This is a genomic window from Aeromonas sp. 159 (assembly GCF_963862045.1).
GTDB classification, from domain to species: Bacteria; Pseudomonadota; Gammaproteobacteria; order Enterobacterales; family Aeromonadaceae; genus Aeromonas; species Aeromonas veronii.
Map to the genome: position 1 here is coordinate 1 of NZ_CAWLMI010000034.1, position 43,237 is coordinate 43,237.

At 58.6% G+C, this 43,237-nt stretch carries 39 protein-coding genes, 3 tRNA genes and 1 pseudogene; 24 read left to right on the forward strand and 19 right to left on the reverse strand.

What is annotated here, in order from left to right; all coding sequences use genetic code 11:
• Positions 1–138: 138 nt before the first annotated feature.
• Complete coding sequence (locus AACR14_RS07225) at positions 139–429, forward strand: hypothetical protein (RefSeq protein ID WP_019445674.1); 291 nt, start codon at positions 139–141, stop codon at positions 427–429.
• Here the strand turns inward: AACR14_RS07225 and AACR14_RS07230 are convergent.
• Entirely contained in the window at positions 403–3,843 is a 3,441-nt protein-coding gene (locus AACR14_RS07230; RefSeq protein WP_026034961.1) for an ATP-binding protein, read from the reverse strand. The genes AACR14_RS07225 and AACR14_RS07230 overlap by 27 nt on opposite strands.
• A 122-nt stretch (positions 3,844–3,965) precedes the next feature.
• Here AACR14_RS07230 and AACR14_RS07235 point away from each other — a divergent pair, with 122 nt between their 5' ends.
• Positions 3,966–4,604, forward strand: coding sequence for a response regulator (locus tag AACR14_RS07235; protein ID WP_019445676.1), 639 nt, complete (start codon positions 3,966–3,968; stop codon positions 4,602–4,604).
• Positions 4,605–4,665: 61 nt separating this feature from the next.
• Here the strand turns inward: AACR14_RS07235 and AACR14_RS07240 are convergent, their stop codons facing one another.
• The 4 genes from AACR14_RS07240 to AACR14_RS07255 form a co-directional block, all read right to left on the reverse strand.
• Complete coding sequence (locus tag AACR14_RS07240; RefSeq protein WP_156808791.1) at positions 4,666–5,871, reverse strand: hypothetical protein; 1,206 nt, start codon at positions 5,869–5,871, stop codon at positions 4,666–4,668.
• 14 nt (positions 5,872–5,885) lie between these two features.
• Entirely contained in the window at positions 5,886–8,294 is a 2,409-nt protein-coding gene (locus tag AACR14_RS07245) for a CS1-pili formation C-terminal domain-containing protein (protein WP_041201861.1), read from the reverse strand.
• A 76-nt stretch (positions 8,295–8,370) separates the two neighbouring features.
• Positions 8,371–8,862 carry a CS1 type fimbrial major subunit gene (locus tag AACR14_RS07250; protein ID WP_019445678.1) on the reverse strand — a complete coding sequence of 164 codons (492 nt, stop codon included), beginning with the start codon at positions 8,860–8,862 and terminating at the stop codon, positions 8,371–8,373.
• Between the two features lie 45 nt (positions 8,863–8,907).
• Complete coding sequence (locus tag AACR14_RS07255; protein WP_019445679.1) at positions 8,908–9,606, reverse strand: hypothetical protein; 699 nt, start codon at positions 9,604–9,606, stop codon at positions 8,908–8,910.
• Between the two features lie 275 nt (positions 9,607–9,881).
• On the opposite strand from AACR14_RS07255, the gene AACR14_RS07260 reads away from it, so the two are divergent.
• The 3 genes from AACR14_RS07260 (at position 9,882) to AACR14_RS07270 (ending at position 12,487) form a co-directional block, all read left to right on the forward strand.
• Positions 9,882–10,619: an EAL domain-containing protein gene (locus tag AACR14_RS07260; RefSeq protein WP_019445680.1), complete on the forward strand. Its 738-nt coding sequence runs from the start codon at positions 9,882–9,884 to the stop codon at positions 10,617–10,619.
• A 256-nt stretch (positions 10,620–10,875) separates the two neighbouring features.
• Positions 10,876–12,237 carry a prephenate-dependent tRNA uridine(34) hydroxylase TrhP gene (trhP, locus tag AACR14_RS07265; protein WP_005353849.1) on the forward strand — a complete coding sequence of 454 codons (1,362 nt, stop codon included), beginning with the start codon at positions 10,876–10,878 and terminating at the stop codon, positions 12,235–12,237.
• 1 nt (position 12,238) lies between these two features.
• On the forward strand, positions 12,239–12,487 hold the full coding sequence (locus tag AACR14_RS07270) for a YfhL family 4Fe-4S dicluster ferredoxin (RefSeq protein WP_005334896.1): 249 nt from the start codon (positions 12,239–12,241) through the stop codon (positions 12,485–12,487).
• A 75-nt stretch (positions 12,488–12,562) separates the two neighbouring features.
• On the opposite strand, the gene AACR14_RS07275 is transcribed toward AACR14_RS07270, so the two are convergent.
• A complete protein-coding gene (locus tag AACR14_RS07275; protein ID WP_005334898.1) occupies positions 12,563–12,955 on the reverse strand; it encodes a DUF1090 domain-containing protein in 393 nt (130 codons plus the stop codon).
• Between the two features lie 158 nt (positions 12,956–13,113).
• Here AACR14_RS07275 and AACR14_RS07280 point away from each other — a divergent pair, with 158 nt between their 5' ends.
• Positions 13,114–13,467 carry a DsrE/DsrF/TusD sulfur relay family protein gene (locus tag AACR14_RS07280; protein WP_005334901.1) on the forward strand — a complete coding sequence of 118 codons (354 nt, stop codon included), beginning with the start codon at positions 13,114–13,116 and terminating at the stop codon, positions 13,465–13,467.
• A gap of 174 nt (positions 13,468–13,641) precedes the next feature.
• The gene (locus tag AACR14_RS07285) at positions 13,642–14,724 is read left to right on the forward strand and encodes a diguanylate cyclase domain-containing protein (RefSeq protein WP_019445681.1); all 1,083 of its coding nucleotides are present in this window, start codon (positions 13,642–13,644) and stop codon (positions 14,722–14,724) included.
• 34 nt (positions 14,725–14,758) lie between these two features.
• Here the strand turns inward: AACR14_RS07285 and AACR14_RS07290 are convergent, their stop codons facing one another.
• A complete protein-coding gene (locus AACR14_RS07290) occupies positions 14,759–15,982 on the reverse strand; it encodes an MFS transporter (RefSeq protein WP_019445682.1) in 1,224 nt (407 codons plus the stop codon).
• A gap of 180 nt (positions 15,983–16,162) precedes the next feature.
• Positions 16,163–17,170 (reverse strand): protease SohB, encoded by a 1,008-nt coding sequence (gene sohB / locus AACR14_RS07295; protein WP_005334907.1) that lies wholly within the window; start codon positions 17,168–17,170, stop codon positions 16,163–16,165.
• Positions 17,171–17,392: 222 nt separating this feature from the next.
• On the opposite strand from sohB, the gene AACR14_RS07300 reads away from it, so the two are divergent.
• Both AACR14_RS07300 and AACR14_RS07305 read left to right on the forward strand, forming a co-directional pair.
• Complete coding sequence (locus tag AACR14_RS07300) at positions 17,393–18,148, forward strand: YciK family oxidoreductase (RefSeq protein ID WP_005334909.1); 756 nt, start codon at positions 17,393–17,395, stop codon at positions 18,146–18,148.
• Between the two features lie 127 nt (positions 18,149–18,275).
• Positions 18,276–19,190 (forward strand): LysR family transcriptional regulator, encoded by a 915-nt coding sequence (locus AACR14_RS07305; protein WP_019445683.1) that lies wholly within the window; start codon positions 18,276–18,278, stop codon positions 19,188–19,190.
• 14 nt (positions 19,191–19,204) lie between these two features.
• Here the strand turns inward: AACR14_RS07305 and AACR14_RS07310 are convergent, their stop codons facing one another.
• A complete protein-coding gene (locus AACR14_RS07310; RefSeq protein WP_005334914.1) occupies positions 19,205–20,377 on the reverse strand; it encodes an MFS transporter in 1,173 nt (390 codons plus the stop codon).
• A 182-nt stretch (positions 20,378–20,559) separates the two neighbouring features.
• On the opposite strand from AACR14_RS07310, the gene AACR14_RS07315 reads away from it, so the two are divergent.
• Both AACR14_RS07315 and AACR14_RS07320 read left to right on the forward strand, forming a co-directional pair.
• Positions 20,560–21,702: a MalY/PatB family protein gene (locus tag AACR14_RS07315; RefSeq protein ID WP_019445684.1), complete on the forward strand. Its 1,143-nt coding sequence runs from the start codon at positions 20,560–20,562 to the stop codon at positions 21,700–21,702.
• 81 nt (positions 21,703–21,783) lie between these two features.
• Positions 21,784–23,196, forward strand: coding sequence for a TAXI family TRAP transporter solute-binding subunit (locus AACR14_RS07320; RefSeq protein WP_026034963.1), 1,413 nt, complete (start codon positions 21,784–21,786; stop codon positions 23,194–23,196).
• Positions 23,197–23,299: 103 nt separating this feature from the next.
• On the opposite strand, the gene AACR14_RS07325 is transcribed toward AACR14_RS07320, so the two are convergent.
• Entirely contained in the window at positions 23,300–24,214 is a 915-nt protein-coding gene (locus AACR14_RS07325) for a LysR family transcriptional regulator (RefSeq protein ID WP_019445686.1), read from the reverse strand.
• 170 nt (positions 24,215–24,384) lie between these two features.
• Here AACR14_RS07325 and AACR14_RS07330 point away from each other — a divergent pair, with 170 nt between their 5' ends.
• The 3 genes from AACR14_RS07330 (at position 24,385) to AACR14_RS07340 (ending at position 27,186) form a co-directional block, all read left to right on the forward strand.
• A complete protein-coding gene (locus AACR14_RS07330) occupies positions 24,385–25,641 on the forward strand; it encodes an adenylosuccinate synthetase (protein ID WP_005362191.1) in 1,257 nt (418 codons plus the stop codon).
• 196 nt (positions 25,642–25,837) lie between these two features.
• Positions 25,838–26,374: a YbhB/YbcL family Raf kinase inhibitor-like protein gene (locus AACR14_RS07335; RefSeq protein WP_019445687.1), complete on the forward strand. Its 537-nt coding sequence runs from the start codon at positions 25,838–25,840 to the stop codon at positions 26,372–26,374.
• A gap of 11 nt (positions 26,375–26,385) precedes the next feature.
• Positions 26,386–27,186: a helix-turn-helix transcriptional regulator gene (locus tag AACR14_RS07340; protein WP_019445688.1), complete on the forward strand. Its 801-nt coding sequence runs from the start codon at positions 26,386–26,388 to the stop codon at positions 27,184–27,186.
• Between the two features lie 168 nt (positions 27,187–27,354).
• Here AACR14_RS07340 and AACR14_RS07345 read toward each other — a convergent pair whose 3' ends face one another.
• The 3 genes from AACR14_RS07345 to AACR14_RS07355 all read right to left on the reverse strand — a co-directional run bounded on the left by AACR14_RS07345 (position 27,355) and on the right by AACR14_RS07355 (position 29,464).
• Positions 27,355–27,906, reverse strand: coding sequence for a hemerythrin domain-containing protein (locus AACR14_RS07345; protein ID WP_005362195.1), 552 nt, complete (start codon positions 27,904–27,906; stop codon positions 27,355–27,357).
• 70 nt (positions 27,907–27,976) lie between these two features.
• Entirely contained in the window at positions 27,977–28,654 is a 678-nt protein-coding gene (ung, locus tag AACR14_RS07350; RefSeq protein WP_019445689.1) for a uracil-DNA glycosylase, read from the reverse strand.
• A gap of 69 nt (positions 28,655–28,723) precedes the next feature.
• Positions 28,724–29,464, reverse strand: coding sequence for a substrate-binding periplasmic protein (locus AACR14_RS07355; RefSeq protein ID WP_019445690.1), 741 nt, complete (start codon positions 29,462–29,464; stop codon positions 28,724–28,726).
• 367 nt (positions 29,465–29,831) lie between these two features.
• Here AACR14_RS07355 and grcA point away from each other — a divergent pair, with 367 nt between their 5' ends.
• Entirely contained in the window at positions 29,832–30,212 is a 381-nt protein-coding gene (grcA, locus tag AACR14_RS07360) for an autonomous glycyl radical cofactor GrcA (protein ID WP_005334936.1), read from the forward strand.
• Between the two features lie 149 nt (positions 30,213–30,361).
• On the opposite strand, the gene kdsA is transcribed toward grcA, so the two are convergent.
• From kdsA to hemA, 6 genes are all read right to left on the reverse strand, one after another.
• Positions 30,362–31,216, reverse strand: coding sequence for a 3-deoxy-8-phosphooctulonate synthase (kdsA, locus tag AACR14_RS07365; protein WP_005334937.1), 855 nt, complete (start codon positions 31,214–31,216; stop codon positions 30,362–30,364).
• A 97-nt stretch (positions 31,217–31,313) separates the two neighbouring features.
• Positions 31,314–32,114, reverse strand: coding sequence for a SirB1 family protein (locus tag AACR14_RS07370; protein ID WP_005362204.1), 801 nt, complete (start codon positions 32,112–32,114; stop codon positions 31,314–31,316).
• Positions 32,115–32,126: 12 nt separating this feature from the next.
• The gene (locus tag AACR14_RS07375) at positions 32,127–32,510 is read right to left on the reverse strand and encodes a SirB2 family protein (RefSeq protein WP_005334939.1); all 384 of its coding nucleotides are present in this window, start codon (positions 32,508–32,510) and stop codon (positions 32,127–32,129) included.
• 56 nt (positions 32,511–32,566) lie between these two features.
• Entirely contained in the window at positions 32,567–33,418 is an 852-nt protein-coding gene (prmC, locus tag AACR14_RS07380; protein ID WP_019445691.1) for a peptide chain release factor N(5)-glutamine methyltransferase, read from the reverse strand.
• Positions 33,419–33,479: 61 nt separating this feature from the next.
• Positions 33,480–34,568, reverse strand: a complete 1,089-nt coding sequence (prfA, locus tag AACR14_RS07385; RefSeq protein ID WP_005353897.1) for a peptide chain release factor 1 — start codon at positions 34,566–34,568, stop codon at positions 33,480–33,482.
• Between the two features lie 51 nt (positions 34,569–34,619).
• Entirely contained in the window at positions 34,620–35,879 is a 1,260-nt protein-coding gene (gene hemA / locus AACR14_RS07390; protein ID WP_019445692.1) for a glutamyl-tRNA reductase, read from the reverse strand.
• Positions 35,880–36,005: 126 nt separating this feature from the next.
• On the opposite strand from hemA, the gene lolB reads away from it, so the two are divergent.
• The 9 genes and pseudogenes from lolB to AACR14_RS07435 all read left to right on the forward strand — a co-directional run bounded on the left by lolB (position 36,006) and on the right by AACR14_RS07435 (position 43,173).
• Complete coding sequence (gene lolB, locus AACR14_RS07395; protein ID WP_005353907.1) at positions 36,006–36,584, forward strand: lipoprotein insertase outer membrane protein LolB; 579 nt, start codon at positions 36,006–36,008, stop codon at positions 36,582–36,584.
• A pseudogene (gene ispE / locus AACR14_RS07400) lies at positions 36,584–37,454 on the forward strand (4-(cytidine 5'-diphospho)-2-C-methyl-D-erythritol kinase). The gene lolB and the pseudogene ispE overlap by 1 nt, the downstream one beginning before the upstream one ends.
• A tRNA-Gln gene (locus tag AACR14_RS07405) sits at positions 37,434–37,508 on the forward strand. Before ispE ends, AACR14_RS07405 begins: the two are co-directional and overlap by 21 nt.
• Before the next feature lie 195 nt (positions 37,509–37,703).
• The gene (locus AACR14_RS07410) at positions 37,704–38,651 is read left to right on the forward strand and encodes a ribose-phosphate pyrophosphokinase (RefSeq protein ID WP_005343846.1); all 948 of its coding nucleotides are present in this window, start codon (positions 37,704–37,706) and stop codon (positions 38,649–38,651) included.
• 116 nt (positions 38,652–38,767) lie between these two features.
• The gene (locus tag AACR14_RS07415; protein WP_019445694.1) at positions 38,768–40,756 is read left to right on the forward strand and encodes a bifunctional metallophosphatase/5'-nucleotidase; all 1,989 of its coding nucleotides are present in this window, start codon (positions 38,768–38,770) and stop codon (positions 40,754–40,756) included.
• A 218-nt stretch (positions 40,757–40,974) separates the two neighbouring features.
• Entirely contained in the window at positions 40,975–41,571 is a 597-nt protein-coding gene (gene pth, locus AACR14_RS07420; RefSeq protein WP_019445695.1) for an aminoacyl-tRNA hydrolase, read from the forward strand.
• A gap of 116 nt (positions 41,572–41,687) precedes the next feature.
• On the forward strand, positions 41,688–42,779 hold the full coding sequence (gene ychF, locus AACR14_RS07425; RefSeq protein ID WP_005353921.1) for a redox-regulated ATPase YchF: 1,092 nt from the start codon (positions 41,688–41,690) through the stop codon (positions 42,777–42,779).
• A 234-nt stretch (positions 42,780–43,013) separates the two neighbouring features.
• Positions 43,014–43,090, forward strand: a tRNA-Met gene (locus AACR14_RS07430).
• A gap of 8 nt (positions 43,091–43,098) precedes the next feature.
• Positions 43,099–43,173: transfer RNA gene (locus AACR14_RS07435), tRNA-Gln, on the forward strand.
• Positions 43,174–43,237: the final 64 nt, after the last annotated feature.

Sequence of the window (43,237 nt, forward strand, 5' to 3'; positions counted from 1 at the left end):
CATCATTCAGAAAACCCGGCCTAGCGCCGGGTTTTCGCTTTATCGCCAATTCACCTTTCCGCCCTTGTCAGATCTGACAGTTGCAATTGCATCCCAGCTTGCTCATCGTGGCATCATCGACATCAGAGTGTTCATATCATGTTTGAAGTCTGGGACGAGCATGGTCACGCCACCGGTCTGACACTGCAGGCACTCAAAATCAGAATCAGCAACGACTATCAGGGCGATCTGATGGTGCGCTACAGCAACAAGCTGGGACTCCCTACGACTCTTTTTCTGACAGTTCACAAGGGTATTGCCTATCAGCGCTTCAAAGCCGGCTCGCCAAGACTGGATTGGGAATGGCTGGCCACCGCAGGCAATGGCCACAGCCCCCGCAATTTTATGAGCGAACAGTTCCCCTTACTCCAGCTCTCCCTCGATAACTGAGTGCCCTTTCTCGCTCAATAACGTCAATTCATCAATGATTTGCTGTAATTGGGCACGAAAGCGTGTCAGCTCATCTGTACAAGCTGGCGATCCAAACTGACGGATTTTTTCTTCCAATCGCCATGCCTGTTCAGCCAATTCCGGCGCCATCATCATGCTGATGGTCCCCGCCTGACGATGCACCCAATTGGCCAATGCATTGTCATCAAGTGGCTCCTGCGCCATCGACTGTTCAAGCTCCTGGCGAAAAAGCGGAAACATCTGCTGCAACTTGTCACCATGACCAAAAAATGCCTCCATGGCTGCAATATCAATCAAGGTTGGCGCGGGTAAGATTTGCCACTTCTGCAACATCTGGCGCAGAGTATCCAGCAGCACCGGTTTGCCCAACAGATCGTCCATGCCCGCGGCAAAACAGCGTTCAGCCTGTTCTGGCAACACATTGGCCGTCATGGCGATGATCAGTAGCCGCTCACCTTTCTCTGCAGCCCGTATCCTGCGGGTGAACTCATAACCATCCATCACCGGCATCTGACAGTCACAGAGCACCAGCTCATAGGGATGCTGCGCGACCATCTCGAGAGCCTGCTGGCCATGCTCTGCCACATCGCAGTTCATCCCAAGTTGCCTGAGCTGGCGTATTACCAGCGACTGGTTGAGGGGATTATCCTCCACCAGCAATACCCGACAGGGCTGCATGGGTGCGCTCTTTCGCATCGCTTTCGTTGCCGTCCCATCGCTCAAGCCAAGCTGGCGATAGCAAACTTCCCGCACGGCATGCCAGGTCATTGGATTGCTGTTGAGGATGTAACCCTCCTCATCACAACGATAACCGAGGGGGGTTGCCAGCGGCAGCACCCGGATGACCCTGTTGCCCGCCAGCTCATGGTCTGTGAAACGCAAATGAGCATCACCAGACTCCGACGTTCGTGTTACCCCCAAGGCATCAAGATGCAACAGCAGGGTGTGGCACAGCTTCTCGTCATGGAGATCGATATGGGCTTGCACGCCATTGAGACGGAGATCCGGCTCTCGCTGTGCCAGCATTGGCAACGTAACCGTCAGGCTGATGAAAGTGCCTAGCCCAGGGGCACTCTCCAGCCGGATCTCGCCACCCATCAAGGTGGCCAGGGTCTGGCAAATACTCAGGCCCAAGCCGGTACCACCATAACTGCGGGTGGTGGAGCTCTCTGCCTGTTCAAAGGCATTGAAGATCCGGCCAAGCGCCTCTGGGCTCATACCGATGCCGCTGTCGCGCACACCGAAGCACAATTGCTGTTGCCCCTCCCCCTGCGACAGCAGTTGCACCGAGATTTCGATAAAGCCCCGCTCGGTAAATTTGATGGCATTGCTGACAAAGTTGAAAAGGATCTGGCGCAGACGCAGCGCATCACCGGTCATCCGGGCCGCCACACCGGCATCCGCACAGAGATAGACGCGCAACCCCTTGCGATGTACTTCGCTCACCGTCATGGTCAGCACGCTGTCGATCAATTCACGGATGAGAAAAGGGGCCTCTTCGAGCTGCATCTTGCCCGCCTCCAGCTTGGCGAAGTCGAGCACGTTGTCGATCAGCGCATGCAACCCCTGGGCACCGCGGTTGATAACCTCCACCATCTGGCGCTGATCCTGAGTCAATTCGGTAAAGGTGAGCTGTTCCGCCATACCGATAATGCCATTCATAGGCGTGCGAATTTCGTGGCTCATGGTGGCCAGAAACTCCCCTTTCTGGGTGGCGGCAGACTCCGCCTTGGTCTTGGCTCTGGCGAGTGCTGCCTCAACCTGATGACGACGGACTATCTCCTGACGCAGCCGCCAGTAAGCCACCGATAGCACCAGAATAAAGAGTGTGATCGCCACCCCGGCGGGCAGCAGGGTACGCACCAGTTTCGCTCTGGGGATCCCTTCGCTGTAATTGAGCGCCAACCAGCTGTTGCGTATCTGGCGCTTCTCCTTGTCGCTCATGCTGGCAAGCACCCGGTTGACCAGGGGCAGCAAGGGGCTGTAAGGCTCACGTACCGCAACGGCCAACTCATCTTTGAAGGGGGTGGGCGCGGCAATATGAAGTCGGTCATCAAACTGCTCGGTGACAAGACGGGAAACCACCACCAGATTGCCGATATAGGCATCTCCCTCACCTGCTGCAACACGAGCGAGCCCCTCGTTGGCACTCTTGGTCGTGATCAGTTTCAGGTCAGGCACCAGTGTCCTTAGCTGGGGGATCAGCATACTGTCGGTCAACAACAACTTTTTACCGGCCAGATCAGAGAGATCCCCGATCGGAATACTACCGCGCGCCGTCACCAGCACCATCGGGAATGATGCAAAGGGCTCGCTGGCATGCCAACCCACCAACCGCTCAATGATGCGGGTGGGTAATACCGCCAGATCCACATCGTGATGCAGCAGCAACTGCTGCAGATCGGGCCAGCTCTGCACTGGCACACGGCTGTATGCCAGCCCCAACTTCTCTTGCAGCACGTCCAGATAATCCGCCATCAAGCCGACCGGATTGCCCCCCTCATCGTGATAAGAGAAGGGCACCCAGCCGGGGATCAATCCCAACTTTAACGGCGGCAGCATCGAGAGCCATGCTCGCTCATCGGGACGCAGCAAGAAATTGCTGTGCCCCATAAAATTGGGCTCCAGACTCTCCCCTAGCCAGCGTTTCTCCAGTTCACTGCGCGCCTCGACTGTCAGCGACTGAATGGCAGTATCAAGCCGGATAGCAAGAGAGTGTTTCTGGCTGGCGACGCCAAGATGCAGGGTTTCCATCAACAAGGGAGACTGGGCAACCACCGCCAACGCCGGGTGACGCTCGATAAACAGGTTGGCCACATGGAGGTTGCCGATATAGGCATCTGCACGCCCTTGTTCAACAGCCTGTAGTGCGCTACGGGTGTCGACAAAGAGCCGGGGTGTGACATTCGGATAATGCAGCTTGACCAGCTTCTCGGTCAGAAAGCCTTTTTCGATGGCAATGCTGGCGGACTGCAACCGGCTCACATCCCGAAACAGGGCGCTGTCCTGGCGCACCACCACCACGGTCGGCGAGGTGTAGTAAGGCAGGCTATAGGTGACACACTGGCGCACTTCAGAGTTAAAAGCATCGAGCAGGATATCCAGCTTGCCACGGCAGGCATCGCTATACATAGCCTCCCAGTCGGGGTAGACCTGCCAGGCGATCCGGTAGTCCAGCTTTTTGGCTAATTGTTCCATCAATTCAATGCTAAAGCCGGCGGCGACCTTACCGTCCCACTGCTGAAAAGGGCCCCATCCTCCGGCCAATATGCCCACTTCAATCGTTGGGACAGAATGCCCCTCTGCCGAAAATACGGAAGGCGTCAAGGAAAAAACAGAGACAATAATTATGAATCGTTTGATTAATGACATAAGCAAACAATATATATACATAACGATTCAAATATATTTATCAAAAGATATATGCTCCTGAAAAAATGGGGTGCGCACGGTAGTATAGAAATGTTAGCTTTGATAGTCTGAATATTATTCACTGCTTTATAAGAGGCTCATCCATGTCCTTCAAGATTATTCTTGCCGATGACCACCCCTTGATTTTGACCGGGATCCGTAGCCTGATTGAACAGATAACACCCCATTGTGAAGTGGTCGCCGAGGCATATCAGGTATCTGACTTGCTGAAATTATTGCAACAACATCGTTGTGATCTGTTGATCACCGATTTCAGCATGCCGGGCGATACCCGTAGCGATGGCATAGTAATGATCCAGCAGTTACGTCGGGATTATCCCAATCTTCCCATTATCGTGCTGACCCAAATCCAGAACAGTGCCATCTTGCAATCCCTTATTCTGGCTGGGGTAAAAGGACTGATACTAAAGAAATCGGTTATTAATGAATTGGCTGATGCTATTCGCCAGATATTGCTCGGCCATCACTATATTGGCCCGACAGTACAAATGCTGCTAGCCAATGCTGGCATCACGGATCCAGACAGTATCAACCCGCTCACTCCCAAAGAGAGTGAAGTAGTGCGCCTGCTGGCCAGCGGCATGTCAGTCACCCAAGTAGCGAAATACCTTCATCGCAGTGTCAAGACCATCAGCACCCAGAAGAAAAATGCCATGGCAAGGTTGGGAATTACCAGTGACAGTGCCCTTTTTGAATATGCAAAAATTCATGGCCTATATTAAAAAGCAGTTGATTTAGTTTGCAATGTATTATATTAGAGCACTCGTGGTGAATTGGTAATGGTCAGATTGCCGCTTCAATTATGATCGTGATATCTCCTTTGTAACGCCCACCAGGGTGCTTCATCATTTCTGAAACCTGTGCACCCTTTATTTCAAATTTGAATGGCCGATCATCACCCGATAGAATGGAGTGACCATAATAATTTTCATCTTTATGTGGATATATTAAATATTGAATATTATGCATACCGGTAGCATAGACATCAACAGGGACAGAGTGGTTTGCTCGTTCATTTTTAATAAAACAGCGATCTCCACTACTATTTATATATTGGCATTTCAGTCGTACATTATAGGGTGCAGAGGCCCATATTCTGGTCGCCAAGGTCGCAGTTAATGATGCTGGCGTACTACGATCATTGCGATGAATCCAATTGGTCCAGCCGCCAGGTGGCTGTAAATCCAGCTGCTGTTCTTTTAATGGGAACAATACTTTCAGCTGATGTCTGACTGTCAGCGTTAAATTAATGACAAGTTGATTATCAGAGTACTCTCCATTACCCAAACTTATATCACCATTATTCCCCATCGAAAGTGTCAATGAGCCGCGATAAGTACCGTTAGGCATATCCAATGGTGATGGTGGTTTTATTTTAAAGCCAAACATAACCATATTGATGCTATATAATCCATCATAAGGCTCTGCTGATTTCTCTGTATAACAAGATTTTCCGTCTAGATTTCCCCACAATAGAACCCATCTGGAAATACGATTGGGGTAAGATGCATAAGCTCTATTTACATATCTGCACCCCCCAAATGGCTTTGTCATACCATCATAAACATCTTTGGCCCCATCAACATATTTAATACCTGTCTCCCAATCAGCACCTAACTGCTCTGGAATAACATCAACAGGGAACTCTTTTCCATTTTCTGATTTGATAGTCATCATTTTCCTTCCTGATAACCCAAAAAAAACAAATGCATCTTTCTTATCCTTGAAATCCTTGACGACGACTCTTTTTATGGTCGTTTTAAACGAAAACAGTAAGCTATCGAGCGACACTATATTTCCATAACACTCGTCAATAGACGCACCAGGCAGCTGATTTTTACATACCGTGGTGCTTTTAAATGTACCACGAGCATCTTCATAAACGGCTGGTTTATATTCGGCGGTCACATCCACTGTTGCTGCATTTGCTGAAAGGCAAAATATAAACATTGCAACATATAGGCACCTCAAAAAAAATTTGAGCAACATTGAATATCCTTAAATTACTTTCTAGCCAGTAGCTGTTCATGACAAACGAGATCACCAAGAAACCATGTATCTTGTCCCCACTTATTATCATCTTGGTTCAAGAGCATCTGGCATTGTAATCGGCCATCACGCTCAACCTGTAAACTTGGGTTCTTTTTACTCATATCCATGACAAAAAAACCATCATTCTCACTCATGGTGCGACCAATATGGTTGCGCACCACAGCCCCTCTTAATGGTTGACCTTCTTTATTCAGCAGACGACCAATTACGGTGACGGTATTCATGGCATTGACCTGGGCATACCCCACCCCACCGCGATTAAGGTGGTAGGGAAGCACGGCGGGTTTGATGGTGAGCGGCGCCCCATCCTGATCGGCCATCTCCAGCTGCAAGGCGCCACTTTGCAGGGCGGGTACCGAAACCAGATGGCGACCGGGCCCCAGGGTCTGCACACCGCCCTGATCGTCGCTGACCCAAATTCGCGCCGCCTCGTCATCGGCGTCGATATCGAGGATCATCGCCGCCTCGTTACCCATGGCGCCCATCTCGCGGGAGCCGAGCGCCAGCTCCCCCTCCCGCCCCAGTGCCACCACGCTCTCCAAGTTGATGCCGCCGGTCACCTCACCGTTATAGGAGGAGTGCTGGGCAAACAGATCCCCTCCAAGCCAGGGCGCCCCGAAGCGGCCATAGCCGGATAGACCGGTACCATAGCTGTCATGGGTGCTGCCCACGCTGACCTGACGCAGCGGCCCCCAATCCACCTCCTGCTGGTAGTTGAGATAGGCGCTGCGCTGGGCACCGCCCGAGCGGGAGGTATTGCTGCCCAGCCCCAGCGACAACTGGCGATCGTCCCCTCCCAGGTTGACGGTGAGACTGAGCGTACTGCCGCGATCCCGCTGCTGCGCCGTGCTCTCGCTGCCGGGGCGATCGAACAAGGTCAGCCCCCAGGTCACCCAGCGCCCCCACAACCTGTCGCTGTAGTGCCATCCCAGATCGGCGCCATTGCCGCGGCCAGACTGATGAGAGACATAGAGACCGAGCGTTCCCCACCGATCCAGCGACTGCTGCAGCGACAGGCTGGAGCTACGACTTGCCTCCCCCTGCTTGCGCTGGTTGCGCGAATGGCTCGCCACCAGACTGCTGTTACCCTGCCAGTAGATCCCTTGCAGATCATATCCCCAGCCCGAGCCTGCGCTCTGGTTCACGGAAGCAAAGCCGTGCAACTGGCTGGTGGCCTCCCAATCGAGTGAAAACGCGTGCTGGGCACGCCTGTCCACATACTGACTGCCCGCCCCCACCACCAGCGAGGGGAGCAGCAGGTGGTTCACCGCAATGCCACCGCTGGCCCCTTCCAGATCGCTATCCCCCTGCCGCACCAACCAACGGGTCTGACGCCCGGCAAAAAGGTTGAAGCGCCACGGCTCCTCCGGCGTTTGCCAGTTGGAGGGTTTGTAGATCATCTCGCGCCAGCGGCGGCTCTCCTGACCATCTTCCAGCAATCGCAGCTCCACCTCGTAGATGCCACCTGGCAGGGATCGGGTATCGAGGGCCTGCAGACCCGCGACGACTTGCTGGGACTGGATCAGGCGCCCGTCCCGGTAAATCTCCACCAGGCCGGGCCGCGTCGGCGCCACCTGGATCGGCACCATGCTGGCGACCCCGCGTTCCCGGCGCAGCAGATCCGAACTGCCCCACATTACCCCGAGCACGGTGGGCGTCGCACCGCTGTAGTAGTTCGGCTGGCGCACCAATCCCTGCGCCGTGGGAAAGAAGAAGCCCAGGCGGTAAAACTGGGCCTCATGAAGCCGCTCGCCATAGATCTGGGCCATGCCCAGCTCGGTTGACTCCCCTTCCTGCCAGGTGGCATCCCCTTCCATAAAGGGGGTCCACTGCCCCCAGCTACCCTCCAGCTGCAGGTTGTAGTGGCCGCTGCGCTGGCTGCCCTGCACCAGGTTCAGCTGGTTCTGAACCAGCAGCCCCTTGCTCCCTTTTGGCAGTGCCATAAACCGTTGATCCCGCGCCGCCTGCTCCACCTCACTGGTCAATACAGACAGCTGGGACTCCTCCAGGCTGTATTGCAGCCCAAGGATCCCCTCCGGGCAGCGCGGGTCGCACTCGCCAAGGGGCAGTGTTGTACCCAGTTTGTTCAACCAGCGTTCACGCGTCCCCTCGTCAAACTCGCTCTCCTGCACCTCCAGCAGCGAGAGCAGTTGCACCGAGTTATCACGACCGAGCAGCACTTCGCCATCCCCCAGCAGGCGGCCATCGACGGTCACCCGCACCATCAGCGGCACCCCAAAAAAGTGCTCTTCAAACCCTTCCGGCAATTGCCGTGCCTGTTGCAGCAACAGTGCTGGCTCTGCCGCCATCACAGGGGCCGAGAGCAACAACCCAAGCAAGAGAAGAGGAGTTCGAACCATGGTGTTCAACCTGTATAGATAGATGCCTCACTAAAAAGGGGCCTCGCGGCCCCTTGGGTCTTGATTTGTAATGAATTTAGGTAGCGGGTGGGGCAGGCGGGGCCTCGGATTCAAACATCATGCTGACAATCCCCTGATAGTTGCCGGGCTTGTAGCCGCCGGTTGGCGCCGTAGCGGGGATGATCTCAAGCCCGACCTGTTTGCCGGTACTGGCGTCCGCCTGGTTCAACAAATCTTGAGACGCGGTCGTCAGTGCCGTACCTGCCACCTTGACCGTCAGGTCGATGCTCTCCTTGCCGCTGGCCATGGTGGCAGGATAGACCAGATAGCCCTTGATGGGGCCCAGGGTGCTCTTCATCTCCAGCTGTTTGGCCAAGGGATCCAGCTTCTGGCTAAAGGGGTTAAAGGTCAGCTTCTGCGGGGTATTCATCCAGTCCCCGACCGGCTGCACATAAAACTTGTCCGTCGGGATCTGCGCCGTCACCGTCACCGTATGCTCGACTCGCTCGGCTGCCATCAGGGTACCGCTTACCAACAGTAGTGCGGGGGCGAACCATAACCTCTTCATAACCACTCCTTATTCTTTGATGATATTCATATGGCATATCGCTATTCAGACCTTGAACTCCTTGAATACCGATTGCTTTCCTTCGATCAGTTCAAAACGAACCGTACTGGCGGCATCTTGGCTGACCTGTTTTTTAACGCCGGGCAGCAGATGCAGCTTCTCCGGTTGGCTGCATGACGTTTTGTCACACACCTCCAGATAATCGAGAACCACGGTGGCATTGCCGAGGTTCTGCACATAAAGGACTCCATCTTCACGCACTATTCGCGTGTCGTAACGGGGCACTTTGGGGGCAACAAACAAAATGGTGCCATAACCGGTCATGATGCTGACACCGGCGCTAATTTGCTGCTGTGGTGGCAATTCGGTTATTTCATCATCCTGTGGTTTGACTGGCACAAAACGCACCCGAAAATAACGTTCGCGCTCCCTCTCACCCATATAAATAAAACGGGTAGCCTGGATTCCACCTGCAGGAATAATCAACCGAGATGGACTTGTCACCAGCTGGCGAACGCCCTCCTCCGGTAACTCCCGCTCCTTCGGCACGCCATCGGCACCATATATAATCTCGGCCAGCGTTATTTTGACAAAGGCCGTCTCATTACCAAGATTTCTAACCCGCTTGAGCAGCGTAGTTTTTTCTGCCGACATATAGTCATATAAGGTGCCAACGCTAATATCCGGCGACGCCATGGCATTGCTGCTGAATATAATCAGCAACACAGCAAAAATATTATTCATGAATAATGATCACACTGTAAAAACGATAGAAAGTGACGCCTTCATTGCAGGCTCCGAAAAATATATGAGTTCCATATATGCAAATCGCCAAATGATGATATTTGTCTCGGCGATTCGTCATTGAGGCCAGTCTAGATAATCCATGCACCGGACTTAATCGGAATAATCTGATACTGCCAAAGTATTTTTTCTGCAAACAATCAGACAATTCCTACAGCCAGCTTTCAACATCCTCCCCTATTATCCGAAATCATCTCAGTCAGCAGGGAAGTGACATGTTTGCGTTTAAAGAAGAGTTTCCGGTCGGTGACGTGGCATCCCTGACGACAGCGGACATTGCCGTGCCCTTTTATCAGCCAATCGTTAACCGGGATCGCCAGATCATCGGCTTTGAGGCGCTGGCCAGACGCTGGGAACCCCGCCAACAGCGCTATCAGGGAATAGACTTTCCCTCTCTCAGCGATGACGAGTCCCTGCATGTGGATATCGTTATGCTCAGAGCCATTCTACGCGACCTGCCAGCACTGGCGAAGGGGAGGTCATATATGCTCTCCATCAACCTCAATCCCACACTGAGCAGCGCCACCTATCAGAACCTGTTGCTGCTGGTGCTGCTGCAGGCCCGCAAGCTGGATATCGCAATCTGGTTCGAGGTGGTGGAGTACGCCCCGCTAGAGCGCAAGGAGTTGGCCCTGATCGAGGTACTGCGCAGCCACGGTGCCCATATCGCCTGCGATGACTTTGGCACCCAGGAGTGCAATTTTCAGCGAGTGATGGCGCTCCCCTACGAGATCATCAAGCTGGATCGCTCCCTGCTGCTGCAAGCGACCAGGAGTAGCCATGCCTTGCGCATGCTGACCGGACTGGTGGAGTACCTGCAACGACTCAGCATGAAGGTGGTGTGCGAAGGGGTGGAAAACCAGACCCATATCGAGATTGCCGACCAGCTCGGCTGTGACTATCAACAGGGTTACGTCTACGCCATGCCCGCCCCCCTCTCCCGTTGGGCCTGAGCGGCTGTTTCATTTCGGCATTCTGTCGGCTCGCGCAGCCAACAATTTCCTGCCAAATTGCATGATGACGTGGGGGCGAGTACAATCTCGCACCCCGAATATCCGGCGCATCTTCTTTAGATAGCCCCGGATATGCCGTCATCGGGTCGCGCTGCATTGAGCCTCCTCTCGGAGGGCATCTTGCACCGCAACTCAACCACTACGATGCCATCAGGTGGCATCGTCCTGATTTGCAATCAGATATAAAGAGTCCACCATGTTTAAACCAGAATTGCTCTCCCCCGCAGGTTCCCTCAAGAACATGCGTTACGCCTATGCCTATGGCGCCGATGCCGTCTATGCCGGTCAGCCCCGCTACAGCCTGCGGGTGCGTAACAACGAATTCGATCATGAAAACCTGCAGCTGGGCATCAACGAAGCCCACGCGCTGGGCAAGCAGTTCTATGTGGTGGCCAACATCCAGCCCCACAACTCCAAGCTCAAGACCTTCATCCGCGACATGCGTCCCGTGGTGGAGATGAAGCCAGATGCGCTGATCATGTCAGACCCGGGCCTCATCATGATGATGCGCGAAGCCTTCCCGGACATGCCCATTCACCTCTCGGTGCAGGCCAACGCGGTCAACTGGGCCACGGTGAAGTTCTGGCATCAAATGGGCCTGACCCGCGCCATCCTCTCCCGCGAGCTGTCGCTGGACGAGATCGAAGAGATCCGCATGCAGGTGCCGGAGATGGAGCTGGAAGTGTTCGTTCACGGCGCGCTATGCATGGCCTACTCCGGCCGCTGCCTGCTCTCCGGCTATATCAACAAGCGTGACCCCAACCAGGGCACCTGCACCAACTCCTGCCGCTGGGAGTACAAGGTGCACGAAGGTAAAGAAGATGACGTGGGCCAGATCGTCCACCGTCAGGAGCCGATCAAAGTGCGTCCGGACAACACGCTAGGCCTTGGCAAGCCGACTGATGCCCTTGTGCTGCTGGAAGAGTCCAACCGCCCGGGCGAGTACATGAGCGCATTCGAGGACGAGCACGGCACCTACATCATGAACTCCAAGGATCTGCGCGCCGTCGAGCACGTCGAGCGACTGACCAAGATGGGCGTTCACTCCCTGAAAATCGAAGGGCGCACCAAATCCTTCTACTACTGCGCACGTACCGCTCAGGTTTACCGCAAGGCCATCGACGATGCGGTAGCGGGTCGTCCGTTCGACCGCAGCCTGATGGGCACCCTCGAAAATCTGGCCCACCGCGGCTATACCGAGGGCTTCCTGCGCCGTCACAACCACAGCGAATACCAGAACTACGACTACGGCTACTCCGTCTCCGACACCCAGCAGTTTGTCGGCGAGATCACCGGTCGCAAAGGTGACATGGTCGAGGTCGAGGTGAAGAACAAGTTCCTGGTGGGCAACAACCTGGAGCTGATGACCCCGCAGGGCAACGTCCGTTTCAATCTGGAGCAGATGGAGAACCGCAAGGGCGAGCTTATCGATACCGCGCCGGGCAACGGTCACGTGGTCTATGTGCCGGTCCCGAAAGATCTGGATGTGAACTACGGCATTTTGCTGCGCAATCTGGGCGACAGCCAGGATACCCGCAACCCGCACACGGCGGCCTGAGATGGCGCTGCTCATCACCGACAAGTGCATCAACTGTGACATGTGCGATCCCGAGTGCCCCAACCAGGCTATCAGCCTGGGTGAGGAGATCTACGAGATCGACCCCAGTCGCTGCACCGAGTGCGTCGGTCACTATGAGAAGCCGACCTGCATCAGTGTCTGCCCTATCGACTGCATCATCTGGGATCCCGCCCACGTGGAGACCGAAGATCAGCTGATGGAGAAGTTTGTGCGGATGCACAGGCAGTAGCTGATGCACAGACCGTAAAACGAAAAAAAGGCCGAGCAATCGGCCTTTTTTGATCCTGCGTGCAGCGGCTGGGCATCACTTGCCGACCAGCCGGATCAGTTTGTCCAGCTCACGCTGGGCCTCCAGCATCCGGGTCTGGGACTCCTCCAGCCTGGCCTGCCGCTTGGCAATCTTCTCAGGTTTGCCACTGACTCTCGCCTCCTGCAGCTCGAGCAGGCGCTCGTCCACCTCGCCGCGCAGTTTGTTAACCCGCTCTTTCTGCTCCTTGAGCAGACCTTCATCGGTACAGTTGGCCTTGATATTGCGCGCGGCCTGTTCCAGCCCGGCAATCTGCCCGGCGTTATTGTGTGCTTTGGCAAACACCAGCTGGTCGTTGACGGCCTGCAGACGAGCCTTGCAACCGACCGCCTCACTGCCAAAGGCCTGACCCGCCAACAGCAGCAAGCCGGCTCCCAATACTTTCCACATCTCGATTCATCCGGTCTTGTTTGCGAGCTGACCATAAAAACCTCGATCGGCAGCAGGGTCAAGCAAGCGGGAAAAAGGTGCGACAGAAGTTGTGCAACATCACGCAATTGCCACCCTGTTGGCTCTACAATGGCGCTCTTTCCAATCGGGAGTCTGTTATGAATCAACAAATTGTGGTTATTGCCAACGGTGCCCCCTATGGCAGCGAATCCCTGTTCAACGCCCTGCGCCTCGCTATCGCCCTCAACGAACAGGGTGGTGCCAGCCTGAAGCTGTTCCTGATGTCAGATGCGGTGAGTGCAGCGCTGGCCGGTCAGGCACCGGCCGAGGGGTACAACCTGCGCCAGATGCTGGAGATCCTGCTGGCGCAAGGCGTCACCATTCGCCTGTGCAAGACCTGCACCGATGCCCGTGGCATCACAGCCCTGCCGCTGATCGAGGGCATTGAGGTCGGCACCCTGCCGATGCTGGCCCAATGGACCCTGGCTGCCGACAAGGTGCTGACCTTCTGATCACCCCCTCCGGATCTCTTGCCCCTTTAGCCCTCACCTGACCCTCCATAGCCCCCGCCACGCGGGGGCATTGCGCGCGCCCCAGCCTCACTGACTACACTATCAATTGCCACGCCTGCTTGTTTGTCCCACCTCACGGACAGCGTAACGCCCAGTAATAAACCGAGGACGACGATGAATCCGACCGAACAGACCCTGCTTGAGCAGATGAGGATCACCGACTTTGAAATTGCCCATCGCAAGGAGTTATTGCTGCTCAATGAACAGGATGTGGCGCGGTTGGCAAGTTATTGCAGCAAGATAGAACCACGGATCGACGCCCTGGTGGATCGCTTCTACCAGCAGCAAACGGCCATCACCGAAATCGCCCTGTTGATCGGGGATGCCGATACCCTCATACGGTTGCGCACCGCGCAACGGCGCTATGTGCTCGATCTCTTCAGCGGCCATTACGATTTGGAGTACGTCAACAACCGGCTTCGGATCGGGCTGGTTCACAAGCGGATCGGGGTCGAACCCAAGCTCTATCTGGCCGCCATCAACACCCTCAAAGCTCTGCTGATCGAAGATATGTTCGAGCAGATCCGCGATGAACCGGAGCGCCTCGTCATGCTGGCCGCCCTGGACAAACTCTTTCTGTTCGACATCACTCTGGTCTTCGAAACCTACATTCGCAGTCTGGTGTCGGAAATAGAGTCATCCAGAGAGAAGTCGGAGAACTATGCCAAGAGTCTGGAGCAGAAAGTACGCGAGCGTACCAAACAACTGGAGGAGCTGAACCGCACCGATGCCCTGACCGGATTACTCAACGTTCGCCACCTCAACGAGCTGTTGCTGCTAAGCCTGCGCACCTGTCAGCGCCGTGCCGAACCCATGGCCATCGCCTATCTCGATATCGACAACTTCAAGCAAATCAACGATACCGAAGGTCACCAGCGCGGAGACGAGATCCTGCGCATCGTTGGCCACTGCATCCGTCAGGTTTTTCGCGCCGAAGACAGCTGCTTTCGTTATGGCGGAGATGAGTTCTGCCTGATCCTGCCCAACTGCAACGAGAGTCAGGCGCGGGATATCTATCTCAAACGATTGGTCAACACCGTCAAGGAGCAGCTGGGCGATCTCACCCTCAGTATCGGCATCGTGCAGACCGGGCCGGAGCACTACGACGACGGGCTAAACCTGATCCGGCTCGCCGACGAGAGGATGTACGCAGCCAAGAAGGCGCTCAAAGAGAAGACGCCGGGTAGCACGCACTGAACATTCAGCATCACAGATCCCCGCATTAACCGGGTCAGCTCCGCTCAACCACAGACGTTGCCGCAGTGGGACGCTGTACTCTGGCACCCCACTCATAGAGCGCAAAAATCGCCACACAAAGCAGCGCCATCAGCACATAGAGCCACTGACCGCTCCACTGCTCGAGGATCCAGCCTCCCAGCAGGGCACCTGCGGCCCCTCCCAACCCGGCCAGTGCGCTGGCGCCAAAATAGCTTCCCTTGAGGTGGGTGGGGGCCATCTGGTCGATCAGCACGTTGAGCAGGGGGAAGAGGATGGTCTCGCCGATGCTGAGCAGCAGCACGGCGCCAAACCAGTGGCTGCGCACCATCGGGTCCCCCAGCGCGAAGAGCAGCTGGGCCGCCAGAAAGAGCGCCATACCGATATGAAGACGCACCCGCACCGGCCAGCGTGACAACAACCGCAGCAGCGGAAACTGCAGCAGCACCACGGTCAGGGCGTTGGTCGCCACCAGCAGAGCAACCAGCTCGGCCACCTGCGGCATACCGGCCCGGGTCAGGTACTGCACCAGCGGCGAGTGAAACTGGGAGTAGACCAGCACCATCAGGAGATTGGCCATCACCAGCAGCAGGAAGGCGCGATCCGCCAGCAACACCTTGATGGCATCCCGCAGTCCGGGGCCAGCAGCACCCGGCTTGCCTGTGCTGCCAGCCCGGCGAAATCCCCAGCCAAAGGCCAGCGCCAGCAGCAGATAGCTCACCACCAGAAACAGGAAGGTCTCCTGCTGGGCGTTAATCCCGAGGGTCACCCCGAGCAGAGGCCCCAGCGCCGCCCCCAGGTTGAGCAAAAAATAGCGCAGGTGCAGTGCCAGCTCCCGCGCCTTGGCCGAGGCCAGACTGTCGGCCATCAACGCCTTGCCGGGGGCATCGATGAGCCCCGACGAGAGGCCGCTGCCCATCACCCCGACCCCGAGCCAGAACACCTCGTGCGAAAAACCGAGCAGGCCGAAACAGAGCATCGCCACCAGACAACCGCCCAGCAGTATGCTGCGCCGCCCGAAGCGATCAGAGAGCCAGCCGCCGTAAAAACTGACCAGGGTAGAGAGGGCCATCGAGCCACCCAGCAACAGGCCAATGAAGGTGGCCGAAAGGTCATACTCCCGATAGAGCAGAATGGAGAGGAAGGGCCACACCATGTAGTAGCTGGTGCGCACCATAAAGGTACCCAGAATGACGATCCAGACCAGCGGGGTAAATTGCCTGAAGGTGCTCCATGACATCGCTATGCTCCATGCCCCGCAGCTCTTACCACAAGATCCTGTCATAAACGGGGAAAGCATTCAGTTGTAACAGAGGGCCTCAATAGAAACAACCCTCGCTCACCGACAAGGTGCAACCGGATGCAAAAAGGCCAGCCGATGGGCATCGGCTGGCCTTTTTATCGCGGGATTTCCCTCGGGCTAGCGCCAGGGGCTCTGCTGCCACAGACGCCCCAGTCCGGCTTCCAGCGCCTGAGCGCCCTGCTGTCCCAGCTTCTGGGTCAGACTTTTAGGCTTGCGATAGCTGATGCCGATCACCTTGTGGTGGCTGGCCTGCGCCAGCAGATAGTCATCACTGGTGCAGAGGGTATCCACCAATCCCAGCCCCTTGGCCTGACTCGCCAGCCAGTGCTCGCCGGTCGTGACCTGATCGATATCGAGTTGCGGGCGGTGTTCGGCCACAAAGGCCTTGAAGCGCTCGTGGATCGCTGCCAGCTCCTCGCGAAACTTCTCGCGCCCCAGATCGTCGTTCTCGCCGAACATGGTGATGGTGCGCTTATACTGACCGGCGGTGTGCATCTCAAATTCGATGTCATGCTTTTTCAACAACTTGTTGAAGTTCGGCATCTGGGCGATCACCCCGATGGAGCCGACGATGGCAAAGGGGGCCGCCAGGATTTTGTCCGCCACGCAAGCCATCATGTAGCCGCCGCTCGCCGCCACCTTGTCAATCGCCACGGTGAGCTTGATGTCACGATCGCGCAGTCGCTGCAACTGGGAAGCGGCCAAGCCATAGCCATGCACCACGCCGCCACCGGATTCGAGTCGCAGCAACACCTCGTCGCCGGGCTGGGCGACGCCGATCACCGCGCTCACCTCCTCGCGCAGGGAGGCCACCTCTTTGGCATCCATGCTGCCGTTGAAATCGAGCACGAACAGTCGACTGCGCTCATCCCCCGCCTTGGCGCGCTTTTTCTGCTCCTCTTTCTGCTGCTTTTCCAGTACCTTGCGCTCTGCCTTGCTTACGAGCGCACTCTTGAGCGCAAACTGCCCCTGCTCCAGCTCGCTCGAGAGATCGGTCACCACCAGCTCACCCTTGCGCGCTTTCGGCTGGCGAGTGCTGACGATCATCAGGATGATGGCGCCGATGGCCAGCAGGAAGGTCACTGTCTTGGCCAAAAACAGGCCATATTCGGTCAGAAATGTCACGATGGACTCCAGAATGGATCGGTTTTCGTCACATTCTAGGGAGTTTGATGGAGGCGCGCAAAAAATCGCAGCCAGAGCCCGGAAAAACCAACCCGAGCATCACAACCTCTCTATTTTCTTCACATTTTTCTTGCCGCTGGCTGGTCAAACAGGCGCGCGGATCAGTACACTTGGCGCCGATTGCCATGCACTTATGGCCGGAATTTGTTAACAGGAGTTGTCATGCTCGATTATCAGGCACCCCGCGATCTGCTCAAGGATAAAGTCATTCTGGTCACCGGTGCCGGCGACGGGATCGGCCGCGAAGCCGCCCTCACCTACGCCGCTCATGGTGCCACCGTGATCCTGCTCGGCCGCACCAGCGCCAAACTCGAAGCCGTGTATGACCAGATTGAAGCGGCCGGTTATCCGCTGCCCGCCATCGTGCCGGTGGATCTGAAAGGGGCCACCGCTGCCCACTACCGCGGCATGGCCGAAACCTTCGCCCAGCAGTTTGGCCGCCTCGATGGCGTGCTATTCAATGCCGGTCTGCTCGGCACCCTCTCCCCGTTTGAACATATTCAGGAGAAGGAGTGGGACGAAGTGATGCAGGTCAACGTCAAATCGGAATTCCTGCTGACCCAGGCGCTGCTGCCGCTGCTGCGCCAGACTGCCAAGGCGCAGGGAGATGCCTCCATCGTCTATACCTCCTCCAGTGTGGGACGCAAGGGGCGCGCCTACTGGGGCACCTATGCCATCTCCAAGTTCGCCATCGAGGGGATGATGGAAGTGCTGGCCGACGAGCTTGAGAACACAGGTGTGCGGGTCAATACCCTCAATCCGGGCGGTACCCGTACCAAGATGCGCGCCAGCGCCTTCCCGGCGGAAGATCCCATGAACCTCAAGACTCCGGCCGACCTGATGCCGCTCTACCTCTACCTGATGGGGTCGGACAGCCGCGGCAAAACCGGCCAGACCTTTGTGGCTCAGCCAAAATAAACAGGCGGCTCAGCCCAAATAAATCAATAAAATACCCAGAGTGTTGTGCGGCAGGGGTTAAATTGAATAGGGGGCACAGGCTCCCTGTTCGAACCACTGACCATCCTATCTCCAATCAGGTTGAACTATGTTTCGTCCCAAGAGCACGTTTGAGCAATGGCGGATCTTTCAGGCGGTGGTCGACTGCGGCGGCTACGCCCAGGCGGCCGAGGCGCTGAACAAGAGCCAGTCCTCCCTCAATCATGCGGTTGCGAAGTTGCAGCAGAGTCTGGGGGTGCCCTTGCTGGAGGTGCGCGGCCGCAAGGCGGTGCTGACCCCAGCGGGCGAGATCTTCCTCAAGCGGGCCCGTCAGTTGAGCCAGCAGGTGGAAGAGCTGGAAAATCTGGCCAACAACCTGGAGCGGCAGTGGGAGCCGCAGATTAACCTCTATGTCTCGGCGCTGCAGCCAAGGGATCGCCTCTATCGGGCCTTGGCCAGCTTCTATCCTCGCAGTCGGGGTTGCCGGGTCAACCTGCACGAACGCATTCACTGCCACTTCAACGCCCTGCAACCGGGGGATCTGATGCTCTCCGAGCACCTGCCCGGCGATCGCACCGGTCTGCTGCTGGACGAGGTATGCCTGCTGCCCCTCTGCGCCGCCAGCCATCCGCTGGCGCAAGAGGAGGGGGCGATCCGCAGCGATGTATTGACCAGTCACAACCAGATCAGCCTTCATCCCCCCATTCACCGCTCGGTGGACTGGAACGATGCGGATGACACCGGCTGGAAGGCAACCCACTACCACGAAGTGCTCGCCATGCTGCGCCTTGGCCTCGGCTATGCCTGGATGCCGCGCCATCTGGTAGAGCGGGAGCTGGCAGAAGGGTCACTCATACAGCTGGATCTGGAGAGCGGCAACGAGCGCCACCTCTACACCTATCTGCTGACCCTCTCCCCCGAATCCCTCGGCCCTGCGACCGAGCTGCTGCTGCGCTGCCTGCGCAACGAATATCAGGGCGAATCAGCGCCGCTTCCGCACGCCCAGCCCCAGCACGGTAAATAACAGCCAGCTCCCCGTCAGACGTTGGGCACCCGCCAGCTGGCGGCCAGTGCCACCAGTGCCAATCCCAGCGCCACCATAAAGACCCCGTGGAAACTCCACACCTCCGCCACCACACCGGCGATGGCCCCTGCCATGATGGAGCCGGTGCGGATGCTGTTGGCAAACAGGGTGGTCGCCACCCCGGCTCGCCCCGGCATCAGATCCTGAAAGTAGGACATGCCGATCCCCGCCACGATACCGATGAAGATGGCGTTGAACAGCTGCAAGGCGATCAGGGCGTATTGGTCGGTGAGGGTCACCAGACCTGTGTAAAAGGCCGCGCCAGCCAGCACCGCCAGCAACATCATGGGGCGCTTGCCAAAGCGCGCCGTGTAGTAACCCGCCAGCAGCATGAAGGGGATCTCCAGCGCCGCTGCCGTGCCCATCAGGATACCGGCAAGCTTCTCATCCATCCCGAGCTCCCGGGTGATGTAGAGCGGCATATTGATGAGGTACATGCTGTTGCAGGTCCACATCAGGGTGGAGGCGATAAAGAGTGCCCGCACCGCCGGATCCCGCCAGCTGCTGACCCGCTCTGTCTCTTCAGCCATCTTGGGCAGCGGCAGCGAGGGCAGCCAGCGCCACACCACCAGGGCACAGAGCAGATAGGCCAGTGCCGAGGCCAAGTACATCAGCTCGAAGCCGTAGCCGATGGCCAGCGCGAAGGCGATGGGCGGGCCTATGACCCAGGCCAGCGAAAACTGGGCCCGCATCACCGAGCTGAACATGTCCGCCCGCCGGTTGCGGCTGTCGGAATACTCCCGCGCCAGCGCAAACAGCTGGGGACTGGCCGTGGCCGCCAGTGCCGCCAGCATCACCCCCAGACTCGCCAGCAGCCAGTAGTTGCGGTTCCAGGCAAACAGCAAGGAGAGCGCCACCCCGGCAAAACAGCAGCGCAGGATCAGTCGCTTGCGATCCCCCTTGTTATCGGAGCGGTGGCCAAGCCACTGGCTGACCAGAATGCCCACCACGGCGTTGATGGTATAGAAGAGCCCGACCAGAAAGGGGCGCACCTGCACCTCCTCGGCCAGAAACAGACTTAAGGTAGGCACCTGCAATGCCACCGCGACGCCGGTCATAAAGGTCACGGCAAGAAATGAAAGGGAGACGGGGTCCGGGCGTTTGACCGCCGCTATCGACAAGCTCATAGGGTTACCACTGATTGGAAGGACGATACGGGCTAACGGGCGGCAGCCGTATGAAAATTCGGCGCCTATCTTATGTCACTATCAAGAGCGGGCTCAAGGATGGCATAAGCAGGTGTGCGCCTTGCGAGGGAGGCCGCGACCCCGTAGAGTGAAAGCCCATCCTGCCAGCACAAGGAGTTCGCATGTTTGATTTTGATCAGGAAGTAGACCGCAGTGGCACCATGAGCCTGAAATGGGACAAGTACAAGGGTCAGGATGTGCTGCCCATGTGGGTTGCCGATACTGACTTTGTCTCCCCCCCGTCCGTGATTGAGGCGTTGACCAAACGGGTTGCCCACGGCATTTTCGGCTATGCACGCCCCTCGCCGCGCCTGATCGAACTTATTATCGAACGGATGGCGACCCGCTATGGCTGGGCCATCGAGCCCGAATGGCTGGTGTTCCTGCCCGGCGTGGTGCCGGGGCTCAACCTTGCCTGCAAGGCGTGGAGCCAGCATGGCCGCGGTATCATCACCCCCAAGCCGGTCTACTACCCCTTCCTGCAGGCGCCGGGCTTCAATGATCGTCCCCTGCTCACCGTGCCGATGGTTGAAGAGGCGGGTCGCTGGGTGCTGGATCTGGCAGAGCTGGAGCGTCAGGCCCCCGCCGCAGATCTGCTGCTGCTCTGCAACCCCCACAACCCGGGCGGCACCATCTTCACCCGTGACGAGCTGCTGGCCATCGATGCCATCGCCGCGCGCCACAATCTGGTGATCTGCTCCGATGAAATCCACTGCGATCTGCTGCTGGATAAAAACGCCCGCCACATTCCCTACGGCGCCATCAGTGCGCAAGCGGCCGAGCGCTGCGCGGTGATGATGGCCCCGAGCAAGACTTTCAATATCGCCGGTCTCTGCTGCTCCTTCGCCATTATCCCCAACGCCCGTCTGCGCTTCAGGCTGCAACAGGCGATGCGCGGCATCAGCGCCGACGTCAACCTGCTGGGCTTTGTCGCCGCCGAAGCGGCCTATGAGGGTGGCGAACAGTGGCTGACCGAGCAACTCGACTATCTGGCGGCCAATCTGGCCCTGATCCAGCAAGCGGTTGCCCGCTGGCCCGGCGTCAAGCTGGCCAACCATCAAGCGACGTATCTGGCCTGGATTGATGTGAGCGCCCTTGGCCTTGCCGATCCCATCGCCTTCTTCGAGCAGGCCGGCGTCGGTCTCTCCCCCGGCGCCCAGTTTGGCGACGGTCAGTTCGTGCGGCTCAACTTCGGCTGTACCAGGGCACGACTGACCGACGCGCTGGCGCGGATGGAGCGGGCAATCCTCAACAACAAGCCCTGATTAGCCAGCAACGGGATGGGCAAGCCCCATCCCTTTTTCCCTGTGTCATCAGCCAGCGGTCAACTCAGTCAACGGTCAATTATGTCTCTACGGATCTTGCATCACCTTCTGCTTCCCCTCTGTGCACTCTCTGCGCTGCTCCCCTTTGGCAGCCAGGCGCTGACCATCGGAACGGGCCCGCTCAATGGGGTCTACTACCCGACCGGTGGCGCCATCTGCCGGGTGCTCAATGCCGGCCATGCCCTGCATGGGGACAGCTGCACCGTGCAGAGCACCCGTGGCTCGATGGCCAACCTCAAGGCACTCGACAAGGGGGACGTACAGCTGGCGCTGGTGCAGTCCGATGTGCTGCACCACGCCCTGCACGGCACCGGCCCCTTCAGCGGGCAGGGGGCCAACAATGAGCTGCGCAGCCTGTTTCGCCTCTATCAGGAGTCGCTGACCCTGCTGGCCACCCCCAATAGCGGCATCACCACCTTGGCAGATATCGAAGGGAAACGGGTCTATCCGGGTAACAACGGCGCCGGTGAGCAGATCACCAGCCAGGCCCTGATGGCAGCCATGGGATGGCAACCTGGGCAGTTTGCTACCTATCAGCTCAAATCGGACAGCGAACCGCTGGAAGGACTCTGCGATGGCTCGCTGGATGCCGCGTTTGTGGTTGCCGGTCACCCCAGTCTGGCGGTCGGCGATCTGATCAGCCGCTGCAAGGTGCGCCTCATTCCCATCGAAGGGGAGCAGATAGACACGCTGCTCAAACAACACCCCTACTACCAGCGCAGCCGTATCGCTGCCAACCTCTATCCGGGACAAACCACCGCCATCAACAATATCGGGATGAGTGCCGAACTGGTGGCACTGGCCAGTCTGCCGGACCCCATCGTCCGTACCGTGCGCGATACCCTGCTGGCCCGGGTCAAGCAGTTCAGCCGGCTGCATCCTGCCCTGAGCAAGGTGACTCCAGAGCAGTTGCAGGCGCAAACCGAACTGCCCCTCCATGCGGGGATGTCGGATCAACCGCCAGCCCCCTTGTCACTGACCCCCGAGCAGTTAACAGCGGAACAGTTGGCACCGGAGCAGTTAGCACCTGAACCATCAACCTCGGAGGCGGTGCCCACGACAGAGCAGGTGAGTGCCGCTGACGGGGCGACTGCGCCCTCTGACGCGACCGCCACCAGCAGTGCCGCAGTGGCAACAGAAGCCACAGAGGTTAATCCCTTGCCCGAAGAGGCGCTCGAGATCACCCCCGAGCTCACTGCCACGCCGACCACCGAGGGTGAGAGCGTGTCCCCTTCGGCCGCAGCGTCAACGGTTCCATCACCATCGGCTGCCGTGTCGACTCAGTTGCCACAGAGCGCCTCTGCGGCCACTGCGCCGCAAGAGCAGGCAATCCAGCCTGCCAGCAGCGCGGTGACTGGCGAAACCTCGCAGCAGGATAAAACCGATACACTTCCCTCCCCATCCACCAGCGCAGCCACACCGCCGCAACCCTGAACGGTAAGCGCCCACAAATGCATCAGGGCAGCCTCGGCTGCCCTGATTGTTGATATGCGCTCGATAGTGGCGAAGTCGATTGACCAGCTCACCTTGCCGTCCGCTAAGGCTCCATCCCCCTAGTCAGATAGGGGTTGGGCTTCTGGATCTCCTCCTCAACCCAGTGCAGCAACTGCTTGATGGCCCGCGACAACACCTGATTCTGGCGCACCACGTAGCCCAGACTGGTACCAGGAAAGTCGCCGAGGCTGGTGACCGGCGCGGTGAGGTTGAGGCGCGGATGCAGGGAGAAGTCCGGCACGATGGCGACACCAAAGCCCGCCTCGGCCCAATCGAGCTGGGCGTCGACGCTGCCTACCTCCATGATGCGGCAGGGGGGCAAGGCCAGCAGCGGCAGGGACGGGTCGATCAGCGCTCGGGTGCGGGTGTCGTGACCGAGCAGGATCAAGGTCGGCTCGTCGAGGGGATCGCTCTCTCCCGCCACCGCCCGCGCCTGCCAGCGGGCAAGGCCGTGACCCAGGGCGCACCAGGTCACCTGTTGCAGCTCGGTATAGAAGAGCGGCTCGCTGCGCTTTTGCGCCATGACAAAACCCAGATCCGCCTTGCCCGCCTTGACCAGCTCGGCGGCCTGATCCGAAGTGGTGTTGAACAGGGTGAGGTCGATGCCGGGGAACTCCCGTTTGAAGCGCTGGAACGGCTGGATAAGCAGCAGGCGAGAGATGATGTCGCTGGCGGCGATGGCCAGCGTCCCCTGACTCAGCTGGTTGAGGGCATTGAGATCGGACTGGCAGAGCTGCAACTCGGCAATGGTGCGCTCGGCGCTTTGCAGCAGCCGCTCCCCCGCCTGCGTCAGGCGAAACGGACTGCGCTCGATCAGCCGCACCCGGGTCGCCTGCTCCAGCCGCTTGATATGCAGGCTGACATTGGGCTGGGTCATGTGCAGTTCGGTGGCGGTCTGGCCAAAATGTTGCAACCGGGCCAGGGTGACAAAGGTTTGCAACCAGTGAATATCCAGCATAAGAGTCCCTCAACCCGCGATGTGCGGGGCTTGCCAGGCAAAATCGGGCGGTTTGCCGCTTAATTGGCCATAATTATATGGTTCTCTTATCGGAATTATAAAGATAATTAATTTTTCTAATCCGCATCAGGCTCCTAGGATGGACGCCTAACGTCTTAGGAGAAAGAGTCATGTCGTCTATCGTAGTCGTAGGTGCTAACTGGGGTGATGAAGGCAAAGGCCGCATCGTGGATTATCTGGCAGGTCAAGCTGGCGCCAGCATTCGCTTCCAGGGCGGCAACAACGCTGGCCACACCGTGGTCAACGACCTTGGCACCTTCAAGCTGCACCAGGTTCCGAGTGGCGTATTCAACCCGGATTGCCTGGTTGTCCTCGGCCCGGGCATGGTGATCAGCCCCGAGAAACTGACCGTCGAGCTCGAGGAAGTCAAAGCCTCCGGCGTGACTCCGAAGCTGGCCATCTCTGACCGCGCAACCCTCTGCCTGCCGCTGCACGCGCTGGAAGATACCCTGGAAGAGCAGCGTCTGGGTGACGGCGCCTATGGCTCCACCCGTCAGGGCATCGCCCCTGCCTACGGCGATCGCGTGATGAAGAAAGCGATCCTGGTCGGCTGGCTGAAACAGCCGGACGTACTGGTCGAGCGCATCCAGTTCATGCTGGACTGGAAACTGCCGCAGATGAAGGCTATCTACCCCTCCTTCGAATTCACCCAGACTGCCCAGGAGATGGCCGACTGGCTGCTGGAAGTCTCTGCCCCGTGGATCGACGCCGTCTGCAACGTCAGCATGCCGCTCAAAGCGCTGCAGGCCGAAGGCAAGACCCTGCTGTTCGAAGCGCAGCTGGGCGCTGGCCGTGACCTGATCTACGGCGAATACCCCTGGGTGACCTCCTCCCACGTATCCGGCGCCTACGCCGGTATCGGTGGCGGTCTGCCGGGTCTGCGCCCGGAGCGCGTCATCGCTGTGGCCAAGGCATTCAGCTCCTCTGTCGGTACCGGCACCCTGCTGACCGCCATGGAGAACCAGGACGAGTTCCGCAAGATCACCAATGAGTTCGGTGCCACCACTGGCCGTCCCCGTGATGTCGGTTACTTCGACGCCGTCGCCACCAAGAACGGTGTCGAGCTGCAAGCCGCCACCGAAGTGGCACTGACCAAGCTGGACTGCCTGACCGGTCTGCCGGATCTGAAGATCTGCGTGGCTTACGAAGGTGCCCACACCGAGAACCCGATTTGGCCGCAAACCGCTGCCCTGAAGCCGGTTTACGAGCAGATGGAAAGCTGGAGCGAAGACATCACCGGCTGCCGCACCTTCGAAGAGCTGCCCAAAGCGGCCCAGCAATACGTGCTGCGTATCGAAGAGCTGCTCGGCGTACCGGTTCCGATGGTTTCCGTCGGCCCGGGCCGTGACGAGATGATCCTGCGCTAAGCCGCACCTCTCATCGTCAAACAAAAAACCGGCATCCCTGATGCCGGTTTTTTTATCGCTGCCGTTTACCTTCTTGCCATAAAAACACCAAAAGGCTCAATTAACTCACCAATCGACCTCATCTTGAGTCATTCTGCAACAAAAACCTGTCCCACCCTCGTTAAAGTGAACCCGTTACCACACGAGGAGTCACCCGATGAAATTGCTCAAACAGAGTGCCCTGTTGCCACTGCTCTGCCTGACGGCCATGCCAGCCTTTGCCATGACCCTGAAGAGCACGGACATTCACGAAGGCCAGTTGATGGACAAACAGTTCAGCTTCAACGGCTTTGGCTGCAGCGGCGACAACCGCTCGCCCCAACTGAGCTGGCAGGATCTGCCGGCAGGCACCAAGAGTGTTGCCATCACCGCCTATGACCCAGATGCCCCCACCGGCAGCGGTTGGTGGCACTGGCTGGTGGTGAACCTGCCTGCCACCCAGAGCGAGCTGGCCAGCAATACCTCCGGCAAGCTCAAGCAGGGATTGGAGATCCGCACCGACTTTGGCAGCCAGGGTTATGGCGGCCCCTGCCCGCCCGCTGGTCACGGCATGCACCGCTATCAGTTCACCGCCTGGGCCCTGTCCCATGATCTAGAGGTGAAGGCTGATACCCCGCCGGCTATGGTAGGCTACATGCTCAACAGCATGGCGCTCGGCAAGGCCACCCTGACCGCCACCTTCGTCACCCCCTAGGAGCCAACCGGATGAGCACTCCCCTGCTGCAACAGAGCCACTATCTCGGGATCCGCCAGCAGCCCCTGCACCGGGTGCTCATCTACGCCCCGACCCTCATCTGGGTCACCCAGGGGAGCAAGCAACTGTGGTGGCGCGAGCGACGTCTGTCGTTTGACAGGGAGCGGTGGCTGCTGATCCCGGCAGGCCACCAGCTCACCTTCGTCAATCAGCCGGAGCAGGGCAAATTTCGCTCCCACGCCATCACACTGCTGACTCCACCGCCGCCGGAGTGGCTGGCCGAGTCAGCCCCTTCCCACGCCGATCTGGAGGAACCCGCCGTCAAGGTCACCCCCGGGCTCGCCTTCTGCTTTGAACTCATCAGCACCATGGCCGAACGGGGACTGAGCGAAGCAACACAGGCCGAACTGCTGCGCGGCTTCTATGCCGAGCTGCGGGCCGCCAACGCCCTCGGATTGCTCTTTCCCGCCAGCACCATGACCCTCGCAGAGCGGCTGGCACGCTACCTGGCGGTGGAACCCGGCATCGACCACACCCTGGAGGCGGTGGCCCCCCACTTCTCCATGAGCCGCGCCTCCATGGTGCGCAAGCTGGCCGCCGAAGGTCGCAGCTTTCGCCAGTTGCTGGCCCAGGTACGCATGAGCCACGCCCTCAACCTGTTGCAACAGGGCCTGACCCCGCTGGAAGTCGCCCTCGCCTGCGGTTATGACTCCCCCAGTCGCTTTGCCGCCCGCTTCAAACAGGAGTTCGGCCTGACGCCCCACCAATACCTGCACACCTGCCCATCCACCCTGCTCAGTCACGCCAGATAGTCGATAAGTAACTTCTCCGAAGAGAGTTGCTGCCAGCAGTTGTATATCCTTGGGCTGCGCAATGGATGGCAACATCCATAATGCAAAAGGCCTCCGGATGGAGGCCTTTCTGTTTTCACTCAAGTTGCACTCACACAATACCTGCCACGCGGCGGGTACGGGCTCGTCTTAGCCGTTCGTGAGTGGCAAAGATAGGCGTTTGGCCAGTGCCTGAAAGTGCTGGCTCACCTCAGCCCCGAACAGGGGGTCGCCAATGGCGCGGTTCTGCCAGTTTTGCTCCAGATGACGCCAGTCATCCTCGGTCAGGGAGTCACGCAGATGGGGGAAGATCACCCCCTCTTCATAGTTCATGTGCGCCTCTTGCAGTTCCACGAAGCGCTCCAGCTTGGTGGTGAACTGATCGAGGGGGATCACAGCATCCATCAGGATCATCTCCACCATCTCCTTGAGATCGGCCCCGGCCTCCAGCAGCTTGACGTGCTCCTCCTGCAGGCGGTTGGCGACCTCACCCTCCACCACCCGATATTTCAGGTAGTAGTCATAGATGAGGTCTTCCTTGGGATGGTGGTACTTGTCAGAGACCTCCCGCAGGTAGTCGATGACATCGCGCACCAGAAAATAGCTGATGGGCTCTTCGGCACGAATGGCTGCCAGCTTGTGCTTGAGCAGCTCCAAAAGTCGGGCGATGTTGAGATGATCCTTGTGCAGACTGGATAACATGGGCACTCCTTGGCTCTGAATTAATCTTATGTCCCTGAGTATACGGTCATTTGTCGCCCGAACTTTGCACTCAATCAAGTGGGATGCAGACAGATTTCCACTCTATCGGACTCTTGCCCTGTTGTTCCAGCAAGCGATTGGTCTCGCTAAAGTGACCGCAACCGATGAAACCGCGGTGGGCAGAGAGTGGGCTCGGGTGCGGCGCGGTCAGCACATAGTGGCGCTGGCGGTCGATGAAACGTCCCTTCTTCTGGGCGTGGGCGCCCCACAGCAGGAACACCCCCCCCTGACAACTGGCATTGATCTGCTCGATGACCCGATCGGTAAAGGTCTCCCATCCCAGATGGGCGTGGGAATGGGCCTGACCGGCCTGCACCGTCAGAACAGTGTTGAGCAGCAAGACACCTTGTTTGGCCCAGGATTCGAGAAAGCCGTGATTGGGTGTGACGAAACCTGGCAGGTCACGCTGCATCTCTTTATAGATGTTGACCAGTGAGGGAGGCGTACGCACGCCGGGCAGAACGGAGAAGCAGAGACCGTGCGCCTGATTGGGGCCGTGGTAGGGATCCTGCCCCAGGATCACCACCTTGACCTGATCCAGCTCGGTCAGCTTGAAGGCATTGAACACATCGGTAGCTGGCGGGTAGATCACCTTGCCCGCTTCCCGCTCGGCTCTGACAGTTGCCAGCGTACTCTTGAAATAGTCCTGCTCTTTCTCAGAGCCAATCACATCACTCCAGGTCAGCACCCCGGCCTCCTCACTTGATACGGCGAAGGGCTCAGGATAGGGGGCCAGCCCGCAAGACGCAACCGTGGCTCACGCTTTCCAGAGCCTGGCGAGGCGCCCCGAGCGCTCCAGCTTGCGCAGGCCGCTATTGAACAGCAGCATCAGACGGCGCGCCTCGGGATCGGCTTTGCGCATCAGCAGGTATCCCGGTTGCGACCAGATGGGGTCGGCGGCACCGGTCAGTGACAGCGATTGGGGATGACGAACGAGCGCCTGCTGGAACAGAGTCTGTGCCACCTGCTCATCCATCACCAGATAGTGGATCCGCCCGTCAAGCAGCTTGCCCATGCTCTCCTCATCGGAATCTGACCACTCGAGGGTAAGCCCGGCTTGGCGAGCGGCAAAACCATCGCCATAGAAATAGCCACGGGTCACCCCGACCGGCTCGTGTTTCAGCTCACCCAGATTGACCGCGGGCGTACCGGTCAGCGTCATCAGGCGAGTGGTGAAATGGCCGAGCGAGGCGGAGAGATAGAAAAGCTGCTCCCGCTCACGGGAGCGAAACCAGGGCATGGTGACCACATAGCGCCCCTCCAGAGTCAGTCGGTAAGCCTCGGCCCAGGAATAGAAGTGAAAGCTGACATCGAGCCCCTCTTCGGCAAAGGCCTGGCGCACCACCTCACAGAGAAAGCCCTGATTGGGCAGCGCCTCACTGATATAAGGTGGCCACTCGCCCACAGCAATACGCACCGTCTCGGCCCGTACCGCAACACTGCTTGCCCAGCAACAGAACAGGGCCAGCCATGCCCACTTTCGCCACCCATTATTCACCCGGCACTCTCCTCGCTTTTTTGCTGAGTTTAGCCAACCCCTCAATTAACCTCAGAAAAAGCCGAAAAGATGTAGTTAAATTACTAGATTAACGAGATAAAAGATGCATAATTTGGATATCTTACAAAATCAGAAAAATGACCTATTTTTGATTCAACTCAAGAATTTAATCCCATTGAAATGGCGCTTTGTCGGATTTTCTTGATCTAGATCAATTTTGGTAATATTACCACCGTGGTATATATGACCCCATCAAAGAAAAGGTGTAAGGCAAGGGCCCTTTAAGTCATCGCCATCGACGGTAGCTTAAATACATCAGGGTAATTTCCTTACAGTTGGATTCGCGTTCCCATTGAGGAGTCATACCATGATCAAAGGCATTCAAATCACCCAGGCCGCCAACACCGCTCTGCTGAACTCTTTCTGGCTGCTGGACGAAGAGAAGCAACAAGCTCGCTGCATCTGCGTCAAAGGCGATGCTTTCGCTGCCGATCAAGAAGTGCAACTGGCTGACCTGGGTCAGTTCGAATACCGCGAACTGCCGGTTCAGGCTGAGCCTGCTGTTGAAGGTGGCCAGCACCTGAACGTCAACGTGCTGCGTCGCGAAACTCTGGAAGATGCTATCGAAAACCCGGAGAAGTACCCGCAGCTGACCATCCGTGTATCTGGCTACGCAGTGCGTTTCAACGCCCTGACCCCGGAACAGCAGCGTGACGTGGTTACCCGTACTTTCACCCAGAGCCTGTAATCAGCGCCCTGCAGTGAAGAGCTGATACTCGCTGTATCGGCACAAAAAACGGCCAATCGGCCGTTTTTTTATGCGTGCTTGTCACCTCATCATTATCAAAAAAAGCCCCGCATTGCGGGGCATTTTCATCAGGCATGACAGCGTCGGGATCAGGCCGAAGTATCGAGGGGTTCGAAGCCCTTGATCAGGTCATCGATGGCCTTCATCTGTTTGAGGAAGCCTTCCAGCTTCTCCAGCGGCAGGGCACTCGGGCCATCGCAGCGGGCAATTTTCGGATCCGGGTGGGACTCAATAAAGAGACCGGCCAGACCGACCGCCATGCCGGCGCGCGCCAGCTCGGTTACCTGCTCGCGACGGCCACCGGAGGCGGCACCCAGCGGATCACGGCACTGCAGGGAGTGGGTCACGTCAAAGATCACCGGATAGCCACCGGTGCTCTTCTTCATCACCCCCAGACCCAGCATGTCCACCACCAGGTTGTCGTAGCCGAAATTGGCACCGCGCTCGCAGAGGATCAGCTGATCGTTGCCGCACTCCTCGAACTTGTCGGTGATGTTCTTCATCTGGCTTGGGCTGAGGAACTGCGGCTTCTTGATGTTGATAACGTTGCCGGTGCGGGCCATGGCTTCCACCAGATCAGTCTGGCGCGCCAGGAAAGCGGGCAGCTGGATAACGTCAACCACCTCGGCGACCGGCTTGGCCTGATGGGGTTCGTGCAGATCGGAGATGACCGGCATGCCGAAGGTCGCTTTCAGCTCCTGGAAAATCTTCATCCCCTCTTCCAGACCCGGACCGCGGTAGGAGTGGATGGAGGAGCGGTTGGCCTTGTCCCAGCTCGCCTTGAAGACAAACGGGATGCCCAGCTTGCTGGTCACTTCCACGTACTTCTCGCACACCGCCATCGCCATGTCGCGGGATTCCAGCACGTTCATGCCGCCAAACAGCACGAACGGTTTGTCGTTGGCAACGTCGATCTGGTTGATCTTGATATTCTTCTGTTCCATCTAAGACATCCTTAATAAAAGGGCCTGAAGCCTAGTTAATCCGTTGCGACCGGACGCAGCGGTCTTGATATTCTTCTGTTTCAGTTTCAAGCACCCCTTAATGGAGGGGCTTGGGGCTCAGATCCAGCGCGGCCAGCTGCACTTTCAGCACATCAGCGACCGGATCGTCCGGGCATTGTTCAATAAAATATTCAAAATCGTCGGCGGCCTGGCGCGGGCAATCGAGCTGCTCGTAGATAAAGCCGCGATCCCGCGTCTCCAGCGGATCGCCGGGCTTCATCCGCAACAACAGCTCGCTGCAACGCAGCGCCTCGGGCATGCGATCTTCCCGCAGCAGGGCACCCTTGCTGACGTTGAGCAGCCGTTCGATGATCTCCCACTGGCCGGAGGGCTGCAGGTAGTCGGGGGTCAGGGTCGCCAAGTCCCCCAACGCACCGCGCAGCAGCAGCTCGATGCGGGCCAGACTCAGCTCGTCGCCGGTAAAGGGGTCGACATAGACCTCCCCCTCGCCACCGGCAAAGCTCACCAGGAAGTGGCCGGGGAAGCAGATCCCCTCTACATCGAGCCCGAGCTTGCGCCCCAGCTGGATGATGAGAATGCCGAGGCTGACCGGGATCCCTTTGCGCTGAACCAGCACCTGATTGAGATCGCAGTTGTTGGCCGAGAAATAGTCCTGCCAGTCGCCATGAAAACCGAGGCTGTGGTAGAAGCCTTGCAGCAACTGCTGGCGCACCTCGTCGCAGGTGCCCTCTTCGATCTGCTCATCCAGCCACTCGTCCAGCAGGTTCAACTCGCGGATCCCCTCCTCGACCGAGCCATAAATTTCGTCGCTGACTGACAACGCCAGCTCGGTGATATCGTGGGCTTCGAAATCGGTCCATTCGTCTATGTGTAACATTCTCTTCATGCCTTAGCCGAACACACTCGTCTGTTTGAGCACTGCCAACTTGGCAATAAAGTAGATCCAGCCGAGCGCCCCCAGAAAGGAGCACCAGCGCACCAGATTGCTTTTGGCCAACCGCAGCGCCATCGCCGCCAGAAATACCAGCACCAGAATGGCCATCAGCTTCTCGCTGAGCCAGGGCGTTCCGTTATTGAGCGGGTTGAGATCCAGCACCATGCAGAGCAATACGCCGGAGAGCACCACCAGACCGTTGAGCCAGCCGCTGACCTTCATCACCGGCGCGCTATAGGCACGGCCAGTGGCGGTCTGTACCCAGTAGAAGCGGAGCATAAACATCAGCACGGCCCCGGCAATCAGGGTTAGGTGCAGGTGTTTGAGCACAAAAACCATATTCAATCCTTGCATGGGGGCGCACAGGCAACCCGCCGTGTAACAGTGAGGAACCGTCAGCGCAGCGGGCAGAGGCCCAGCGTCACCCTGTCGTTATCCCCGTAATCGCGCACCGTGGCTACCTCGCGGTAGCCGCCATCGCGCAGCAACTGACGCACCGCCTCCCCCTGATCCCAGCCATGCTCCAGCAGCAACCAGCCATCGGTCAGCAGATAAGCGGGGGCATGGGCCACGATGTGGCGGATATCGGCCAGCCCGGCGTCATCGGCAACCAGCGCCGAGCGGGGCTCAAAGCGCACGTCACCCTGCTCGAGATGGGGATCGGCGCCATCAATATAGGGGGGATTGGAGACAATCACCGCAAAACGTGGCGTATTGTCGCGATCCGGCTCGCCAAGGGGCTCGAACCAGCTGCCGTCGCGCACCTCGATGGGTAACCCCAGCGCGGCGCTGTTCTCGCGGGCCAGCGCCGCGGCATCGGCCATCCGATCCACCGCCCACACATCGACCTCGGGCCGCTCGGACTTGAGCGCCAGCGCGATGGCGCCGGTGCCGGTGCCGAGATCCAGCACGGCGCAGGGCCCCTGCGGGATTTTGGTCAACGCCTGCTCGACCAGCACCTCGGTATCGGGGCGCGGAATCAGGGTCGCCGGGCTCACTTTCAGCGGCAGCGACCAGAACTCCCGCTCGCCCACCAGATGAGCGATAGGCTCGCCGTTGAGACGACGGACCAGCCACCCCTGCAGAGTGGCCTGCTGGGCGGCATCCAGCTCACGCTCTGGCCAGGTCATCAGATAGCTGCGACGACACCCGAGCAGATGACAGAGCAGTACATCGGCATCGGCGCGGGGGGACTCCCCCCCAGCCAACACAGTCATGATATGGGCGCGGGCCTGCTGGATCTGCATCAGTGCCACTCCACCTTATGGGCACAACACTTAATGCGAGCTTGCCGGATCACCATTTGCATCAGTTGTTCTCGGCCAGCGAGGCGAGCTGATCGGCCTGATACTCCTGCACCAGCGGCGTGATGACGCAGTCCAGATCTCCTTCCAAAATTTCGGAGAGACGGTAGAGGGTCAGGTTGATGCGGTGCTCGGAGAGGCGGCCCTGCGGGTAGTTGTAGGTACGGATGCGCTCGGAGCGATCACCGGAGCCCACCAGATTGCGGCGGGTGCTCTGCTCGGCGGCGCGGTGGCGCTCATCCTCGGCCGCTTGCAGGCGGGCGGAGAGCACCGACATCGCCTTGGCGCGGTTCTTGTGCTGGGAGCGCTCGTCCTGACACTCCACCACCAGACCGGTCGGCAGGTGGGTGATGCGGATGGCCGAGTCGGTCTTGTTGACGTGCTGACCACCGGCACCGGAGGCGCGGAAGGTGTCGATCTTCAGATCGGAAGGGTTGATCTCGATCTGCTCGGCTTCCGGCACTTCCGGCAACACGGCGACGGTACAGGCGGAGGTGTGCACCCGGCCCTGAGATTCGGTCTCCGGCACCCGCTGTACCCGGTGACCACCGGATTCAAACTTGAGGCGGCCATAGACGCGCTCGCCGTCGATCTTGGCGATCACCTCCTTGTAGCCACCATATTCACCGTCATTGCAGCTGACGATGGAGACGCGCCAGCCCTGACGCTCGGCAAACCGTGAATACATGCGGAACAGGTCACCGGCAAAGATGGCCGCTTCGTCGCCACCGGCACCGGCGCGGATCTCCAGATAGCAGTTGTTGTCATCCTTGGGATCCTTGGGCAGCAACATCAGTTGCAGCTCCTGCTCCAGCGCCTCCAGATTGGCCTTGGCCAGCGGCAGCTCCTCCTGCGCCATCTCGCGCAGGTCGGCATCATCCTCCTCCAGCATCATCTGGGTGGTCTCCAGATCATCCTGCGCCTGACGGTAACGCTGGAAGGCGTGAACGATATCTTCCAGCTGGGCATATTCGCGGGTCAGGGCGCGGTAGCGATCCTGATCCGAGACCACATCCGGCTCGCCGAGCATGGCCTGTACTTCTTCGTGGCGCTCGATGAGGCCTTCCAGCTTTCTGATCAGTGACGGATTCATAACTCTTGCATTCTCAATGGAGGACGGGACAACCGGTAGGTTGCCCGAAAATTATGGCTCTTGTGACAACCCCAGCGCCTGCCGCAAGCGGGAGAGCTCGCTCTGATCCCCCTGGGAGGCAGCCTGGCGCAACGCCTGGGTCGGCGCGTGGATCAATTTGTTGGTGAGGCGATGGGCCATCGCCTTGAGCGCCTGTTCGGCACTCTCGCCCTGGGCCAGTGCCAGCAGGGCGCGTTGCAACTCTTCGTCAGCGACCTGCTGGGACTGCTGACGGTAATCGCGAATGAGGTCGACCGAGCTCTGGCCGCGATACCAGCCCATAAACTCGTCGCGCTCTTCCTGCACGATCACTTCCGCCTGCGCGGCAGCCCGTTTACGGGTTTCGAGGTTCTGCTCGATGATCCCCTGCAAATCATCCACCGTGTAGAGATAGGCATCGGAGAGTTCATCGACTTCGGCTTCGATGTCGCGCGGCACGGCAATATCCACCAGAAACATGGGTTTGAAGCGGCGGGCCTTCAGCGCGCGCTCCACCATCCCCTTGCCGATGATGGGCAGGGGGCTGGCGGTCGAGCTGATGACAATATCCGCCTCGTGCAGATAGTCGGGGATCTCTTCGAGCGTCATCACCTGGGCGCCGAATTCGGCCGCAAGGGTCTGGGCGCGCTGCAGGGTGCGGTTGGCCACCATCATCTTGGTGACGTTCTGCTCGCGCAGATGACGGGCCACCAGTTCAATGGTTTCGCCAGCACCGACCAGCAGCACCTTGGTCTGGGAGAGATCGGAGAAGATCCGCCGACCCAGACTGACGGCAGCAAACGCCACCGACACGGCACTGGCGCCAATCTCGGTATCGGTACGCACCCGTTTGGCCACCGAGAAGGATTTCTGGAACAGCCGCTCCAGCGCCCCCTTCACCGACTCCGCCTGCTGGGCATGGGCGTAGGATTGCTTGATCTGCCCCAAGATCTGCGGCTCCCCCAGCACCAGCGAGTCGAGCCCGCACGCCACCCGCATCAGGTGGCGCACAGCTTCTTCGTCGTGATGCTGATAGATGGCCGTGACCAGTTCGGCTGCGTCCAGCCCGTGGAACTGCTGCAGCCAGCGCAGCACTTGCTCCTGCCGCTCCTCCTCCAGATTACAATAGAGTTCGGTCCGGTTGCAGGTGGAGACGATCACCGCCTCGCTGACACCGGGTTGGCTCACCAGCTCACGCAAGGCGCGATCGATGCAGTCCGGGCCAAAGGCGACCCGTTCCCGCAAGGCGACACTGGCGGTGTTGTGGTTGATTCCGAGGGCAAGCAAACTCATGAGTGGGCGACGATCATTTCATACGCTGGGTGCAAAGGCTGCCAATTGTACGAGAAAGGGTAAGTCTTTAAAAGCAATACGGCCGCCCCGTATACTGTGGCAAATTCCTCTCTCTGGAGCCGTCTCTTGCTGCTACGTATTTTTACCCTCACCTGCCTGCTGTTGCTGGCCGGTTGTGCCACCACCCAGCCCCAGCGTGACCAGGTGAACTGGAACCAGGAGCGGACCCGTCTCGAGCAGCTGACCCACTGGCAGCTATCCGGCAAGATGGCCATCATCACGCCACAGCAAAAGGGCAGCGCCCGTCTCAACTGGCAGCAGGATGGGGAGGATTATCGCCTCAACCTCACCAGCCTGATTGGCACCAGCATTCTGGAGCTCTCCCGTAGCAAGGGCGAAATCACCCTGCTCGACAGCGACGGCAATCGCCACCAGAGCCAGGATGCCGAAGCGCTCATCTATCAACTGACCGGCTGGAATATTCCGGTTGCGGGATTACCGGAGTGGATCAAGGGGCTGCCAGGTCAGGCGGAGTTTGAACTCAACCCCGACAGCAGTCTGGCCAGCGTGCGCGACGGCCAGTGGCAGATCGTCTATGGCGATTATCGGGATCAGGATGGCTACCGCCTGCCGCACCAGCTGACCATGACCGGCCAGAACAGCCGCCTCAAGCTTCAGATCAACCAATGGACTCTTGCACGTTAATGGCTTCCACACGCTGGCCGGCACCGGCCAAACTCAACCTGTTTTTACACGTCAATGCCCGTCGTCCCGATGGCTATCACGAGCTGCAGACCCTGTTTATCTTCCTCAACCACAGCGACTGGCTCGAGTTTGAGGTGATACCAAATAGCGACACACTCACCCTGAGCCCGGCCATTCCCGGGGTGCCGGATGAGCAGAATCTGATTATCCGCGCGGCGCGCCTGCTGCAAACAACCCTGCCGAGCCCGCAGGGGGCCCATATCCGACTGGAGAAAGTGCTACCCATGGGCGGCGGCATCGGCGGCGGTTCGTCCGATGCAGCGACCACGCTGGTGGCGCTTAACCACCTCTGGCAAGCGGGTTTGAGTGAAGATGAACTGGCAGCGCTCGGCGTCCAGCTGGGGGCTGATGTACCGGTGTTTGTCCGTGGCAAGGCGGCCTTTGCCGAAGGAGTGGGTGAGCGGCTGCAACCGGTCGAACTGCCCGATGCCTGGTATCTGGTGCTCAAGCCCGATTGCCATGTGGCGACCGCGGCCGTATTCCAGGATCCGGACCTGCCGAGAGCCACGCCGAAAATGGCGCTGGACAACTTGCTGGAAGGCGAGTGGAAAAACGATTGCGAATCACTGGTGAAAAAGCGCCACCCCGAGGTTGCCAATGCGCTCGGCTGGTTGCTAGAATACGCGCCGTCAAGAATGACGGGCACAGGAGCCTGCGTCTTTGCTCAATTTGAAGACGAAGTGACTGCTCGGGAAGTGTTGGCCTGCGTGCCGAAGGGACTTGATGGGTTTGTCGCCAAGGGCGAGAACATATCACCTCTCTTCTCCACATTGCAACAGTTCAAATGATTGGGGTATCGCCAAGCGGTAAGGCAGCGGGTTTTGATCTCGCCATTCCTAGGTTCGAATCCTAGTACCCCAGCCAATTTTACCGAACAGTATTGATGATGATTAACGTGGCCGGTTTTGCACTCGGCCACGGATTCGGGTTACCGGTATCATCACAATCATTGGGCAGCAGACACCTTGTACGTTATCTTGATAAATCGTTTGCCCCAAAACGATAGGGTCTGATTTCAGACTCCCCCACATACTGGATGCAACCCCGAGGTTTCAAACCGTGCCTGACATGAAGCTGTTTGCTGGTAACGCAACGCCGGAACTAGCCCAGAAGATCGCAGATCGCCTGTTTATCAAACTCGGCAATGCTGCCGTAGGTCGCTTTAGCGACGGCGAGATCAGCGTACAGATCAATGAGAATGTACGTGGTGGCGATATCTTCATCATTCAATCCACCTGTGCCCCGACCAACGACAATTTGATGGAATTGATCGTCATGGTGGATGCTCTGCGTCGTGCTTCAGCTGGCCGTATCACTGCCGTTATCCCCTACTTTGGTTATGCCCGTCAGGACCGCCGCGTCCGCTCCGCCCGTGTACCCATCACCGCCAAGGTTGTCGCTGACTTCCTCTCCAGCGTCGGTGTGGATCGCGTGCTGACCGTTGACCTGCATGCCGAGCAAATTCAAGGTTTCTTCGACGTTCCGGTAGACAACGTGTTCGGTAGCCCGGTGCTGCTGGAAGACATGAAGTCCAAGAACCTCGAGTCTCCTGTCGTTGTCTCCCCGGACATCGGTGGCGTCGTGCGTGCCCGCGCCATCGCCAAGCTGCTGGATGACACCGACATCGCCATCATCGACAAGCGCCGTCCCCGCCCGAACGTCTCCCAGGTCATGCACCTGATTGGTGACGTTGCCGGCCGCGACTGCATCATCGTTGATGACATGATCGACACCGGCGGCACCCTGTGCAAAGCCGCAGAGGCCCTGAAAGAGCGCGGTGCCAAGCGTGTATTCGCTTACGCTACCCACCCGGTCTTCTCCGGTTCCGCCGTCGAGAACATCAAGAACTCTGTGATCGATGAACTGATCATCACCGACTCCATCCCGCTCACTGCGGAGATGAAAGCGGTCGGCAAGGTCAAGCAGCTGACTCTGTCAACTGTACTGGCCGAAGCCATTCGTCGCATCAGCAACGAAGAGTCCATCTCTGCCATGTTTGAGCATTGATAGATTCAGCAATAACGAAAACCGCCATCAGGCGGTTTTCGTCTTTCTGGACCTTCTCTTTCCAACTTTCTGCTATCTGGTACGACCCTGCCCCCGGCAGGCTTAAGGATTTACCCATGAATTGCTTGCGTCCCCTCCTGCTCGCGACCCTCACCTCCGCCCTGTTCGCCTGTCAGCCCGCCAAAGAGAACCCGCCCTTCGTGCTGACTCTGGCTCACATGAACGACACCCACTCCCAGTTTGATCCGGTCAATGCCGAGATCAAAGGGCAGATCTTTGCCCAGCAGGGGGAGACGGACACCCTCTATACCCGCTTTGGCGGTTACCCGCGCCTGCTGACCATGGCGAAAGCCTATCAGGCCGAGGCGCTGGCCAAGAACCAGCCCTTGCTGCTGCTGCACGGCGGTGATGCCTGGCAGGGCAGCGGCTACTTCAAGCTCAACGAGGGGATGGCCAACGCCGAGTTGCTGAGCCAGTTCGGCCTCGATGCCATGGCGCTGGGCAACCACGAGTTCGATCTGGATAACCAGAAGCTGGCCCGCTTCATCGAGGGGGTCAACTTCCCGGTGCTGGCCGCCAACCTCGACACCAAGGCCGATCCGGCCCTCAGCAAGGCTGACAACCTCAAGCCCTTCGTGGTCTACGCCTTTGACGGCAACCAGAAGAGCCCGGTCACCGATCTCGACAACCTGCCACAAGGCAAACAGCTGGTCGCCGTCATCGGTCTGGTGCTGGAAGACATGGGCAATATCGCCCCCAACGTCGGCAAGCTGCGCTTTGGCAAGGAGGTCGCCTCGGCTCAGGCCACGGTCGACATGCTGCAAGCCAAGGGGATCCACCAGATCGTGGCCCTGACCCACATCGGCAACGAGCGGGATCTGGCGCTGGCGGCCAAGGTAAACGGTCTCGATGCCATCGTCGGTGGCCACTCCCACAGCCTGCTCGGCGATTTTCGCAATATCGGCTGGGGCAAGACCGGCGATTACGCCAAGCTGGTGACCAATCCGGATGGCATCGGCAAAACCTGCGTGGTACAGGCTGGCTCCTACGCCCAGGCCATCGGTCTGGCACAGGTGACCTTTGACAGCCAGGGTCAGGTGACCGACTGCCAGGGCCACAACAGCCTGCTGGCGAGCCGCGACTTCTTCGCCGATGCGGCACGCAAGCAGGCACTCGACGACGCCCGCAGCAAAGAGGCAAGCCAGTTTGTCGACAACCAGCCCAATCTGGTCACCGTGGATGAAGATCCGCGCCTGCGCGGCATCATCGACAGCCACTACAAACCGGCGCTGGAGAAAGCCTACGGCCCGGTGATCGGCACCATCCCCGAGCAGCTGCAAAATGCCCGTCGCCCCGGCGACAACGGCAGCGACAGCCACGGCTCAGATGTAGCGCCGCTGGTTGCCGAAGGGGAGTTCTACTGGGCCAATACCCCAGCAGTGCAAGCCCTGACCGGCGGCCCGGTCGACTTCGCTCTGGTGGCGGTGGGTGGCGTGCGCGCCGAGCTGCCGGCCGGCGAATGGCGCGAGGGGGATAGTGCCCTCACCCTGCAGCCGTTCAAGAACCAGCTCGCGGTGCTAACCCTGACTGGCGCCGAGGTACGCGCCCTGCTGACCGAGACTATCACCGCGACCCTGCCCGCCAGCGCCCATGCCGGCAAGTTCCCCTATGGCGGCCACCTGCGTTACACCTTCCAGGAGACCAACGCAGGCAAAGCGGGCACCCTGACCCAATTGCAGCGCAAGACCGCAAGCGGCGAGTGGCAAGATCTGGTGGATAGCCAGCGCTATCGGGTGGTGATGAACGCCTACAGCGCCAACGGCAACGATGGCTGGCAAGCACTGGCCAATGCCCAGAGTCAGAAGAGCGAGCGGGTCGATATCGCCAGCGTCAATGGCAAGCTGACCGCCTTCCCGGTTCTGAAGGTGGCACAAAACGGCGAGCTGCTGAGCGCCGTCTATGCCCCGGGCCAGCCCCTCAATTGCAAAGCCAGCGGCGTGGATTGCGGCACCGATGCAGCGTCTTTCGTGGAGTATGTGCGCGATGCCCGTCCCACCCTGACCGCACTGGATGAAGAGACCGTCACCCTGCTGCGGGCCAAATAACGACGGTAGTCAACCGGGCACAATCCATCGCTCAACTGAAACGGGCCTCTTGCAAGAGGTCCGTTTGCCCACCGTTAGCCACCCATTGGCCGCAATAATGCTGCAAATCCCGCCATAACATGCGCATTGGTTGAGTGATCGCCACTCGGCGGCTAGAATATTGCGTCCTATTGCCCTGGGTAGTGTGCCCACGGCAGCTGCGAGTGAAGACATCAAGCGTGACAAGCGAAATCAAACTGATCGTCGGACTGGGCAACCCCGGCCCGGAATATGCCAAGACCCGCCACAATGCGGGCGCCTGGTATGTGGAGCAACTGGCCCGCTGGCACAATGTCAGCCTGCGTGAAGAACCCAAGTTCTTCGGCCATACTGCCCGCATCCTGGTCGAGGGGCAGGATGTGCGGTTGCTCATCCCGAACACCTATATGAACCTCTCTGGCAAGGCGGTGGCCACACTGGCGCGTTTTTATCAGATTGAGCCGGAAGCGATTCTGGTGGCCCATGACGAACTGGACCTGCCGCCAGGCATTGCCAAGTTCAAGCAGGGTGGTGGTCATGGTGGCCATAACGGCCTCAAGGACATCATCGCCAAGATGGGCAACAACAATAACTTCTTCCGGCTGCGTCTCGGGATCGGCCATCCCGGCAGCAAAGAGCAGGTGGCTGGCTTCGTCCTGACCAAGGCCCCCAGCAGTGAACAGAACCTGATCGACGCCGCGCTGGACGAGTCCCTGCGCGCCACCGACATCCTGTTCAAACAAGATATGACCAAGGCCATGAATCGCTTGCACAGCTTCAAGGCTGAAAAGGGTTAGGTCGGTTTGACCCTGTACGGGCATTGTGCCGGTACATGAGCAACGACCAGAACAAGCATGACATGGGCCGCCTGCGGGCGACCCCCAACAGCATCCATCAAGTAAGGTAACAATCCATGGGTTTTAAATGCGGTATCGTGGGCCTGCCCAATGTAGGCAAATCCACCCTGTTCAACGCGCTGACCAAGGCCGGTATCGAAGCCGCCAACTTCCCGTTCTGCACCATCGAGCCGAACACAGGTGTGGTGCCGATGCCGGATCCCCGCCTCGATCAGCTGGCGGCCATCATCAATCCGCAGCGCGTTGTGCCGACCACCATGGAATTCGTCGACATCGCCGGTCTGGTTGCCGGTGCCTCCAAGGGTGAAGGTCTGGGCAACCAGTTCCTGGCCAACATCCGTGAAACCGAAGCGATCGGCCACGTTGTGCGCTGCTTCGATGACGAGAACATCATTCACGTTGCCGGCAAGGTCTCTCCCGCTGACGATATCGAAGTGATCAACACCGAGCTGGCCCTGTCGGATCTGGACGCCTGCGAGCGTGCCATTCACCGTCAGTCCAAGCGCGCCAAAGGCGGCGACAAGGATGCCAAGCTGGAAGTGGAAGTGCTTGAGAAGATCAAGGTCGCGCTGGAAAACGGTCAGATGATCCGCGGCATGAAGCTGGATAAAGAAGAGCTGGCCGCCGTCAGCCACCTCAACTTCCTGACCCTGAAACCCACCATGTATATCGCCAACGTGGCGGAAGATGGTTTCGAGAACAATCCCTATCTGGACAAGGTGCGTGAAATCGCCGCCGCCGAGAACGCGGTCGTGGTCGTGGTCTGCTGCGCCATCGAAGCCGACATCGCCGAGCTGGACGACGAAGATCGCGCCGAGTTCATGGCTGACCTTGGCATCGAAGAGCCGGGCCTGAACCGCGTTATCCGCTCCGGCTACCAGCTGCTCAACCTGCAGACCTACTTCACCGCCGGTGTGAAAGAGGTACGCGCCTGGACTATTCCGGTCGGTGCCACTGCCCCGCAAGCGGCTGGCAAGATCCACACTGACTTTGAAAAAGGCTTTATTCGCGCCCAAACCATCGCCTTTGAAGACTTTATCAACTATAAGGGTGAGCAAGGCGCCAAGGAAGCGGGCAAGATGCGCGCTGAAGGGAAAGATTACATCGTCAAAGATGGCGATATCATGAATTTCCTGTTCAACGTCTAATCCCATGACAGGCCAGCATTTGCTGGCCTGTTTTTTATCTGCCATTGCCCGGGCAATCATGGCAATGTCTTAAAAAAAAGCAGATTGTTGGGCTTTTGCGCAACAGAGACCAATAACTGGTCAAACGCACTCAAATTGCGTTTTTCTGGCAAAAAAAGGGTTGACGCCCCAGAGCCAGATACGCATAATTCGGCCCGCACGGTGACGAGGTAACGACTCACCGGAAGCAAGGTTGGCTATGTAGCTCAGTTGGTTAGAGCATCGCACTCATAATGCGGGGGTCACAGGTTCGAATCCCGTCATAGCCACCATCTCTAGTTGGGGTATCGCCAAGCGGTAAGGCAGCGGGTTTTGATCTCGCCATCCCTAGGTTCGAATCCTAGTACCCCAGCCATTTTTAAAAGTTCTTTGCCAGTCTCGTGACTGTTGAGGAACGCTGTTGGGGTATCGCCAAGCGG

Bases quoted from the DNA above. Each gene is read 5' to 3' on its own strand.
- AACR14_RS07225 (WP_019445674.1), top strand. From the start codon at position 139: ATGTTTGAAGTCTGGGACGAGCATGGTCACGCCACCGGTCTGACACTG.
- AACR14_RS07230 (WP_026034961.1), bottom strand. From the start codon at position 3,843: ATGTATATATATTGTTTGCTTATGTCATTAATCAAACGATTCATAATT.
- AACR14_RS07235 (WP_019445676.1), top strand. From the start codon at position 3,966: ATGTCCTTCAAGATTATTCTTGCCGATGACCACCCCTTGATTTTGACC.
- AACR14_RS07240 (WP_156808791.1), bottom strand. From the start codon at position 5,871: ATGTTGCTCAAATTTTTTTTGAGGTGCCTATATGTTGCAATGTTTATA.
- AACR14_RS07245 (WP_041201861.1), bottom strand. From the start codon at position 8,294: ATGGTTCGAACTCCTCTTCTCTTGCTTGGGTTGTTGCTCTCGGCCCCT.
- AACR14_RS07250 (WP_019445678.1), bottom strand. From the start codon at position 8,862: ATGAAGAGGTTATGGTTCGCCCCCGCACTACTGTTGGTAAGCGGTACC.
- AACR14_RS07255 (WP_019445679.1), bottom strand. From the start codon at position 9,606: ATGAATAATATTTTTGCTGTGTTGCTGATTATATTCAGCAGCAATGCC.
- AACR14_RS07260 (WP_019445680.1), top strand. From the start codon at position 9,882: ATGTTTGCGTTTAAAGAAGAGTTTCCGGTCGGTGACGTGGCATCCCTG.
- trhP (WP_005353849.1), top strand. From the start codon at position 10,876: ATGTTTAAACCAGAATTGCTCTCCCCCGCAGGTTCCCTCAAGAACATG.
- AACR14_RS07270 (WP_005334896.1), top strand. From the start codon at position 12,239: ATGGCGCTGCTCATCACCGACAAGTGCATCAACTGTGACATGTGCGAT.
- AACR14_RS07275 (WP_005334898.1), bottom strand. From the start codon at position 12,955: ATGTGGAAAGTATTGGGAGCCGGCTTGCTGCTGTTGGCGGGTCAGGCC.
- AACR14_RS07280 (WP_005334901.1), top strand. From the start codon at position 13,114: ATGAATCAACAAATTGTGGTTATTGCCAACGGTGCCCCCTATGGCAGC.
- AACR14_RS07285 (WP_019445681.1), top strand. From the start codon at position 13,642: ATGAATCCGACCGAACAGACCCTGCTTGAGCAGATGAGGATCACCGAC.
- AACR14_RS07290 (WP_019445682.1), bottom strand. From the start codon at position 15,982: ATGTCATGGAGCACCTTCAGGCAATTTACCCCGCTGGTCTGGATCGTC.
- AACR14_RS07300 (WP_005334909.1), top strand. From the start codon at position 17,393: ATGCTCGATTATCAGGCACCCCGCGATCTGCTCAAGGATAAAGTCATT.
- AACR14_RS07305 (WP_019445683.1), top strand. From the start codon at position 18,276: ATGTTTCGTCCCAAGAGCACGTTTGAGCAATGGCGGATCTTTCAGGCG.
- AACR14_RS07310 (WP_005334914.1), bottom strand. From the start codon at position 20,377: ATGAGCTTGTCGATAGCGGCGGTCAAACGCCCGGACCCCGTCTCCCTT.
- AACR14_RS07315 (WP_019445684.1), top strand. From the start codon at position 20,560: ATGTTTGATTTTGATCAGGAAGTAGACCGCAGTGGCACCATGAGCCTG.
- AACR14_RS07320 (WP_026034963.1), top strand. From the start codon at position 21,784: ATGTCTCTACGGATCTTGCATCACCTTCTGCTTCCCCTCTGTGCACTC.
- AACR14_RS07325 (WP_019445686.1), bottom strand. From the start codon at position 24,214: ATGCTGGATATTCACTGGTTGCAAACCTTTGTCACCCTGGCCCGGTTG.
- AACR14_RS07330 (WP_005362191.1), top strand. From the start codon at position 24,385: ATGTCGTCTATCGTAGTCGTAGGTGCTAACTGGGGTGATGAAGGCAAA.
- AACR14_RS07335 (WP_019445687.1), top strand. From the start codon at position 25,838: ATGAAATTGCTCAAACAGAGTGCCCTGTTGCCACTGCTCTGCCTGACG.
- AACR14_RS07340 (WP_019445688.1), top strand. From the start codon at position 26,386: ATGAGCACTCCCCTGCTGCAACAGAGCCACTATCTCGGGATCCGCCAG.
- AACR14_RS07345 (WP_005362195.1), bottom strand. From the start codon at position 27,906: ATGTTATCCAGTCTGCACAAGGATCATCTCAACATCGCCCGACTTTTG.
- grcA (WP_005334936.1), top strand. From the start codon at position 29,832: ATGATCAAAGGCATTCAAATCACCCAGGCCGCCAACACCGCTCTGCTG.
- kdsA (WP_005334937.1), bottom strand. From the start codon at position 31,216: ATGGAACAGAAGAATATCAAGATCAACCAGATCGACGTTGCCAACGAC.
- AACR14_RS07370 (WP_005362204.1), bottom strand. From the start codon at position 32,114: ATGTTACACATAGACGAATGGACCGATTTCGAAGCCCACGATATCACC.
- AACR14_RS07375 (WP_005334939.1), bottom strand. From the start codon at position 32,510: ATGGTTTTTGTGCTCAAACACCTGCACCTAACCCTGATTGCCGGGGCC.
- prmC (WP_019445691.1), bottom strand. From the start codon at position 33,418: ATGCAGATCCAGCAGGCCCGCGCCCATATCATGACTGTGTTGGCTGGG.
- prfA (WP_005353897.1), bottom strand. From the start codon at position 34,568: ATGAATCCGTCACTGATCAGAAAGCTGGAAGGCCTCATCGAGCGCCAC.
- hemA (WP_019445692.1), bottom strand. From the start codon at position 35,879: ATGAGTTTGCTTGCCCTCGGAATCAACCACAACACCGCCAGTGTCGCC.
- AACR14_RS07415 (WP_019445694.1), top strand. From the start codon at position 38,768: ATGAATTGCTTGCGTCCCCTCCTGCTCGCGACCCTCACCTCCGCCCTG.
- ychF (WP_005353921.1), top strand. From the start codon at position 41,688: ATGGGTTTTAAATGCGGTATCGTGGGCCTGCCCAATGTAGGCAAATCC.